Origin of the sequence: Nostoc sp. (assembly GCF_036917975.1) — a bacterium.
Taxonomy (GTDB): Bacteria; Cyanobacteriota; Cyanobacteriia; order Cyanobacteriales; family Nostocaceae; genus Nostoc.
This window is the reverse complement of sequence record NZ_JBALEJ010000038.1, coordinates 1-57,671: the sequence shown is the minus strand read 5'-3', so window position 1 is coordinate 57,671 and position 57,671 is coordinate 1. Positions and strand designations below refer to the sequence as shown.

Sequence of the window (57,671 nt, the reverse complement as noted above, 5' to 3'; positions counted from 1 at the left end):
CTATCGGATCAAAAGTACCCATCCCTTTTAAGTGAGTACTATGGGCCAGCACTCCAGCAGGATAGTCTTGAAATTTATGCCACTGTTTGAGAAAGTAATCCCGCACATGATAGCCAACTTCGGATAAAATTTCGCCGTGTGTATAGCTAAACTCGGTAATGTGAGGAGCATATATAATTACTTCGCCTCCGTCAGCTACTACTGGCTCTAGCTTGTACATTCCTTTAGCTGCTGTCCAGATGTCATCATACATTTGGGGCATGACTGAAAGCACTTGTTTAAAAGGCCGATCTACATATTTAATATGCAGTTTAGCTGATAATTTTGCAGCATCTTCCCAGGCTGACTCTGGTTGATCTATATAGAGTCCAGCTAGCTGATTTGTTTTCGGTGCGACTACCATCGCTAAACAAAGTTTTGGCGTAGAAATCAGGTTAGCGGCTCGGTTAATCAAACGCCGGACTGGTGTTATTCCCAGCGTGCCAATAATTTCATAACAGGTGATTAAAGCACCTAACCAGTGGGAGAGATTAATTACTTCTTGACCACCAATACCAGGGAAAAAATATTTATTTCCACCAGAAAAACCGACAACTTCATGGGGGAAAACTGGGCCACAAATTACAATCAAATCGTATTCTGTTACCAGCTTATTAATCCGCACATCAACTTTCTGATGCAGCATTCCACTACTAATTTCTGCTATCTCGTCTGCCGAAATTACTCCACAGGAAATAAAGGTATCTGGATTATTCCAAAGGTGGTTAAAGATGCGATTTTTTTTAAAAGTTGTCTCTCGCTCCTCCGATGTTACTCCTACCAAGTGATTGATTTGTTCTTCACTCATGGGATTATGTGTACCCAGGGCAATTAAAAAATCCAAAGCCGCTACCCTTTTACTCAACTCTTGATGAAGCAATCGAAACATTTGCGGGATGGGAGCAGTGCGGGTACTATCTGGAATTAACACCAAGATGCGCTGTCCATCTAACTTTGGGTCTGCTAAAGCTTGATGAACTAGCCCAGAAACTTGCTCATCTGAAAGTGTCCCGTTATTTACGGCTAGTGAATACATGATTAAACTCCACTGTAGATACTAAATCCACCATCTACCGGCACGACTACCCCGTTAACAAAACTAGAACCAGCACTACATAACCAAATCAAGGTGCTAAGTAATTCATCTGGTTTTCCGAAACGTCCGGCAGGGGTATGGTCAATGATTTTTTGCCCGCGAACGGTCAAGCTACCATCGGAATTTAGGAGTAAATCTCGATTTTGTTCGCCAATAAAAAAACCTGGTGCGATCGCATTTACTCGCATTCCATCACCATACTTTTGGGCGAGTTCTACGGCTAACCAGCGAGTAAAGTTATCTATCCCAGCCTTAGCCGCTGAGTAGCCAACCACCCGACTAATCACCCGAATGGCAGACATAGAAGAAATATTGATAATGCAACCGTGGGGTTGACTTCTTTCCACCATTGCTTGACCAAAAACCTGACAAGGTAGGAGAGTCCCAACTAAGTTGAGGCTAACTACTTCCTCAAAAGCTGCATGTGGCATATCAAAAATAGTCGCATCAGCAGTAATTGTGGCAGCCGGAATATTACCACCAGCCATATTTACCAAGATATCTATTTCACCCCAACGCTGTATAATAACATCCCTAGCGATTTCTAATTGGGAGCGATCGCTAACATCGGCTACCACAGCAATACTTTCTCCACCATTAGCAGTAATCTCAGCCACCACCGCCCCCGCCCTAACTTCATTGCGACCCAAAACAACAACTCGCGCTCCCGCTAGAGCCAAACCCCTTGCCATAGCCCCACCAAGCACACCAGAACCACCAGTAACTACCGCAACCCGCTCCTTCAAACTAAAAAGTTTACTCAAAATCAACTCAGCCATCACCCATTCCCCCTCTCTGCGTACCTCTGCGCTTCCCTCCGCGCCCCTTTGCGTTTTCAATTCCCCTCAAACTTATAAGCAACCTTAGCGAGGTCATAAGCCAAAGCACGAGCCATTTCATACCCTTCTTCCTCCTCAACCAACCCCCGTGCAACCAATCCAGCCAACCAATTACAAGCTACCCGCCGCCAAACATTATGACGAGCCGGAATCGAAACAAAAGCCCGCGTATCATCATTAAATCCAGCAGTATTATAAATTCCCGCAGTTTCCATTACCTGATTGAAATAACGCTCCATACCATTTAGGCTGTCATGAAACCACCAAGGCGGCCCAAGCAATACAGTAGGATAATGACCAGCTAACGGAGCCATCTCGCGGCTATAAGCGCTTTCATCCATACCAAAAATGATTAAATGGAAGCACGGATCGTTACCATAAGCTGACAACAACGGACGCAGATTTTGAGTCCACTCTATTTTTATGGGAATATCAGCACCTTTATCAGCTCCAAATCTCTCAAATAAAGCCGGGTTATGGTTACGCATCACACCGCAATGCATTTGCATTACCAAGCCATCTTCTACACTCATCCGCGCCATTTCCATGAAAATATGACCGGTAAAATTTTCGACATCCCCTGGATTCAGCTTGCTGGTTAATGCTCTTGCAAAGATAGCTTCAGCTTCTTGGTCAGAAAGACGTGTAGTATAAGGTGTAGCTGCACCTTGATCGGTAGCTGTCGCGCCCATTTTTTTAAAGAAAGCTCGACGTTCTTCTAAAGCTTGCACAAAATTGGCATAAGTGTTAATTTCTCTACCGATACTGCTTTCTAACTTGCTAAGATTTTCCCGCCAACCAGGAGCATCCAGATTAACCACTGCATCGGGACGAAAAGTTGGTCTAATTTGAGTAAAACCTTCTTCGTGGAGCGATCGCTGATTCTCTAGGTTATCACTGGCGGCATCGGTAGTACAAAGCACTTCGATATTAAAGCGTTTGAATAAAGCACGAGGGGAAAACTCAGGTAAAGCTAACAAACCTTCTAGACAATCATAAATATATCTTGCATTGCGAGAATTTAAAGGCTCATCCACCCCAAAGACGTTAGTTAGTTCCTCTTTCAGCCACAACCCAGAGGGAGTACCCTGGAATAGATAAAAATGGTCAGCGAACAATTGCCAAATTTTGCGGTGATCGGTTTCTACTGGTGAACCATCATTAGTAGGTATGCCCAAAGCTTGCAGAGATACGCCCTGACTGTATAGCATCCGCAAAAGGTAGTGGTCAGGGATAATCAGTAAATCCGTTGGTGAACCAAAACGGGCTGCGGGATTAGCTAACAAAGCTGGATCTACGTGTCCGTGTGGACAAACTAGAGGTAACGCAGATATGCTGTCAAAAAATTGATGGGCTAGTCGTCTTTGAACTGGTTCTGGAGAAAAGCAGCGATCGGGAGATAAACTCGGTTTTTTGGTTAACATATTTTTGTCCGATTAAAGTTTTTAGTGTTGCTGAGTGCAAATAAGAATGATGAATCAATTCAAAATTCAAAATTCAAAATTCAAAATTAAAGACAGCCACCCACAAGGGGTGGGGTTTCTACCTACCTTGGGAAACAATGATTCTTTCGCGCCACTTGCGGGCGAGGTTTTAAACCTCACTTCTTTTCATGAAATTATTTAATTAATTTAGTACTACTACCACGCTCTACTAAAAAAGGAGATAAAACACGGTTTTCCACAGTTTTTTCTTCTATTAAATCGAGTAACATTTGCATGGCATAGCCACCAATTTCTAACATTGGCTGACTAACTGTGGTCAGCGCCGGCGTAACGTAATTGCCCAAAGCAATACCATCAAATCCGACCAGACTTAAATTTCGCGGTACTAAAATACCTAATTCTCGGCAAGCTAACAGAGCGCCAACTGCTACCATATCGTTGTAACAAAAGATGCCTGTAACTTCCGCAGCCAATAGTTTAGCAAGCATATTTTGCCCAGTGGCAACATCGCTTCTTCTGATATTATATTCATCACTAATTGAAACCCAATCAGTATTTTGTGGAATACCAGCTTCCGCAAGTGCCATTTGATATCCTTCTAGGCGCTGCTGGTTTGATCTACTGCGATCGCCTACACCCAGATAACCAATGGCAGTATGTCCCAGACTAATTAGATGCTCTGTAGCTAACTTAGCACCTAAGCGATCGTCTATTTCTACTGAGTGAAATATTTCCGATTGATCTTCGGTCTGGCTATTAATCAGAACCGTTGGCACAGCAATTTGTGTGAGTTGCTTGATATGCTGCTTACTAATTCGTGAGTCGGCTACTAAGATCCCATCCACCCTGCGGCGATGAAAAGTATCAATAGCTGCCATTTCCTGATCAAAATCTCGGTGTGAAGCACTCAATAAAACACTCAAGCCTGCTGGTCTGGCTATCTTCTCGATTCCCTCTACTACCTCTGCAAAAAAAGGATCTGAAATTGAAGTTACTACCACACCAATGGTATTAGTACGTTTATTTTGCAAGCTTTGAGCAATAGCATTCGGCACATAGCTCATTTCCTGCGCCAGTCGCTTAATTTCTTCTCGCACTTTCGGGCTAATTAGAGCATTATCTCGCAAAGCACGTGAAACGGTAGAATGAGAAACGCCTGCCCTGCGGGCAATATCTTCAATGGAAATTCTTCGTTTATTCATTATTTTATCTTAGCTTTTAAATATTGCACACGTGTGCATTTTGTATGTATTATAGAAAATAATCGTTATTTGTCAAGAGATTTTAATACAACTCACATTTTAGATGGAAAGGAGTTAAAAGTCCTGACTTTTACCTCTGTTCATAATTACAACTACAAATTAGGAATTAGTTAAACTTTTATTAAGAAAAAAATGATTATTATCGTAATGGGTGTATCTGGTTCTGGGAAAACTACCATCGGAAAACTGCTAGCAGACTCCTTAGACTGGGAGTTTAGCGACGCTGATTCTTTCCACTCGCCAGAGAATATTGAGAAAATGCGGTGTGCTATCCCTCTGAGTGAAGCTGATAGGATACCTTGGTTACAAGATTTGCAAACAGCTATTAAACACTGGCTACAAGAAAATAAAAATGTGGTGTTGGCGTGTTCCGCTTTAAAAGATAGCTATCGGCAATTTTTGGTATTGGATAGCGTTTGCATCAAACTAGTTTACCTCAAAGGGTCTTATGAGTTGATTCAAATGCGGTTGCAAGAGCGTAGCAATCATTACATGAGTGAAAAACTACTCGACAGCCAGTTTTATACTCTTGAAGAACCATTAGACGCTCTATGTATTGATGTTGCACAGCCACCCCAGATAATTGTCCAAAATATTAGAGCGGCTTTGGAAATCTAGCTTATCGGTGACAACCGTAATATTAAGATTAATCACGTATCTACGAAAACATGAACTTTTGGCAACTAAATCACATCAGATGTAAGTCTAAAGAGATATCAAAGCAACCACATTAAGAAGAGTGGTAGGAGAAAACTAGTGTTTTTAAGACTAGCGCAACAACATCGAGAATTCGTCCAAGACTTGGTAATGAGCCTGCAAGCCTTGACAATTGTACTTGAACGGCGTGGTTACACTGCGTCATGTTATACATGCGGCGACCAAATGAAGAGTGCTTCATTTATGGTTAGCCTCAGAGAAAAGCACCTGATTCGATTTTTAGTCTCTGATTACGGGATTACTTGGATGGAATTGTGGGACGATCGCGAATTAATGAAGTTGGAAGGTGCAGAAGCAATAAACCAACTGCAAGAGTTAGCTAATCTTGTCAAGTATTCGACAGCTATACAATTAATAAAATAATTAACGACTCCCTTGGCTGAATTCTACAAAAAAATTAGCATAGTTTATGCACACGTGTGTAAGACAAAAGATAAACTTATATTTTTAACAAGGTTTATGTACACGTGTGCATAAACCGATAATCATGCCATTTTCAAAAATCTATCCAACATAGAGACGTACATTTGTACGCCTCTACCTGATATCTTGCACTCTTACACTGGAAGTCCCGGCTACACAGGCAAAACCCGCCTGCGCGGGTTGAAAACCTTGATTTTGCATTAGTCCGCGTAGGCGGACTTTGTTTGTATAGCCGCGATTTCTAATCGCCAGGGCTAGATGCAAGACATGAGTCTACCCAGTGTTGCTGAGTCGAGGTATGAATTTGGATGTAGAGACGTTGCAATGCAACGTCTCTACAAGGATTTTGAAATAACGCAAAATTATTTTTCACGCAATCAGCAACGCCCCTCTACCCATGTATTTGTAGATGAAGCGGTGACAACTCTCACCAGTCAATCATGCACAGGCATCCAAAGACGAAAAGAAACTTAACACATATTCTTGCACACGTGTGCAAGAATTAAAGAATAAGTCTAATAAAGGTCTTGCACACCTGTGCATAAAAGGAATGTAAAAGTATTATTTAACAAATCAACAAGTAAGAAAATATGTCGCAAACTCTAAATCATGTAGTTGCTCAAGTTCAAAAAAATCCCTTACATTCCTTAGAAGAATGGGAAGAAGACTTACTGAATCGCTATCCCGATCCAGAAAACATAGTTAAAGAAGGTAAAGCCACTGAAGAATACAGAAATTACGAAACGACTATTAGAGATACGGTAAAAGAGTTTTATCGGTTAAATCATATTAATCAAACGTATGATTTTGTACTTCAGAAAGAAAAAGAATTTTTGAAGTTTGATAAAAAAGAAATGTCTGTTTGGGATGCGGTCGAATTTTTGAATCAATTGGTTGATGATTCCGATCCTGATACAGACATGGATCAATTACAGCATCTATTGCAAACATCAGAAGCCATTCGCGCCGATAGTCATCCTGACTGGATGGTACTTACTGGCTTCTTTCACGATATGGGGAAAGTACTTTGTCTGTTTGGTGAGTCTCAATGGGCTACTGTTGGCGATACTTATCCTGTAGGTTGTGCATTTTCTGATAAAATTGTTTTCTCCGAATTCTTCAAAGAAAATCCTGATTATCAGAACCCCGACTACAACACTAAATATGGCATTTATGAGCCTAACTGTGGATTGAGTAATATACACATGTCATGGGGGCATGATGAGTATTTTTATCAGATGATGAAAAACTATTTGCCCGAACCTGCATTGTATATGCTTCGCTATCACTCATTTTATCCTCAACATCGTGAAAATGCTTATGAACATTTGATGGATAAACATGATAAAGAAATGTTTAAATGGGTGAAGTTATTTAATCCCTACGATTTGTATTCAAAAAACCCTATTCCTCCTGATTGGCAGAAATTAAAACCATACTATGAAGATTTGGTGGCTAAATATTTACCCGCAACGTTAAAGTTTTAAGCTGCTTGAAGAAGAATTCAGGAGTCAGAATTCAGGAGTCAGAATCAAGACACGCCGATCGAATACTCGCTACCGCTACGCTATCGCAGACGGGAGCATCCCACTTTTTCAAAATCTAACAATCTTATGTCATTGCGAGGAGGGACGACGAAGCAATCCCAGGCGTTGCGATTGCTTCGTTCCTCGCAATGACATGTTAAATTTTATTATTTCATCGAATAATAAAAACTGGGATGCACCCTCGCAGACTCGCTAACACTGCACTATCCACCAGTCATACAGAATACCCAACTGAATTCTGACTCCTGAATTCTGTTTGATAACAAATAAATACGCTTGCCAAGCAGATTTGAGTTAATTTAAAAAATCTAATTAAAAGATATTTACATTTCTCAAAATCTGGCATTCACAGTCAAAGATTTCCCTACTATAACAATATCTTTTTGAAGGGTATTGATTGAGAACTGTTAAAAACTTTAACATTGAACAAAAATTTGAATAGGCGAATTTATGCAGATGCTTTGCAATGAAGACTTTAGGTTATGTAGAGAGATTTCAACTCTTTTTTGTTTGTAAAGTTCAATAAACAAAATTAATTTTTTCACTGGAGCGATATAAAATGAGACAAGTCAAAACAAATAAGATTTACAAGTTTAATAAAACTAATTTTTGGCAGTTTCACGTAAAAGCTGTTTTCAGACTACGCACTACTGAATTATTTTCGCCAGAAAATAATGTGATTATTTGAAGTAGTGTAATGTTCATGGCTTTGCTTTAAAAACAAAACATCTAGTTTCGTGAAACTAACAGTAATAACTCCAATTGGGTCAGATTAGAAGCAATACAGTTCAGATAGAGCAACAAAACACTTGTAGAGACGGCGATTTATCGCGTCTCGAAAACCCAAAATTGTTGCCAGTAGCCCTTAACGAACCGTATTGAAATTAGAAGACCTTTGGAGTTGAAATTCCAAAATCTAGTAACATCACTAAGCAGGTCTAAAGTTTTCAGACCTAGTTCATATTCTGCTGACCTTTATCAAATTTAAATACGTTGTTAGAAATAGATGAATATGAAGAGAATTACGCTGATAGTTGGCATATTAGGTTTCGCGGTTGTTGGTTGCACAAATGGCGCTTCAAATAGCGACACTGCTACTAATAATACTAAGAAGGCTACTAATATAAGTGCAGAGAGTCTTAGTAATCCAAATAAAAAATTGCAAACAATCGGCGTTGCTTTGGGTGACTTAGGCAATCCCTTCTATAATGCAGTGCAGAATGGCGCTGAGACAGAAGCCCAGAAAATCGGGGGTAATATCAGAGTTAATGCGGTTTCCAGTGCTTTTGATCTGAACCAACAAAGCAACCAAATCGAAAACTTTACTGCTGCGAAGACTGATTTAATTATCCTTAGCGCTGTTGATAAAAAAGGAGTTAAACCCGTAATTGACCAAGCAAGGCTTGCAGGTAGAGTTGTGATTGCAGTAGATTCAGCCGTTGATGCAGATGTAGATGCAATGATTAGTTCCAACAATATCCAAGCTGGTGAGGTTGCTTGCCAATATATTGGCGATCGCCTCAAAGGTCAAGGTAGTGTAGTCATCCTCAACGGTACGCCAATGGACTCAATCAATCAGCGAGTGAGTGGCTGTGAGAAATCATTGTCCAAATATCCTAATATCAAACTGATCTCTAAAGACCAAAACGCCGAAGGGACAAGGGATGGAGGATTGAGAGTCATGAGTGATTTGCTGACAACCTTTCCCAAAATTGATGCCGTTTTTGCCACCAACGACCAAAGCGGTGTCGGCGCAGATTTAGCAGCGAGACAAGCAAAACGTAAAGAATTTTTTATTGTTGGGGTTGATGGATCGCCAGATGCAACCAAAGCAATGGAGGATAAAGACGGTGTATTTGCTGCAACTGCTGCTCAAAATCCCGCAGGGATGGCCCAAAAAGCAGTTCAGATTGGCAACGATATCATCCAGGGTAAAAAACCTGAGTCACCAAATATTCTGATTCCAGTCAACTTGGTTACTAGAGAGAACCTCAGCAGCTACAAAGGCTGGTAATTTGTAATTCGTAATTCGTAATTCGTAATTCGTAATTACAAGATACGGAAAAAGACTTGATACAGGAAGATTGCAATACTCGATCCTGTTTTTTTAATACATCGTTTTCAAATTTGGTGTAAGTAAAAATGACTTCTAGGAAATATATGAATGTGAAAAAGATTACGTTCACCTCTGGTGTTACGCTTCGCGTAATCGCAGCTAGCCTACTAGGTATCATGAGTGGCAGTCTTATTGGCTGTACAAATGATTCTCCCGATAGCACGGCTACTAACACTGATACTAAACCTGCTACCAATACCAGTGCAGAGACTCAAACCGCCACTGGGAATGGAAAATTAAAATCAGTTGCCTTTACTGTTGGTGATTTAAGTAATCCCTTCTTCGTCCTTATGGGACAAGCAACTGAGGCAGAAGCGAAAAAAATCGGCGGTAAGGATGTCAATGTTACCGTAGTTTCCAGTGCCTATGACCTCAACCAACAAAGCAATCAAATTGAAAATTTCACTGCTTCCAATACTGACATCATTATCGTCAATGCTGCTGATAAAAGTGGCATTAAGCCAGCAATTGAAAAAGCAAAACAAGCAGGTAGAATTGTCATTGCAGTAGACACAGGTGCAGAAGGGGGTGTAGATGCCACTATTACCACTAATAATGTCCAAGCTGGAGAAGTTGGTTGCAAGTATATTGCTGACCGCCTCAAAGGTAAAGGCAATGTAGTCATAGTTAACGGCCCGCCGGTGGACTCGGTGATTCAGCGAGTTAGTGGCTGCGAGAATGTATTGTCCAAATATCCTGATATCAAAATCCTCTCCAAAAACCAAAATGCAGAGGGTAGCCGGGATGGAGGACTCAGAGTTATGACTGATTTGCTGACAACATTTCCAAAGATTGATGCGGTTTTTGCTATCAACGATCCGAGTGGAGTCGGCGCAGAACTAGCAGCTAACCAAGCACAACGTAAAGACTTCTTTATTGTCGGGGTTGATGGTGCGCCAGAAGCAATAACTGCGATCGCAGCTAAAGATGGTATATATGCGGCAACTGCTACTCAAAATCCGCGAGGGATGGCCGAAAAAGCAGTTCAAGTTGGCAACGACATCTTAAATGGGAAAAAACCAAGTAATTCAACCATCCTAATACCAGTTAAGTTGATCACGAAAGATAACGTCAGCACAGAAAAAGGCTGGTAAGTAATAAAAATTGTAAATTTGCAGTTGAAAGCTTATGTCTTTTGATGTGAATCATCTGCTGCCTTTGTAAAGTTTTTGCACATACCTAAAATGTCTGGCGGTTTTCACTTAAATTAATACAAAACCTAACCCCCAGCCCCTTCCCTGCAAGGGAAGGGGAGTAAGACTCAAAGCCTCTCCCCTAAAAGGGGAGAGGTTTGGAGAGAGGTCAAAACTCTATGTACTGCAACCAAGAACCGCTATGTATGTGCATCAGCGGAGAGTCTGATTGTGCATTTCTAGCACTCAGACTCTCCCAGCAATCTCTGTGAACTAATGTTAACAACAGAGGATGAAAATATCTCTTTAAAACTCCTAGTCAGCTTTTAAAACATGATTTTGCGGTCAATAAAATATGAGTTTATTAATTGCTAATTCACCTTCGCAAATTTTAAATAGTTTTTACAGGTTTTGCTCATGACAACAAATATTGAAACCTCACTTTCTGATGCACCAACTAGCACCCCAGTGTTAGAGATGCAAGGAATTACAAAAAGATTTCATGGTGTATCTGCGCTCCAAAATGTTAATCTCACCATTTATCCGGGAGAAGTTCATGCCCTCATGGGTGAAAATGGAGCAGGCAAAAGCACATTGATGAAAATCCTGGCTGGGGCTTACATTGCTGATGAAGGAGAAATTCGCATCAATGGTCAACCCTTGAAAATTACCGATCCGGCGACAGCACGCAAGTCGGGTATTAATCTGATTTATCAAGAACTGAATGTTGCACCGAATTTAACCGTTACCGAAAATATGTTTATGGGTAGCGAGTTGCGGCGAGGTCAGCTTTTAGACCGCAAAGCGATGCAATTAGAAGCAGAGGAAGTATTGGAAAGCCTGGGAGCCAATTTTACTGCCCAGACGATAGTTGGTACTTTGTCCATCGCCGAACAGCAGCAAGTGGAAATTGCCAGGGCGCTGAAAGATAAAAGCCGCGTTCTGGTGATGGATGAGCCAACAGCAGCATTGTCTGACCGTGAGAGCGACCATTTATTTGAGGTAATTCGCAAACTGCGGCGTGATGGCATTGCTATTATTTACATCAGCCATCGGATGGAAGAAATCTATGCGCTAGCTGACCGGATTAGTGTGTTGCGCGATGGTCAATATATTGGTAGTTTGACACGCAGCGAAATTTCTCCACAGCGATTGGTGCAGATGATGGTCGGTCGCTCCATGCAGGACTTTTACGAACATCAACGGCAAATGAATCCTGGCCCCGTCGTGCTATCAGTCAGAAATATGAGCGATGCGCGTCAGAAGATTGAGCCGACTAGTTTTGAACTTCATGCTGGAGAAATTCTCGGTTTAGCGGGGTTGGTTGGTGCTGGACGCACAGAACTATCCCGGCTGATTTTTGGTGCTGACCGTAAGGCTAGTGGTGAAGTATTCTTGAACGGCCAAAAACTGGAAATTAATACGCCCAGTGATGCGATCGCCGCCGGAATTGGCTACGTCCCCGAAGACCGCAAAGACCAAGGTTTATTTCTGGAAATGAGCGCCCGCAAGAATATTGCTATCAACACACTCAAACAGGATGCAAGGGCTGGAATTGTTAACTGGGCTTCAGTGAATCGGCTATCAACAGATGCGGTAGAAAACTTTAATATCCGCCTAGCCAATTTGGAAATTAGAGCATTGGATCTTTCTGGTGGTAATCAGCAGAAGCTACTGCTAGCGCGTTGGTTAGCTATTAAGCCCAGAGTACTGATGTTAGATGAGCCGACACGCGGCGTAGATATCGGTGCCAAAAGTGAAATTTACCGAATTATGAGCGAATTAGCAGCACAAGGGGTTGCTATTTTAATGGTTTCCAGCGAACTATCGGAGATTGTCGGCATGAGCGATCGCGTCTTAGTGATGCGAGAAGGACAGCTGGTAGGCGAACTGGATGGCAGTCTTGGCAAAGAAATCACCCAAGAAAAGATTATGCACTACGCAACAGGAGCATCGGAGGTATTAGCATCATGAGTCAGACAGTCAGACCGCCTGCCAATAAATTAGGCAACAATCCCGCATCCCGCAACCGGAAATCAATCGGCACTCTGTTGGAAGTTGCGGGTATTCTGCCAATCTTAGTAATTATCTGCATCTTATTTGCATTCCTTTCTCCCAACTTCCTCACCGGCGGTAACATCGTCAATATCTTGCGTCAGGCATCAATCAATATTGTGCTGGCAACAGGAATGACCTTTGTAATTCTCACCGGCGGTATTGACCTTTCCGTTGGGTCAATCTTAGCCGTTTCTGCCGTAGTTGCATTGCTAGTATCGCTACTGCCGGCTTTAAGTTGGGCGGCTGTACCTGCTGCCTTGCTGGCAGGATTGCTTTTAGGTTTACTTAACGGTGCGCTTATTACCTTTTTGGATGTACCACCTTTTATTGTCACCTTGGGTTCACTTACCGCCTTGCGGGGTGTGGCCTTTTTAATTGCCAAGGGGACAACGCTGATTAACCGGGACATCAATTTTGCTTGGGTGGGTAATAGTTATATCGGCCCTCTGCCGTGGCTAGTAATCATTGCGCTACTAACGGTAATTGCTAGCTGGTTTGTCCTGCGGCAAACTGTTTTAGGAGTGCAGATATATGCCGTTGGTGGTAACGAACGGGCAGCGAGATTAACTGGGATTAAAGTTAATCGGGTGTTGCTATTCGTCTATGGTATTAGCGGATTACTGGCAGGCTTAGGAGGAATCATGAGCGCCAGCCGTCTTTATAGTGCCAGTGGCGTATTAGGTCAGGGTTATGAATTAGATGCGATCGCAGCTGTCATTTTAGGTGGAACCAGCTTTACAGGTGGTATTGGTACTATTGGCGGCACACTTCTAGGTGCATTGATTATTGCGATTCTCAACAACGGTTTAACCTTGTTGAACCTATCTTACTTCTGGCAACTAGTCGTCAAAGGACTAGTAATTATTTTGGCAGTAATGATCGATCGGTTACGCAGACGTTCTAGACGATAAAAGGGACTGGGTACTGGGGACTGAGGGAGATAAACAAAACTCTTAACTCAGCACTCAGCACTCAGCACTCCTAACGCCCAATTCCCAATATATAAACTATGTCATCTACTACTATTCGTCGCAAATCCAACACCTTTTATGTGATTTTGATTGCTGGTGCGGCTGCCCTCGGCGGGTTTTTATTCGGTTTTGACACTGCTGTAATCAACGGCGCGGTTTTATCTCTAGCAAAAGCTTTTAATACCAGTAGTTGGGTGACAGGGCTGGCAGTGTCCCTAGCGTTGCTGGGTTCTGCTGTTGGAGCCTTCTTTGCCGGACAGATTGCAGATCGTTATGGTCGAGTCAACGCAATGGTAGTCGCTTCGGCGTTGTTTACCATCAGTGCTATCGGCTCTGGGTTTGCCTTCACAATCTGGGATTTTATCTTTTGGCGAGTATTGGGTGGGATTGGCATCGGTGTTGCTAGCGTCATCGCGCCAGCTTACATTGCCGAATGTTCTCCCACCCATTTGCGAGGAAGATTAGGATCTCTGCAACAATTAGCGATCGTAGTAGGAATTTTCGTCGCCTTATTGAGCGACTACTTTATCGCTACGTCAGCAGGTTCAGCAGACTCGCCGTTTTTGTTTGGGGTTGCAGCTTGGCGCTGGATGTTTTGGACAGCAGTCCCACCAGCAGTATTCTACGGGATGGTAGCTTTAACAATTCCGGAATCTCCCCGTTATTTGGTTGCCAAAGGACGGGAACCGGAAGCTGTTAACGTTCTGACCAAGATTTTAGGGGGCGATGTGCTGCCAAAAATCGAAGAAATTCGGCAGACAGTGCTTCGTGAACGCCAACCCAGGTTTTCTGACCTATTAAGCAGAAGTGGCGGACTCCTCCCCATTGTTTGGGTAGGAATAGGCTTATCTGTATTACAGCAATTTGTTGGGATTAATGTAATCTTTTACTACAGCAGCGTTTTGTGGCGGGCTGTCGGGTTTTCCGAAAAAGATTCCCTAACAATTACGGTGATTACAGGAGCCGTCAACATTATTACAACACTGATTGCGATCGCCTTCGTAGATAGATTTGGTCGCAAGCCCTTACTTATAGTAGGGTCGATTGGCATGACCTTGACCTTGGGGACGATGGCTTATCTTTTTGGCAATGCTCCCCTCGATGCTGCTGGGAACCCCAATCTTACCGGCAGCGCTGGGACTTTGGCTCTGATTGCAGCCAACCTCTATGTCTTTTGCTTCGGCTTCTCCTGGGGGCCAGTGGTTTGGGTGCTGTTGGGAGAAATGTTTAATAACAAAATTCGAGCCGCCGCGCTTTCGATTGCTGCTGCCATACAATGGATTGCGAATTTCGTGATTTCCACAACATTTCCTCCTATACTGCAATATTTCGGTCTAGGTTCTGCCTATGGACTGTATACAATTGCAGCAGCTACCTCATTCTTTTTCATTCTCTTTTTTATTAAAGAAACCAAAGGAATTGAGTTAGAAGACATGTAATTAATTCGTAATTCGTAATAGGCTACGTCCCGCGGCGCTAACGTGATTTGTAGAGCATGAGAGGTATTTTATCTCCTCCTGCCTCCCCTGCTCTCTTCGGCGATTCTCCCGGAAAAGTATCAGAAAAAAACTAATTGAAGAAGAATTCAGAAGTCAGAATGGGCTACGCCCCGTTCATTGGTGTCAACTTAACGTGAAAACTAGCCTAGTAAAAGCTTTTAGATATTGTCTCGTTCCCAGTCTCCGACTGGGAATGCTCGTCATTGAGGCTCCGCCTCAATACTTGCGGCAGAGCCGCCAGGATCAGCATTTCCAGCCGGAGGCTGGAAACGAGGTTTTAAAGGAGTTTCAGCTTAAGTTGACACCAATGCGCCCCGTTGCGCTATCCGCCAGTCATACAGAATACACAACTGAATTCTGACTCCTGAATTCTATTTAATAAAAACTCTCGCTTCAGTCAATCAATAAAAAGATGGAAACTATCAATACGGCTCTTTGTTCTTCTGGTTTATCCGGCATGGTATTTCATGCACCGTTTATTGATTTACATCCCGGATTTAAATTAGCCGGTTCTTGGGAAAGAAGTAAAAAGCTGATACAGGAACATTACCCGGATGTAAAAAGCTATCCTTCTTTGGAAGCATTGCTATCAGATGAGGAAGTAATGTTGGTGGTCGTAAATACACCCACTTATACCCATTATGATTATGCTAAACAGGCATTGCTTGCAGATAAACATGTGGTGGTCGAAAAAGCATTTACCACAACAGTAGCAGAAGCGCAAAATCTCAAAGAATTGGCACAAAAACAGGGAAAGAAATTATCTGTATATCAAAATCGGAGGTGGGATAGTGATTTTAAAACAGTCAAAAAAATTGTTCAAGAAGGCTTATTAGGTGATATTATTGAAGCAGAATTTCAATTTCAAAGATATAAACCAACTCTCAGTCATAAACAACACGTAGAAGTTCCAAGTCCAGGGGCAGGAACATTAAATAATTTAGGGCCGCACTTAATAGACCAAGCTTTGCATTTATTTGGGATGCCTGATGCTATTTTTGCAGACATCCGCATCACAAGAGTGCGATCGCAGGTAGATGATTATTTTGAGTTGATACTATACTACGACAAACTGCGCGTCAAATTAAAAGCAAGTTTTCTGGTGCGTGAGCCTGCGCCTGCCTATATCATACATGGCACTCATGGTTCTTTTGTCAAAAGCAGAGCCGATAAACAAGAAGAGTATTTAGTCGCGGGTATGAAGCCTAATACACTTGATTGGTATACAGAGCCAGAAAGTGAATATGGCTTACTTCATACCGAAAAAGACACAAAAGTAATTCGGGAAAAAGTTAAAAGCTCACAGGGCAGTTATTTAGGTTATTACGATGCGGTGTACAAATCCATTGCTAATAATCAGCCAATTGCTGTTACTGCCGAAGACGGAATTAATGTAATGCGAATTATAGAAGCAGCTATTAAAAGCAGCAATGAGCAAAAAGTCATAGCGTTGCTTTAAGTGACCTAAAACCCAATACAGTTCAGATAAGCCCAAAACACTTGTAGAGACGGCGATTTATCGCGTCTTGAGAACCCAAAAATGTTACCAGTAGCCCTTAACTGAACCATATTGACCTAAAACCTTAGCTCAAAATATGTAGATTAGCTCGTAAGCTGAAAGCTTTAGTTTGAGCCTAATCTCTTTCGTTACCAAGTCAGAATTCAACCATTTTCAACTCACAAGTCGATGATCAAAACTCTTTTTTATAGTTTTTTTCTTCTGTTTTTGGCAATTCCGGCAGTTTGGGCAGCACCTCCAGAAGATAATTCTAATCCAGCAGATGCGAATAGGAATTTGCAGGGGCAAGTCAATTCTGTTTCTCAGTTTTCTGATGTACAACCAACTGATTGGGCGTTTGGTGCATTGCAATCACTGGTGGAACGCTACGGCTGTATTGCAGGTTATCCCAATTCTACCTATCGCGGGAACCGTGCCTTAAGCCGTTATGAGTTTGCCGCAGGTTTAAATGCTTGTTTGGATCGGATTAATGAGTTAATTGCCACAGCTACTAGCGATTTAGTTAATAAGCAAGATTTGGCAGTGCTGCAAAAATTGCAGCAAGACTTTGCCGCAGAATTGACAACTCTGCGTGGGCGAGTGGATACGCTAGAAGCACGAACAGCAACCCTAGAGAAACAGCAATTTTCCACCACTACCAAGCTGAATGCTCAAATTATTACTGCCATTAGTGATACCTTTGGTAATAGAGTTGGTGGCGATGCCTCCGGCAACCCGAAGCGGGAACGCGATGACTCCCGTATCTACTTTGCAAATCGGGGTCGTCTCAACTTTGAGAGCAGTTTCACTGGCAAAGATTTATTGCGAGTTCGGCTAGAGTTTGGCAACTTTGCTAATTCCAATGGTGCAAGCCAAATTGCCGCAGCTACAGGCACAGGGATGACACGCCTGAACTTCGATTATGACAGCAACGAGACACTTTTTGTCCCCCATATCCGTTATTACTTCCCAGTCAGTGATTCCCTTAACTTCGTTGTTGGGCCTACAGGCATTGGTTACACGGACATTACAAACACCATCACTCCCGCCACGATCGCTGATGACGGCAATGGGGTTCCCTCATTATTTGGATCGTATAGTCCCTTATTCCGGCGAGGTGGTGGTGGTGCAGCCGCTAACTGGAACATCACCAAAGACTTGGTTCTTACCTTGGGCTATTTAGCAAACAGTCCCAATGTGCCATCGGGGAGCAACGGCTTGTTTAATGGTGGCTACAATGCCCTAGCGCACTTAGCCTATTATGGTAAGCAAGGAGCGATCGGTGTTGCCTACTCTCATGGCTATAGCCCTGCTGGAGTAATCGATCTCTCGGCTGGGACGGGTAGCGTGCTGTCAAACGCTCCCTTTGGCAACAACATTGCTACTTCCAACGATATTGTCGGCGCACAGGGATACTATCGCTTCTCCCCAAATTTCCAAGTCCACGCTTGGGGTGGATATATTTGGGCAAATGCCAAGAACTCTGGTTTGAGTGATATTTCCAATGGTAGGGGTGGAACAGATTCTCTATTTGTGAACAATGGTGACAATGCCAATGTCTGGTTTGGGGCGATTGGTGTGTCGTTTCCCGATGTGGGTGGTAGAGGCAATCTGCCAGGAATTCTCTTTGGTATACCACCCCATGTCTCTAACAGTGATGTCCGTCAAGAAGGAAATAACGCTTATCATATCGAAGCATTTTATCGTTACCGTCTGAACGACAATATTTCAGTTACTCCTGGTTTTTGGGTAATTCTCAACCCAGAAAACGATAGTAGAAACGATACCCAGTATGTAGGTGTGCTTCGTACAACCTTCGATTTTTAACTCTAATAGCAAAAGTCCCACGCCTCACTAGACGGAACGTGGGATGAATGCACGTGAGTGAGTACATTCGTAAGGGCACGGCATTGCCCATTGGTGTCAACTTAACGTGAAAGCTAGCCTAGTAAAAGCTTTTAGATATTGTCTCGTTCCCAGTCTCCGACTGGGAATGCCATCCTAGAGGCTCTGCCTCTCTTTACTGGCGGCAGAGCCACCAGGAGCAGCATTTCCAGCCGGAGGCTGGAAACGAGATTTTAAAGGAGTTTCAGCTTAAGTTGACACCAATGGGCATTGCCGTGCCCCTACACATGGCGATACGCACATCTGAATGGGAACTGCTATAACTAACTAGTCAAAACCTTAATTGATAATTGATAATTTTTGTTTTCTTGTAATAATAGCTTTCCATGTTTAGTTAGCTTTAGTTGCTGTCCTCGCCACTCTATAGTGTTGCCAATAAAGCCAAAAAACCAAATCACAAAGCTTAATAAGTCGCACCCAGGAACGAGCCACAGAAATTTTTTGACTATTGGATCTTTCAAACTAATAGTACCAACGATCCAAGCCATCAGTAATCTTATTGCCCAACAGATACATAGTCCTAACCATCCTACTATTGAACCATCAGTAGTAATCAGTAGCAGCAAGCTGGTGACGACTCCATAGGTAAAAATTAGTCCTAGATAACCCCAAGGACGAGAAACTCGTTTACCACGTGCCCAACGAATCTGTCGCCTGAGAGCATCAACTAAGTTGTTGCTTATCTGTACATGTTCAACAATGTAGTCGGAAAGCACAACTTTGTAGCCGGCTTGTACAGGTAGATAGCCAAGTTGAAAATCATCTGCCAGATAATCAGCGATCGCTTCAAATCCACCGATAGCTTTTAGTACTTTTTTCGGGATGACAATGGTGGAACCAAAAGCATATTTTACACCATTTTCCTTCAGATTACTGACAAAAACTCCAGCATGAAACTCAGTCGTAGCAGTAATAGCCTCTAACGTCGATATCCATCCTTGAGCTAAGGAGCGATACATACAGGTGACTACACCCACGCTTTCGTCTTGTAACGGTTGGATAACTCTTTGCAAATAGTCTCTTCCAACTCGGATGTCGCTATCAGCAAGGACTAGAATTTCGTATTTAGCTTTGTCTGCGGCATTGGCCAAGTTGCTAACTTTGAAGTTTGTACCAATGACGCGATCGCTTACAATCAGCAAAATATCCAAATCTGAAAAATTATGGATGATTTTCTCTATAACCTCTATGCAAGGGTCTTGAGAGTTTCGCACTGCAAAGATGATTTGATATTCTGGATAGTTCTGCTGACAAAAGGAGGCTAGGTTTTTATAAGTATCACTATCAAGTCCACAAATGGGTTTGAGGATACTAACAGGTGGATGGAAATCTAGATCAATTGGCTGGGGATCAGCAAAAAAAGTGATTGCTGCATAAATTGCATAGCAATAAAAGCAGACCGATGAAACGCATAAAACTAGTAATAAATCAATGAAAACTAGGTGAACATTTGTTAAGAAGGTAGATACAAACATAAACATTAATTAACAGGCGGGTAATATTAGCATTTTCTAGATTCCTTGCCGATAAGCTTAAGATTTTTTTATATAGGTTAAATGAAATTGGGATGATAAGGTGATTACTTTAGAGAAATTTTACTTTTAAATTTTCACTAAATATTTTTGGCTGGCTTAATTATTTCCGAAACTATTTGAATGAAGTACAGATAGTTTTAGGATTAATTATCATTAATTAAAGATTTTGGAAAATAAAATTTAGGTACTGAAAAATAAAAAAATATCCAATTAACTCTTGTGGACTGGGCGCTCATGTTGCCCACCCACAATATTGGATAATTTATTTCTTGGAGTTCCCTGAGATGGTATGTTGGGATAGAAAATGGTGGTTGGTAATTTCAAAGCCGTTATTCAGCAGCGCTTCGCGTACCTTACTACTTAACAAGGCAGCCAGTTCTGCTTCACCTGTCACTAGTTCTTCATTTAAAGAATCGCCATAAATTGCGTTGGCGTTGGCGTAGCCTCTCCAAGAGTTGCCCAACCTAGACATCGCTGGATGAGAGTAAATCTCTACCAAGTTTGCCTGAATTTGGGGTATCAACCCAAGTAAATATTCCTCTGTAATGCCTCCAGTTTGCAATAAACCGTAAACTCTTTGAGTAAAGCTAATACCTTGGGATTCTAGTAGCTTCTCACCATAGCGGCGTAGTCTGCCAAATACTCCTGACCAAACTAGCTTTGTCAGTAAATGACTGCGATTAACTCTTAGGGTCATCCCCAATTCCTCACTGGGAAGACGAATAACTTTAATATCAAATTCTGGTGCTAAGTCAACTAAAATACGCAAGACTACCGGATGGACGTGCAAATGCAAATGTCCATCCACATGAGAAAGAGGCAAACCAGTAGAACGGTATTTTTCTAACTGAGCGCGAATTTCTTGCCGCAGTTCTTGATAGGTTTCCTTAACAAATTGGTAGCGCAATCCGGCAAAAAATGGACTGTTGGAAAAGTTACCTTGTTTGTCAACTAAATGGGGAATTTGCTCTGGCGGTAAGACAGAACGTCCACATATCAACACAAGATGTAGTCCAACGGCCAGATTTGGATTGGCCTTTGCCAAGTTGACAGCCTCTTTTGCAGCATCAGCGCTCACCATCAGGCTGGTACTAGTTAGCACTCCTTCTTTGTGTGCTTTGATAATTGCTTGATTAACTCCTTCAGAGAAACCAAAGTCATCACCATTGATGATAGCGAAACGCTGTGCTGGCATAAGTTTTAGATTTTTAAGGTTCCGATAATTGAGCTATTGAGTTGGATTGATGCCGATCTCAATCCAAAATGGTATTATGTCAACGTGAATTCGATGAACCTCTCCGAAACGGAAAGGGAGGAGCAACGAAAAATTAAGCTTTTTGCTCCCCTCTCCGCATCGGAGAGGGGCTGGGGGAGAGGTCAAATAAGACTTGTCGAACTCACGTTATGTCAATTGTTCCAAAAAGAACAACCAACAATTAACCAACAATGACCGATTCTGCTTTCGCAGTTGCTTGGGTACGACGGTCTTTCAAGTATGAGAAAAATTCCCGTCCTTCACGCAAGCGGCGTATTAACATTTGGGGATCGGTGAGCATTTCGCCAACAATTGGGATAATGGCTCTGGGACGGAAGTAGAACTTCCGATACATCTTCTCAACTGCATCTTCAATCTCAGCACTGGAGAGATTGGGATATTGCAGTGTAGACATTTGAATTCCTGAACTAGCAACTAAAGAACTGTTGCTAAACCAATTATTTTCTTGTGCTTGACGATAAAGTTCTGTGCCAGGATAGGGAGCGGCAATCGAAACCTGAATTGTATGCGGACTAATCTCGCAAGCAAACCGGACTGTTTCTTCTATTGTTTTTGGCGTTTCGTCGGGTAAACCAATGATAAATGTGCCGTGTACGGTAATGCCAAGTTTATGACAATTTTCCATAAACTTCCGCGCTACTTCCAGCTTGATTCCTTTTTTAATGCCATCTAAAATTTGCTGATTCCCAGATTCAAATCCTACCAAAAGTAGGCGTAAGCCGTTATCGCGTAGTTTTTTGAGGGTGTCATAATCCAGATTTGCACGGGCGTTACAACTCCAAGTCAGTTTGAGTCGCCGCAGATGTTCGCTAATTGCGATCGCACGCTGTTTGTCTATAGTAAAGGTGTCGTCATCAAACATGTATTCTCGCACCTTGTCGCCGAAAATGGCTTTGGCTTCTTCCATCTCGCGCCCAACTGCTTCGGGGCTTTTAGTGCGGTATAAATGTCCGCCAATTGTTTGCGGCCAAAGGCAGAAGGTACATTTTGCCGGACAGCCCCGCCCAGTGTAAAAGGAAATGTATGGATGTAGTAAGTAGCCAATAAAGTATTTAGTAATATCTAAATCACGGTGATAAATCGGCAAGACACTGGGCATGGAATCCCAATCGTGAATCAAGGGGCGGTCTTCATTATGACGTATATTACCCTGGCGATCGCGGTAACTTAGACCTGTAATTTCTTCCCAAGATTTACCCTCTGCGATTTCTTTGCAGGTATAATCAAATTCGTGACGACACACGAAGTCAATGATTGGGTTTTCCAGCAACGTCTGTTCTGGTAAGACTGCTACGTGCGCTCCAATCAAACCAATCTGGACATTAGGGTTTTGAGCTTTGATTGTTTCGGCACACTTCACGTCATTAGCCAGCGAAGGCGTGCTGGTGTGCATGATAATTAGCTCGTAATCTTGAGCAATTTTGATAACATCTTCTACTGTTTGCTCGTGTGGGGGTGCATCAATCAGCTTGCTACCAGGTACAAGGGCTGCGGGTTGTGCCAGCCATGTCGGATACCAGAAGGAGGTAATTTCACGCTTGGCTTGGTATCGAGAACCTGCGCCACCATCAAACCCATCAAAGGAAGGAGGACTGAGAAACAAAGTTTTCTTCACAGGTATATTTCCTTCTATATAGTTCGGAGGTTCTACTTAATACTTCTTTAGGATAAAACCTAAAGGGCAGCAGATGCGATCGCAGTGGTAAATCATTTATTAAATTCTCTATTTCTGTCTTTAGTGAAAAATATTTTTTAATCGAACCGCAGAGGCGCAGAGAACACGGAGAGATAAGAAATAGAGATTTTCCGCCTGCCCCCTGCCTCCTGCCTCCTGCCTCCTTCACTTGACAGTTAGCTACGAACTTTGGTGAGGATTTTTTGGGAATAGAACGAAGCTGATTCTTCGTTTTTGGCGCAATCTTGGGCAAACTTAATCAAATGATGGCCCACAAGTCCAACGTGAATCAGGTTTTCAATATTACCTGCTTTTAGTGCTGGCTTGGCCATTTTCCAGAAAGTCTGACGATAGTTACTAAATAAGCCTACCCGCAGCAAAATATTGCTGAAATAAGTTAAACCCTTGCGAATATTAGCCGCAGAAGCGCGAGACGGGCTGTTAGGAATTTTGATGCGGTTTGGATAGGTGTGTTCCATGTTGTAGGCGAACCGCTCATATAAAAATTCCGGCTCATAAGCAGTTGTGATGCAACGTCGCCACATCTCAATAACTTGCTCGTAGGGCATCAAAAACTCAACATTTGATTCGCGGCTTTCATCAAAGAGAAGTCGTCCTTCTGCTTCTAATCTCCGCCATAATGGGGTTCTAGGTAATGCATGAAGTAGGTTAATTGTCAACATGGGAATTTGCGATGCCCGAATAAATTCGATAATTCGGTCTGCTGTTTCTGGTGTATCTGTATCTAACCCGATGATGATTCCTGATACTACTTCCATGCCATAGCTATTTAAAACCTGAATTGCTTTTAAAATTGGCATACTCAGATTTTGGTCTTTGGAAATCGCATGGAGGGCATTTGGTTCTGGTGTTTCGATGCCGCAAAAGATTGTGCAAAAATAAGCTTCGCGCATCATTTCTAGCAATTTTGGACTTTGAGCTAGGTTGAGCGTTGCTTCACAGGCAAACTGGATGGGGTAGCCATTGCGTTTTTGCCAGTCAATCAGATGAGGAAGTAACTTCATGGCGGCACGACGATCGCCAACAAAGTTATCATCGACAAAATACACTGCTCCCAAATTGCCAGATTGTCGCATTGCGTCTAACTCCGCGACTACTTGCTCTGGTGTTTTCATTCGGGGACTGTTGCCATAGAGTTCGGGAATATCGCAAAACTCGCAGTGATAAGGACAGCCACTAGAAAACTGGACATTTGCCAGGAAATAATCATTGATATTCAGCAAATGATAAGCTGGAGTTGGGAACTCTGTTAAGGGTAGACGTTCCTTGGTTTCAAAGCGAATTTGCTGTTGGGGACGTTCCAGATTTTGGTCTAGATATTCGATCAGGCGATCGCTTCCATCTCCCAATTCACCCAAATTTAAAATGTCAAATTCCGGATAATATTCTGGACACCCAGATACCGAGGGGCCACCCACAACGGTGATTTTCCCCGCTCGATGGGCAAGTTCATTAATTTGATTGATCTGTGGTTTTTGGATATGCATTCCACTCACAATCACCACATCAGCCCATTGGTAATCAGCTCTCGTTGCTGATTTGACATTCTCATCAATAAACCGCACTTCCCATTGTTTCGGTAAGTAGGCAGCCACAATTAAAATACCTTGGGGTGGCATAAAAGCCCGAACTTTACCCATCAGTGGGTAAGCGTGATGAAAAGTACCAAAGGAGCGGCTGTATTTGGGAAAGATACACAGAATGCGTCGATGGTGCAAAGGAACGTAGCGGGTTCCTTGAGTGACAGGAGCGGTTTTGGAATCGACCGCCACATTAATTCGTTTCTCTGAAGACTTTAGATTTACAGTCATTGCAAATTTCACTCTGGAAAACTGAGCAGGTAATTTGACAGTTTATTGACATAATTAGCTGTAATTCCAACTAGCTTACCAAAGAAAGGCACGAGGCAGAAGAAATTAGGAATGTATTTTTGCTCAAACCAAAGTCCTAATGATTAGACATCTCCAGAAATTCAATATGCGTTACCCAGAACCTTTGTAGAGACGTAGCAGTGCTACGTCAAAACAATTCTTTTTCGGAGATGTCTATTATAAATTGCCCAATCTTGCCTTGTGCCTGATTCATCGTGATATTTGAAGAGGGTGTTTAACTGTTAAAATATAAAATCCACCCTAGTAACGCAAATTTAATTGGTTGGCAAACAACAATTATGGAAATCGCGCATGGGATATAAAAAGAGAGATTTTCATTTTTTGTTGTATCCAATTGGGTATAGGCATCTGTCATGAATTTGATTTACTTTCTTTTGCGTTCTTCGTGGGGGATGGTGGCGATCGCGATCGCTACGGGATTCTTGAGTGGGGGTAGTAGTGCTGGCTTGATTGCCTTAATTAGCCATACTGCTAGTAGCGGTAGTGCTTCCCGCCTCACATCGATAATTTGGGGTTTTGCAGGGCTGGCAATAGTTGCACTGATTACCAGTATCATTTCTCAAGTGATGCTAGTTCGTCTTTCTCAGAATGCAGTCTTGCAATTACGGATGCGTTTAAGTCGCCAGATTCTCGCTTCCGAGTTGAGTCATCTGGAACGCTTAGGGAATCCTCGATTATTGGCAACTCTCACAGAAGATATTCAGGCGGTTGCTGATGCTGTTTATCAGATGCCTTTCATTTTTATTAATTTAGCGATCGTCCTGGGTTGTATAACATATATAACCTGGCTCTCTTGGTTAGTATTGCTGATGGTTTGTGGAATTTCAGTAGTTGCGATCGCTAGTTGTCAGTGGCTACTCAACCGAGGAGGACAATTACTGACCCTAGCTCGTGAAGATGAAGATCATCTGTTTAAACATTTTCGCACCATTACCGAAGGAGTCAAGGAACTCAAACTCAACTATCGGCGGCGTGAAGACTTTTTAGAACAAAAACTGCAATCAACTGCTAACGAGTTTCGTCATCACAATGTTAAAGGTCTAACCCTTTTTGCCATAACTTCCAGCTGGGGTCAACTCATATTCTTTTTTGCCCTCGGTTTTGTACTGTTTGTGCTACCTAATCTGCTTACCATCAATCCCGAAACTCTCTCTGGCTACATTTTAACTTTCACTTACTTGGTGTTACCAATGGATAACATCATCAGCAAACTTCCTTTATTAAGCAAAGCCAGCATTGCTTTACAAAAAATCGAATCCCTGGGTTTATCTCTAGCAAGTCGAACTGAAATATCCACTGTTCCACCTGCCCTGAAATCTGACTGGCACAGGTTAAAATTTAAAAGTGTTACCCATATTTACTATACAGACCAAGAAGACAATAGCTTTATTTTTGGCCCTATAAATTTGACACTATATCCTCAAGAATTAGTCTTCATTGTCGGCGGTAATGGTAGCGGCAAATCTACATTAGCTAAACTAATTACCGGACTTTACATCCCAGAAAAAGGCGAAATTTGCTTTGATGACGAGCTAATTAGCGAACAGAATCGAGAATGGTATCGCCAGCATTTTTCTGTGGTATTTTCCGATTTTTATTTATTTGAAGAACTTTTAGGATTAAAAAATTCTGACTTGGACGAGCAAGCTAAAAAATATTTAAAACAACTGCAACTAGACCATAAAGTAAAAGTTGAAAACGGCCAACTTTCTACCACTGCTCTTTCTCAAGGACAACGGAAACGGCTAGCTTTGCTCACAGCTTACTTGGAAGATCGACCAATTTATCTATTTGATGAGTGGGCAGCCGATCAAGATCCAGTATTTAAAGAAATATTCTACACTCAACTTCTACCAGAACTGCGATCGCGGGGTAAAACAGTACTAGTGATTAGCCATGACGATCGCTATTTTCATTTAGCAGACCGAATTATCAAACTTGACTATGGAAAAATCGAGTATGACAAAACTTAATCTGTCAAAACAATTCATAATTGTTGTTAAAGGAATATTTGGAGTTTTACTAAATAAAACCAATGTCTGAACAAAAGCCCATAAGTCCTTGGAACTATAAACCTTGGTGGTGTCAGCCTTGGTCTATAGTTCTCACAGGTGTAACACTGATTGGTGGTAGCTGGTTACTATTTAAAACTATCTGGCTAACAATTCTCGTTTCCATCCCTGTAGTAACATGGATGGGATTTTTTGTGTTGTTTTGGCCCCAACTAATGATTCGCAGTGGTATTTTGGAGTCCTATAAAGAGTAATTCGAGCCGGAACTAAGCTCGACAGGACTGTTAACTCGCTATACATAAAAATTTCTCAGTTCTTCAGGTGTAGTAAGTGGTTCCTCATATAAACATTAATAATCCTTAATAGTTAATACTATTAAGGATTTTTAACATGAGCAAAAACTGCTCACCAACCTGATTGTTCCTTAAAAATCATCGAGAAACTGACTAAGGCGACTGATTACGGGGTCAACCTCTTGAGGAGGGGTAGCAACAGTATAAGAAGTATTATTTACTACTTCTAATTGATTTGGAGACGGAATGAACGATCGATCATTGACTATGAGCGCCAGTTGTGCAACTTGTTGAGAAAGTTGCAGTAGATGATGTTCCATCGCCTCCAAACGATTAGATCCCTTGGCAAAAAAACGTTCCTCAAGTCCAGCCACTTGACGTTGCAGTTCACCGATTTGTTGATCAATCGGTGTTGTTACTGCTGTTTGTGGAGCAGGTTGTACAGGTTCCGGTACACATAAAGATTGCCATAAGGCTTCTTTACAGAGGTCGCTGAAAGTCTTGTCTGGTTGTTTTTCCAAATAACTTTCTACTTGCGCTAACAAGCTTTCATCAGCAAGCTCTGGGTTGAACGTGACGGATTTAACTACCTTTTTTGACCATTGGAACATCAGCTTTATGCCCTAGCAGCGCGATTGGAGGATAATTGTGCCTCTCCATAAATATACTGCCCCAAAGCATTCGCCTGACGGGAAGGTGCTGCTAAATGAGCATTAATCTTTGCTTCTTTGAGCAGACGTTGAACGTCGTCCCAGAAGAACTCACCACCACCGCCAGTCAGAATCACATCGGTGACGCGTTCTGGCAACCAGGCTAGCACACGGCTGCAAATTTCGCGAGAAAACATCTCCGTAAGGTTAGGAAGAAAATCATCTAGGTTGGTGGGCTTGCTAGCGCCTTTAGGACGGTAAAAACGTTCGCCTCTGGGTTTGTTCACAGCAGAAATCAGCGCTAGAGATTGACTATCTGCTCCCTCGATTTCGGCAGACACCAATTCATAAAACTTATTCATCCCGAAGTCTTCGCTCTTAGAAGCACCTCTAGCAAAACGGAAGTTATCTACCATCAAAAGATCGACGGTTTGATGTCCAATATCGACGATCGCCACCGATATTTTTGTAAAATCGGGACTGCCAGGATTTTTCTTTGGTTGAGCTTCAGACCACAGCAAACTGCCGTAGCCCTCTGGCATAACCCAAACTTTATTGACGTTCAGCGTCACAGATTCGCCTCGGAAGTTCAACACATGAGGGCCACCTACTTGGCTAATCAACTGGGCTTTTTCCTTTTCAAATTGCTCTAAAGAAAGAAAAGGCAGACCTAGTACGACTGAGATATCATTTTTGAGTTTAAAGTAGCCAGCACTTGCTAACACTTTTACCAGTGCAGCCTCTACCTTGGATTGTCCGACTCCTAAATTCGCCCCAAAATCTGCCGCCAGTTGACCAACGGCATATCCATTGCCTTGATACTCCAGCCACAAATCCATTAAGGGGTCAGTAGCGCGGGCTTCAAAAACACCACCGCGTACTTGCTCTATTGACATCTGTTTGACGTTGGCAGGTACGAACACTACATTACCAGGTTCACGACTCACACAAGTTTTTGTGGAAGTTCTGCCTAAATCAACACTGAGAATGGTTTTTCCTGAAACCGTTCCGGTGTTTGGGGTGGGATTATTTACAGCATTTATGGGAGTGGATGCCGACACTCTATTCATCGGTATAGCAGCGGCATTAATAGGGGTAGCGGCGGAAGGTTGGTCTGTCATGAAAGCTCCTAGTTCAAACTTAACTGTAAAAAGTTGTCATGCTCATCTTACAAAAATGCGAGCAACCAGAAATTCTAGGTTGCGTCAAGTGTAGCTAGAAATACGCCAAAAATTAATTCCGGCGATATCTCCGGTAAGCTCTGCCAACGCACATCTAGTATTATTTGGCATAGTGTAGGCGAATTTTGGCCAGATGTAACCCCTGCTTTCACTGCTTTCAAACCAAAAGCGTCCGTGTTTCATCTTCTAGTACGTCTTAACTGGCGCTGGGATATCCAGAAAATAAATACCAAAACCAAACCCCCAAATACGATTTTGGATACAGGAGCAAGATAGTTGTCCACAAGTTCATACTGACTACCCAACGCGTATCCTGAGTATGTTAGCAAACCCACCCAAGCCGCGCTACCCAATGTTGTGTAAAACAAAAATGGTAACAAGGGCATATTGCTGATCCCGGCGGGGACAGAAATCAAGGTGCGGATTCCTGGTACAAGACGACCAATCAATACTGCTTTTGTACCTTGTCGATCAAACCACACTTTGGCCTTAGTGATATCTTTACTGGAAATAGCTAGCCATTTGCCATATTTATCAGCCCAAGCTTTCAAACGAGTTTCGCCCAAAAACTTACCTGGATAGTACCAAATAAGTGCGCCTAATACAGAACCCAAAAGCCCTGCAAAAAACACACCAATGATATTCAGCTTTGGCCCTCCTGGTTGATATGGACTTGCTGTAAATCCAGCCAGTGGCATGATCAATTCTGAAGGAATGGGGGGAAAAAGGTTCTCTAAGAACATTAGTAGGGCAATTCCCCAATGGCCAAAATAGTTGATAGTATTAGTTATCCATTCAAGCATTAAGTCAATTCCTAAAATTGCTGTACTAGTTCTGTTACTAAGATTCCGCCTTAGCTTTTTTAAAAGCTAATTGTTCTAGATTGTTAGAGTCAAGGTAACTTGGCTGAATGGCACTAAGAAAAGCCCAAATTTATGTAGCCTCGTTACCAGCCTCCAGGCTGGTAACGTATTCTGAGAGGCTCTGCCTCTCGCCACAAAAGAGGAGGCGGAGCCTCAGGGAATGGGTTCCCAGCCTCCAGGCTGGGAACCAGTTGGAAACAGACTCAGACAAGCAAAAGTTAAGGATCTGTTTCATTAATTTTGCGGGGCGATCAGATCCAGATCCCCGACTTCTTCAAGAAGTCGGGGATCTGCTCACCCTCATTTATCACAATTTAATTAATGACATGAACCACTAGTACAACACAGCGTAAATAAACCACCCATTCAAAATTAATGAAACGCTTACGCTGTATTAATTTTGAATTTTGAATTTTGAATTTTGAATTCCGCCTTGCGGTACTAGGTTTTATTTTCCAATTTTTTAGATCCCCCTTAGTCGTTTTTTTGAAAGACTAGGGAGGATCTAAAGATTTGATGACAAATTTCAAAACATACTTTAGGGTTTTCTTCTGAGATTGATGCTGTGGGGAATCAGGAACGGAGAAGGAAGAAAGTTTAACCTTGTCCCCTTCATCCCCCTCATCCCCTCTGCTTCTAGGCTGTCGGAGTCAATGATTGTACTCTTGGTTCCGATTGCCAGTCTAAAGGATTCCAAACTCGATCTTCCAGTGCCATCTGCTCAATCAAACTTGCTAGTCTCAGAGCTTTGAGAGCTTGTTCACCACCTACTGAGGGCTGATTGCCACCATGTACACAGTTGACAAAATGCTCTAATTCTGCACTCAGAGGTTGAATATTGGTGGTGTAGACTTTTTCAATTACACCATCTTGCCTGTAAAGTACTTGTCGGTGGTCAGTGAGAGAATTGGCAGTGGTTTGCCGATGGATCAAAATTTCATTCTTGAGGAAATCTGCCTCAGTAAATGAATTTTTGCAATGGGCGACAATCCGGCGAATTTTTCGGTGCGTAACTTTACTGGCAGTCAGAGTAGCAACAATACCATTGGCAAATCCCAAGGTAGCGGTTACATAATCTAAATAACCAGAGTCTAGGGAGCGAGTACCGCTAGCAGTCAATTTTGTGACTGGGGAAGCAGCTAATTCCAGAAGTAGGTCGATGTCATGGATCATTAAATCCAGCACAACCGAAACATCATTTGCCCGATCTGAGTAAGGACTCATTCTGTGGGCTTCTAGCGCCAGCAATTCCTCTGTTTTCAGTACTTGGCTCAATTCTTTAAAAGCTGGGTTGAAACGCTCAATATGACCCACTTGCAGGATACACTGAGACTCAGCCGCAGCATTGACTAAAGACTCTGCCTCTGAAATACTGGCTGCGATCGGTTTTTCAATCAAAACATGAATTCCCGCTAACAGACAGTTGATGCCCACAGCATAGTGCAGACGGGTGGGAACAGCTACACAAACTGCTTCCACAAGGGGTAGCAGGTCACAGTAATCTTCAAAAAAACGCACCTTATACTTGCTGGCAGTTTCTAATCCTCGCTCGACGTTAATATCTGCCACTCCGACTAATTCAACATCTTTCATTGAACTCAGCACGCGAGCGTGGTGTTGTCCCATGTTACCCACTCCAATCACGCCTATGCGGATTGGTCGTGGCTGGTTGCGCTGTGTGTATGGATTCGGTTCTGCCACTGACATGCTATCTTGCACTATTATTCTCTCCTCAACCACCAAATTTAGAGACGCTACGGCCGTTGGCGTTTATACTCGAAAGCCAGTTACGATCCGTCTAAAACCATCCAGATGGTAACATAGAGCCTATGTTTATGAAGAATTTCAAAGTTTGTGATCGGTTCCCGTAATCCAAATATCTTTTGTATAGATATTTCGGGTTTGTTTGGGATTTTCCACTTTCTCCAAAAAAATATGTCTTTTGATTAACTGTAAAAAATTCGGTAAGACCTAAGTGTAAATTCTTCTTGGCATTGCTTTCTGGCATTTTGTTAAGGTTTGATTTGGCGATTTGAAATCCAAAATTTGCAACTGAAATGAAAGCTGTAATTCTGTTATCTGGGGGATTGGACTCTTCCACAATTTTGTATAAAGCTCAGGCTGATGGCTGTGAATGTCATGCTATTTCCTTTGATTACCAGCAGCGACACCGACAAGAGTTAAAGTCAGCCCTTGCTGTTGCTCAAAAAGCTACGATCGCACAACATCAGGTAGTTAATTTTGACTTACGACAATGGGGTGGTTCGGCACTTACCGATGACACCATTGATTTACCCCAGGAGCGATCGCTAGATGAAATGTCTCAAAATATTCCTGTTACATACGTTCCGGCTCGTAATACCATCTTTTTAAGCTTTGCTCTTGGTTACGCCGAAGCGATCGCAGCAGAGCGTGTCTATATCGGCGTTAATGCCCTCGATTATTCAGGATATCCTGATTGTCGCCCCGACTATATCGAAGCAATGCAAGAAGTTTTTCGCCTGGGAACCAAACAAGGGCGTGAGGGACAACCAATTAAGATTGTTGCACCCCTAATCAACCTGAAAAAAACCGACATCATCCAACTGGGGAACCAATTGGGAGTTCCTTGGGAGCTAACTTGGTCTTGCTATACTGCTGGAGATGTCGCCTGTGGCGTATGTGATTCTTGTCGCTTGCGGCTAGCAGCTTTTGCCGAATTGGGATTTATTGATCCACTGACGTATGCTTCTTGAAGAGTTAGGAGTTAGGAGTTAGGAGTTAGGAGTTAGGAGTCTGACAATTCAGGTCATCTGGAAAACCTCTCTTCTATTTCTCTCTCCTCAAAGGAGAGAGACTTTGAATTTTCCCCCTTCCCGCGACGAGTTGGGGGTTAGGGGGTTAGGTTTTTGGTGGACTTTTCCACATAACGTGAAAAGTCAGGTTAGGAGTGAGGAGTGAAAATTCATAACTCCTAACTCCTAACTCTTCACTCCTAACTCCTAACTCTCAACTCCTCACTCTTGTAGGCGTTGTAGTTGAATTTGATGTAGGCGTGGGCCAACAATTGAGACGACAGTGAATTCGAGATTTTGATAACAGAATATTTCGCCAATGGCCGGAATTTTCTGTAACTCGTACAGCAAAAAGCCCCCTAGTGTTTGGTATTCTCTGGTCAGGGGCAAATTGAGATGCAAAACTTCGTTGAGGTCTTCGAGGTTGATTTGTGCTTGCACCAAAAATTTCTGCTCATCTAACATCTGAATCAATAATTCGTCGCTGTTTTCAGGAACGCTTGGATCGCCAATAATTTCGGCAATGACATCTTTGATTGTCACTAGTCCCACAGTACCGCCAAATTCATTTACAACCATGACCATAGCGGGTTTCTCTTGCTGCATCATGGGCAAAAGTTCACTCAAGGGCGTGTGTTCTGGAACGAATCGGGCGGGACGCATCCAAGGTTGAATCTGTGTCTCTAAACTGAGTTTTCCTACAGCTAAAGGTTGCGCCAAATCTTTAAAATAAACAATGCCGCGAACATCGTCCAAAGATTCGCCAATCACTGGGTAGCGAGAGTAACCAGTAGAAGCCATTTCCCTGAGTAATATTTGGAAGGTAGCATCTTTTGGCAGCGTGATAATACTGGTGCGGGGGATCATCACATCTTGGGCCATGACATCGCCAAACTCAAAAACATTATTGAGCAATTCTCGCTCTGCACGCTGTAAACCAGTAGATCCCCATTCTGTAGAGATAATTAGTTGCAATTCTTCAGGAGTTACAGGCGGCCTCCAGCCTTGACCTGTGTATTGGATGCCAAAAATCCGCAATAAAAAACGAGTTGATTGGTTGAGAATCCAGATGAAGGGGCCAAAAAAACGCACGATCGCTTTTACTGAAGGCCCCAAAAACCTCGCTAGCTGTTCTGAGTACAACATAGCTAAGGATTTGGGGCATAGTTCTCCGATCACAATTTGCAAATAGGCAATTAAGAAAAAGGCAATGGGAATTGATAGGGAATGTGCCAGGAAGGTAGTCATGCTAACTGGTAAAGGCCAGGATCTTAACCAGGCATTAACCAGGACAACAATCGTACTTTCGCCAATCCATCCCAGCGCCAAACTAGAGAGGGTAATACCTAACTGGGTGGTAGATAGCAGTCGGTCAATACTGCGTTGTAGCATTTCTACTGCGATCGCAGGAATATCCCCAGCCTTAACTAACTGGTGAATACGCGATCGCCGCACGCTGACCATCGAAAATTCCGCCGTCACAAAAAAGGCATTTATGGCAATCAGTAGTAGCACTGATAACAACCGCAGCGCCACGTCTGTCCAAATTAAATTAGGAAAACCACTCACTGCCAAAGCTCGTGTAAAACTCACGTCCCCCATTCTTGGATTTTGGATTTTGGATTTTGGATTTTGGATTTAGTTTTGGGTATCTAGGTAAATTGCTTAGTACCAAGTCCCCAATTTAAAATCTAAAATCTAAAATCTAAAATCTCCAGTTGCCCAATCTACCTTCCTACCGGAATATTCGATGCCTCTAGCTTCAATTGTTGAGCAGGATAATCGGTAAGAGCAAGTGATATTTTCTTGACATCATCAAGTAAAGCTGTGGGAATGCTCACTGTACCTGAAAATGCTGGCCCATTTACAGGCAATTCTGTTGGTAAGCCTTCTGTACTCGCACTCAGAGTTCGTCCTTTGTCATCGGTAACATCTAAAAAACTATACAGGAATCGTACAGAATCCTTACCTTTGTTCTGCATTTTCACTTTTAGTAGCAAATCACCACCAGAGTAGTGAGCAGATTGCACAATCATGGTTACACCCTGACTTTGGGCAGTAACCGGAAAACCTGGCAGGGGTTTTTCTTCAACCACTTCTGGGGGTTTTTCCTCTGGCTTCTGCTTGCTGCTATTGGTTTCTTCATCATCTTCCTCTAGCTTTTCAGACTTAGCCACCTTGGTCTTACCCTCAATTCGTGCCTTGACAATTTTCAGAATCTCTTCCTCTTTTAATAGCACTAGCCCCCCCTGTTGGGAGCTATTTGCCTTATTGCTGGCAAATTTGGTTGTGGGACGCCCATCTGGTGTAGTAACGCCTTTAAGTGCTGAACTCCCCAGTTCAAAGCCCAAAAACGCGCTCACAGAGCCGGCTCCCATCATCAGAATTAGCAAAATCAAAGTAAGAAGTACAGTAGAATTTATTTTCATTGCTGACAAGCTATCACAATAGAATGCTGGTCTATTTAAGAATAGTGAAGCTTTTGACCTCAATCCTTAAAGGAACTTAATCAATATTAGTTTGCACTATATCTCTGATCAAATTATGTAGTATAAAAAGCTGGGAAATTATTGTCCAGTCTTCACAAGCGGAAAATTTGTGATATAATTATGGAATTGGCTAAACTCAAGTGCTTGAGGTATTTCCCTCACTCTGAAATTAGCAAAGAAAGTTAACCTAAGAGTTAAAGCAATTTACTCATAGCAACCCAAAACCCAGCAAAACATGCGCCTTTGGCCGATTGGGGAGGCAGCGAACTCATAATTCGCCTTAAGGCTGGTTCGATTCCAGCAGGGCGCACTGAATCATCAAAAATTAGTAATAGAGGGTATGGGGCATTGGGCACGGGCACTTGTAGTGAGCGTTGCTGAAATGTTGGTTAGTAATTATTCTCCCATCCTCCCCATTCCCTAAATATTACCGAGATGGTAAAGTTTCAAACCTGAATTCAGTTCCTAGTTTGAGTTTGTTGCTATTCAAACGAGGAGACATCATTAGCGATGTGTCATAAGGATTTGGTAAATCAGGAGTGCGAATATAAGGATCGTTGCCGGCTTGCTGAGTCAGGACATCATGATATAAAGTGTTAACCAATTCAGCATCGTGAGCAATTTCATTTTCTGGGAAGGAACCACCGAAACTGGAACCAGATCCGAGTAATGAGTCTAGCTGACGCTTGAGGCTGCCATTTTCGTAGAAATTGCGATCGTGACTAAAATAAGCTCGTTCAAAGACATCACTCGTCGTTTCATAATTGGGTGTTGCCGTTTGGGCAGATGCAACAGAGGGAAAAGCAATACCAGCAGCAAGCAGCACTAATAAACCACCAAAGGTTTTGAATTTTATACCCACGTTTCTGACTCCTCAATTTTTGGGCAATCTTAATTTATGCTTAAGTTCAGAACTCTGATGAGTTCAACCTTTGGTGTAGCACAATTTTTAATGTTTTGTAATGACGTATCCTACTGAAACTCTTACCCACTCAGATATTTGGGCAACCACTCCTGATTTGACCATTTTGCGCCGTAAGCTACTAGATTTATTTTGTCAACTTGCTTATCAAGAGGGTGATTTTCTCCTCTCTTCTGGGCTGCGTAGTTCTTATTACGTCAACAAGACACAGGTAACACTCCATCCTCAAGGCGCTTTGGCAGTTGGACGCTTGCTGTTTCCTTTATTACCTGTAGATACACAGGCTGTAGGTGGTTTAACAATGGGGGCTGATCCAATTGTGACAGCAGTGAGTATAGTTTCGGTTTATGAAAACCGACCGATACCAGCGCTGATTATTCGCAAGGAAGCTAAGGGTTATGGGACGAGAGCTTACATAGAAGGCCCTAGTTTACCTGAAGGTGCAAAAGTAGTAGTTTTGGAAGATGTGGTGACAACTGGGCAATCTGCTCTGAAAGCGGTTGAGCGTCTTAAGGATGCGGGTTATACCGTCAATCAAGTAATTTCACTAGTAGACAGAGAGCAAGGGGGAGGTGAGTTGTATCAGTCAGCTGGGTTGAAGTTTGAAACTTTGTTTTCGATTCAGGAAGTTCAGGAACGCTACCAACAACTTGCAAATTTATAAATAAGGGAACTTGTATTAATTCGTAATTCGTAATTCGTAATTACGAATTGGTATAAGTTCTGAAGATGAAATATCTGTTTTAGTTTTATACTTTTATAAAGTATTGGGCGAATAGAATTCGCTACTACACAAACAAAGTCCACCTCCGTGGACTAAGAAAAATTAAGAGTTTTTAACCTGCATAGGCAGGTAAAGTCTCGTGTAGCCGTGACTTCTAGTCGCCAGGGCTAGTATGAATTGAGACTTTACAAATATCCTCTAAAACAATATCTCCGCCTCAATGAACTTTATTACTCATAATGATATTTGCAAGTCAAAATAATCAATCTTCTTCAATTTTATAAGTTTGTGATTCAAAGACAATTTTTTCATATTCATCTAAATTAACAAAAACTAAGTTACCTTTTTCTACATTTTCTAAAGCTTTGAGTAGATATTTTTTGTTAGTTTCTGATTTCAGGAGATAGGTAGTTTCGTCTTCTTCAGATGGTGGTTCAACTAGCATAATTACTTGTACTAAAGTTTTCGCATCTTTCCGACCCTATTGTAACTGTATTTGAGTGAGATGAATTGGAGCGATCGTTCTCTCTCTCATCTACAGTTTGTTCAATCTTCTGGAGGATGCCAACCCGCAAGCACCCAATAACTGCGAACTTCCAGTGCATCTGCATCATCACTCAGATGTAGAACTGCAACAGTTGCTCTACCAGTCGGCGTTTTACCAACAATACGTAGACCATCTTCACTCCAGCCAAAATGCTCAAACCAGACTTGAGTACGAGGGTTAAATAGCCTTACCATTTCGCTCGTCTCTGGATCAACCCCTGTAGTTTTATCACTTTTGTAGCGATTACATAGGGGACAAGCTAGCCACAAGTTTGATTCATCATTGCTACCATTTTTAGATATGGGAATAATATGTTCAATTTCCAAACGTGCCATTACTAAACGCTGAGGACTTAAACAATAGCCACAGCGATTTCGAGCATCGGTGCGGACACGACGTTCTATTTCTACAGAAATATAAAAGCGTGCCATTGCTGTTAATTGAGGGCTGGTTTCAAGCCGCGTTCAACAGCAACTTTTAAGGCTCTTGCTTTACTTACTAAGCCACGTCGATAGACCTGCATGAGTTCATCTAGTTGACGAACTTCTGCATCATTAAGCTGTCCCTCTCGGTGACGCGCTTGCAAGTCACTGAAAACCTCTTGCTGCTGAGTTTCCATCTGCATATCGCACATAGCCAAAACCTGATCATCTGGTAATGATTCCATAGGTAGTTCGGTAATGGCGCGGTCAATCCATTCTAGTAATACATCTTCAAGTCGCCGATGTGTGAAAGCAGCGATTTCCTTTGCTTTTTGTGCCAGTGTTTCAGGAAGTTGAAGGGTGACAATTTCAGCCATTTTCTACCTGCTTGCTTTTTACTTATGATTGTATCTGCGATCGCTTTTCTTTGTTGGCGTGGGTGACTCGTTAAAAAGAGCGATCGCTATTAGACAGAATAGTACTCAAATTGGGAATACTGAGTAAAGCGCAGGTATTTGCTGTTTAGAGGCAAAGTGGTTTATTGCTATATATCGCGCTACTGACAATTTAGCAACTAGGAGAAGATCGTGAGTTTACCAGTTACAGTAACCTTTATGCTTGCTGATTGGATTGTCAAAGGACTAACAGATGGAACTCTTGAACGGGTTGGAGGTGTAATCCGAGAAGTAGGAAGCAAACATATCGTTACCTGGTTACGGGAGCAGGGATCAACTAATCCTAGTGGAAAGGAGTTAGTGGAACTTGGGCGAAGTCTGCAACTAACTCAAGGAATTTTGCAGGTAACTAGTGCAGTCAGTATACTCAACCTGGGTGTCTCAGTTATCGGCTTTACTGTGATACTACAACGGCTTAAAGAATTAGAACAACGCTTACAACAAGCACAAAAATTGTTAAATCACATTAACCGTAAAATCGATCTTAGTTTCTATGCAAATTTTCGTGCTGCGCTCGATTTAGCTATTAATGCTTTTACGATGACTAAACCAGAAAATCGTAGAAGCAGCGCACTACAAGCTATTAACCGCTTTTTAGAAGCAGAGCATATTTATACTGAATACACAGATATTGAAATTGAGCAAAAAAGCCAAATTGCTGATGAATATCTGCTGACTTTATCTTTAGCTTACCTAGCTGAAGCACGTTGCTATTTAGAATTAGAAGAACACAATACAGCACTTCGCCGCTTTCAAGAAGGATCAATAGTTATTCGTTCTCGTATTCAGAAATATGTTAAGCTTCTGCTTACTTATAACCCAGCAATATACTTACAGCCTCAGTTCAGAGGTCAGATTGATTTGCGGAGGCTAACCCGAATTTATCAATGGCTCGACCCAACTTTGGATGAAAATGCAGTCTTCGATATGCAACGTATGAATCTATTCATGTTGGCTCAAGACCCGAATAACTGGAAGTGGGTAGAATCGATACCAGCAGCAATTTGGGATTCTAAAGTAGATTGGGTAGGAAAAGCAATTTGGGATGATCCTAAGCCGCAAATTTATGCACGTCTTCCTAAAACTTTGGAGGTAATGGAATCTATGATTGAAACCAATCGCCGCTTTGAATCTTACCAAACAGAAGTACAAGCAATTTCCCAATTAGGCATCAGCTTTCATGACTGGCTTAAATTAGCTCCATCTACAGAAATTAAACCAGACGGTGCAGAATTAATGTACATTATTCCATCTAAACCTTTAGATTTACAGCCTTCCATGTGAACTAATTACAGGATTAAAGATGAATTAATCAAGGTCAAGAAACTCTCTGAGAGTAATAATCTGGTTTTGATATTCGGCTAGGGTGTTGAGTGATAAAAGGTCTTGATATCCTGTGATTAAAAATTCTGCATTGGCATCTTTAGGAAGTTCTAAAAATTTGTTTTCATCTGGATCTCTACAGGTGTTTATCTGAGATTTTATTTCTATAAATTGACTGGATTTTTTAACTATGTCCAAAAAATCTTGTCGGTCTTGATATGAGATATATTTATGGAACTTACGTTTGTAAATTCGTGTGTTTAATTCTTGATAAGTTTCATCGCTTTGAGCAATTTTGAATTCTTTATAGACTTTATCTAGGGCTTTACGGGCTGTTCCATTACGACTTAGAGCAGCACTAAGTAAAACATTTGTGTCAATGACAATTAGTTTATGATTCATCGGCAAGTAATTCTTCTAAAATTTCTTCGCCTAATCCTTTGGCTTGAGCATTCACTGTAACAATTTTGGATAGTATTATTTTGTCTTTTTGAAAATGCTCCTTTTTGAATTCTTGTTAGACTAATTTAATAATGCCATGTTAGTATACACTGAATTTTAGTTAAATTACTCTAAAGTAAATTCTGCAAATTCTCTTGGACCAAACAGCATATTTCGGTCTACGGCTGACAAGATTTTATTATTGGCGCGATCGCTATTTAAAGAATGGACAACTAACTGGGCGACATCTGCACGATTAATGCTACCAATAATGTGCGGATCTTCAGTCAAAACACCATTACCTGTTGCTGGTTCTGACTTTAGTCCACCAGGACGGATGATTGTATAGGTGAGTCCACTGGCGATTAAGTGTTGTTCTGCTTTGTCTTTCTCAACTAAAACTGTTCCCAGTGCTGCTAAAACTTGGGGTGACAGAGCAACAACACTATTGCCAGCACCAATAGAAGACACAAGAATAAACTTTTGCACTCCAGCTTTAACTGCTGCATCGATCAGATTTCTATTACCAGGGTAATCTGCTCTTTCTCCATCTGTCGGCAAACCGCCAATTGTACTGATAATGGTGTGAATAGGTTCATCTTTGAGGATTGCGCCTTCTACATCCTCAACATTTAAGGCATCTCCCACAACTACTTGAATACCTGTTTTCTCTAGTTCAGCTGCAACTGCTGCTGTTCTCACGAGTGCTTTAACCTTTAGCTGTTGCGCCCTCAGATATTGGGCAATTTCTCGACCAACACCGCGACTTGCTCCAGCCAGAAAAATATAAGATTCACTTGTCATCATAAATTTAACTACTTACGCTCAAAGGATTTTATCAGAGGATTGGCAGTAGTTAATAGTTGTTCAAGCAACAGAGATGCTTCTGATTGGTGGCGAACGTGAGTGTCAATAAACAAACTAATGATTTCACCCATCAGCAAACGGAAGGTTTCTTGAGGTTGGGTGGCGGGAAAGTCCAACAAGGGTATATCTAGAGTGGAATCTAGCCGATCAACTATCGAAAAATGATTTGCTCCCTCCAAAAGTAGTAGATAGCTGTCATTTCGTCCTCCAGCAATTGCTTCTTGGAATGTACGGATGACTGAGGTGGTAGCATTTCCAGAGCTTACACCATAGCGATCGCTGCTGTTCGCAATTACTCCATCACAAGTTCCTCCCATCAGTAGAAGTGGTAGGGAGTCTGGTAAGGATAAGATAGTTGCTGGCTCGTACCCCAATGATAACGTTGCCATAGTGTGTAAACCATAACCAAAATATGCTGCAACTTGAGGGAAAAAGTGGGGATCGGCATTTTCGATTGCTACTCTACCACCTGCGGAGTGTCCACCTAAAATTATTCTTTGCAGATCGAGCATTCCAGCTAAAATACCCTCAGACTGTAACTGTTCTACTTTCGCTAGCAGTGTTGGCAAAGCCGGAGCAGTGGGAACAGTACGATAAATTGTTGGTTTCAGCTTTTCAAAATCAACCCCTGGAGTCAGACTCGTTATTCCTGGTATACTTTCTGCAATCCAGTTAAAGAGAATCACCACTAATCCACGTTCAGCAAGTTTAACTGCCAACCATTGATATTGTTGAGCATCACAGTTAAAACCGTTGAAAAAAATCACCACAGGAAAAGGTGCCTTTTCTAAATCAACTGGCAAATTTGCTTTATTTATTTCTACCTTACCCGTCGATATCTGTGCTGGATAGAAAACTTTCAGGTGAATGGTATCGTAAGGAGACTGGAAACCCTCGATTTTAGCAGCTTGGAAAAAAGCACGAACTGTCATCTGGTTCTTCCTAATATCAATTTTCCGAAAATTTTTCTATTGGCCAGGTACAACTGCTCCTAACAATTCCAATCTAGCGATCGCAAATAACTGAGTAACTATAATTACATAAATACTAGCATAGCAATTATACCTAACCCAATGGTAGGAGGTATTGTAATAGGTAATTGTGTCAATCTAGCAAATAACTTTTCAATGGATTTACCTATGGCTAAAAAATCTCAACCCAATCTAGAGCAATATCATGATGTCAGGTTATCTGCTACTACCAGAATTTGGGTAATTACAGTAGCAATTCTCGGAGTTTGCGTCCCACTGTCAGCCATTACTAAAAGCGGTGCTATTCTTCCTCTAGTGGCTATTGGTGGCGCAGCTGTTGGTACTGTTGCTGTTTGGCGTTCTGATGAGCAAAAATCAAAAACTAACTATTTGCAACAGCAGCAAATAGAACTGCTAGAGGAGAGATTAGCAAATTTAGAAACAATTGTTAGCAGTGATGACTTGAACTTGCAAATGAAAATTAAACAAATCGAAGCAAGGGATACTTTTGGCAACTCCTCTGATGTCAGTACTACACCCAGACAACCAAAACGTAAAGGTTAAAATAATTCGTAATTCGTAATTCGTAATTCGTAATTCTTATACCACGAGGGTTTCATTGATTTGGGATGGATGGTGAGGCAGTCCGGTCTTGGGGGTTCCCCCCGTGAGGAACTGCCGTTAGCGCAGCGTTAGCGAGCCTGCGAGCGTCACCCATTAGCGCAGCGTTAGCGAGTCATCGAGCGTCAGGGGTGGTTTACTTCCGCCATGCTGTACTAGGTTATTTTTGTGTAGGTATTTGTTGACTTAACGTATCCGCAATCTTGGAAATCCGTCTCCAATTAAACTTTCTTTTGCAGCTAGAAGTGTTTCTAGGAAAACAGTATCTCATTGTCCATGTCCGTTAGAATTGACTGACATCATCTAAATTCTATACACTTCAACTGCATCAATTCATGAAACGTCTAAGTGCTGTTTATTTATCTCTTTCCTGGAAACATCTGCCAATGGCTGTGTTTTATTAGACTCCTAACATTACTGAATTTTTAATTAACTAAGGTTATAAACTTGAGTAATTGCATTGGTATAGCTTACCGTAGGTATGCAACAGTTTGCCGCAGGAATGCAGATGGATTGGATTAGCTTACTCAAAGCTCAACAAACAGACTTTCTTCAACGTGTGAAAAAGCCTAAAACTTACGACTTATCTTTGCTAGAAAGTCAAGTTAAAGGTTGTCACACTGAAGTTATGGCCTTTTGGGGTGAGCCATTGGCTAGACTCCAAGAACTTTCTCGCCAACAAGCAGAAGTTCTCGCCAAAAATCCGCCGCCAACGCCACCTGAATATCCTGAGCCTCCTGATTGGACGATACCTTTCCCGAAATACTTCCAACAACAAGCTCAAGATTATCTTTTACGGGAGTATATTGTTGACCGAGTAATAACTGAACGGTTGGGCAAATTGGTAAAAAAGGTGTCACAAGATACCTTACAAAATATGATTTTAGATGATGAAGGAAATTTGGGTGGCGAAAGTAAATTTCCTTATGTACTTAAAGATCATCCTCAGCTAAGTGTTCAAGTTTACGTTGCTGATGGAGAAAGTTTTAATGGTATTAAGAAAGACAAAATTAGGTGGTCGATTACTCAAGAAGATTTGAAAAATCACCAAGTATTAATTTTTCTATGTTTGTTTTATCCATCTACAGGTAATTTAGGTTACGAGAGGCAAAGCATAATAACAGGCTTTTTACCGACAAATCAACTTGAATTTGCTGAACCAAAAGTGTATGTAACTCCAAGTAACTTGTTGTATGCAGGGGGATTGAGTTGGTACTTAGAATCACTTACTGGCAAAAAAAATGAGTCGCCAGTAATTAATGAGAGAGCGATCGCAGATACAATACAGACTCTACCATCAGAGCATTGCCTCAAGGATATAGTCGGTGACTGGGAATGCTGGCAGACTTTGCAAGGACACACCAGAGGGATTAATTGCCTAGCTTTCAGTTCCGGGTGTAACAATGGCAAAGCCTTACCCATTTTGGCAAGTGGTAGCCGTGGCGAGACGAAACTCTGGGATTTAAGCAAGGGTGAATTAATAGAGACATTATCAGAGTATCCTTGGGTACTATCTGGGCTGGTGGATGAAGTGAATTCCCTAGCTTTTAGTTCAGATGGACAGACTTTAGTGAGTTGCGGTGCAGATTCCACAATTAAGCTTTGGCACGTAGGTGCTTTAGACTTGATAGATATTTTGCACAAACACAATGGGGTAGTGCGGTGTGCTGCCTTCACCCCAGATGGCAGAATGTTGGCGACAGGTGGAGATGACAGAAAAATTCTATTTTGGGATTTGATGCAACGTCAGGTAGCGATCGCACTTTCTTTAGATGATACAGCTGCTCATTCTCTGGTTTTGAGTCGAGATGGGGAAACTCTGGTTACAGGTAGCTACCGCAAAATCAAAGTTTGGCGCACCTTACCCCAAACGGGGATCAAAAGTTTAAAAGATGCACAACCTCTACATACCCTCATGGGTCATGCTCATATCGTGCGTTCCTTAGCAATCAGTGCAGATGGTAAACTACTCGTGAGTGGTAGCTGGGATCAAACAATTAAAATTTGGCAATTGGAGACTGGAGAATTAGTTCATACTCTTAAAGGACATAGAGATAGAGTATATGCGATCGCTTTAAGTCCCGATGGACAAATTATCGCCAGTGGTAGTGCTGATAAAACCATCAAATTGTGGCATCTACAAACCGGCGAATTGCTGGGTACATTTACAGGTCATGGGAATATAGTTACAGCATTAGCCTTCACAGCATCCGGTGAGATGCTGGTTAGCGGGAGTTTGGATAAGACAATTAAAATTTGGCAACGGAGTTAATAGTAATTCGTGTTGAAGGAGGCAGAAGACATTCCCGATGAAACGAATTTCAAAAGCCTTGAATGGAAGAATGACTGGGGACTGGGGACTGGGGACTGGTATTTTTACTCAGCACTGAGTATGGTAAATCCTTTCAGCAGCTACTCTGCCCTGTGAAAGAATTTGGGTAATTTTACTTATCATAGATTGTCAATTATTGTAGTCAAATTGACAACATTTTAACAAAAAGTAGCATATACTAAGTGTTATCAGCCTCCCATAAAAAATCTGGGAGAATTTCAACGTGCAAGGAGGTAAATCCTATGCAAGAGGTTTGGACATCAAAGGAATTAGAATATGCTTTTTTGTTTACCCTAAGAAAAGTAAACTCGATCAATCTAGAAGGTTTCAAGCCATTTTTTAGTAATATGCCTATTGACCCTTATATCAAAGGCAATTATCGTTCCAGAAGATTATCTCGATTTACTGTCTCTGGAAATCAGTTGATCAAATTACCTCATGGACATTTCTTTCAAAGTAAAGAATATAATCCATTAGTAGGTGACATAAAAAGAGAGTTTGCAGAATTAGATGATGCACTTATAGAACTGGATATTTTTAGAAATCTTGTCTTAGCATTTAGTGATTCTTGTAAACTTCATCCTGAAGCTGAAATTGGAGTTCATCAGATTAGAATTATTTGTTCTCCAGATAATTTTGGTAATCCGGCACCTGAAGGTATCCATCAAGATGGCACTGATTTTATTGGCATATTCTCAGTAACTAGAGAGAATATTCAAGGTGGAGAAACACATCTATATACAGCTAAAAAAGAAAAGCCTGTGTTTAGCAAAGTTCTAAATCCTGGGGAACTATTATTGGTCAATGACCATGAATTTTTCCACTTCGCCAATCCCATAAAACCACAAACTGATGCTCAAGGAAGTTGGGATGTTTTTGTACTAACTTCTCCTAGCTTACTTTTGGAATAATTTTAGTAACCTGGAAATATTTTATAATCTACGAGATATGGGGAATTGAATCTATTCATTTTCCCTATTTTTTTTGTTTGTAATTGTAAATAATCATGCAATACAGTTCAGTTAAGGGTTATTGGTCTTTCAAGACGCGATAAATCGCGTCTCTACATAAGGGTTTTGGGCTTATCTGAACTGTATTGAATAATCATGCTGATATTGGTTTATCTAAATTGATGACTAAATTTAGCATATCAATTAATTTTTATCGTTATATAGCGGTTCCCACTCAAATGCGGTACAAAATTATATCGCAAGGTGTAGGGGCAATTCATGTAGACGCAAAGCGGCTTCCCGCAGGGTATTGCCCCTACGGGTGTACCTCACGTGAATGAGAACCGCTATATTAGGACTCCTATTTAATTTTTGAAAAAACTCCATACAACTCGAAAAGCCTGATTCCCTACTCCCTTATTTATTTTATTTCATCAAAAATCCGAAATTCAGCAAGGCCACGCTGGATACTTAGAATATTAAGTGTGAGTGCATAAGTTAGACTACAAAACAAGCCTGCTGGAATTCAACTAACTGAATCAACCAAACAAATGCTATGAATGACGAATTCTACAATAGAGGATTGGAAAAGGCTAGGCGAAAAGACTACGCTGGAGCAATTGAGGAGTTTAACCATGCTTTACAACTGACACCTTATTTGACCGAAGCTTACTTGCAACGGGGTTTGGCACATTATGACTCAGGAGCAATCCTGAAGGCTGTTTCAGATTATACCGAAGCCTTGAAGCTGAATCCTGAGAGTGTAGAGGCATATTATTGTCGGGGATTAGCAAGAGTGGCGCTGAAAAATTTGCCAGGGGCGTTGGAGGATGTAGAACGCGCTATTCGTCTCAATCTCAATTATGCTGCTGCTTATAATCTGCGGGGGATGGTGCGGCGCAAACAGGGTTATATTCAAGATGCGATCGCTAACTTTAAAAAAGCTGCACAACTATATTTAGAGCAACAAGACAAAGAGAATTGTCGTGGGTGTCTGGAACAAATTAAACAGTTACAACCCAAAGAATTACCAGCCCTTGAGCAATCACATTCTATAAGTGCGCCAATTTTATCCACCAATGATTATTTTACGCAACTATTAGAAAAGGCAGAAAAAGGAGATACCCAAGAGGCACTCGCCGATTTAAACTGGGTATTAAAAGCCGATCCGCAAGATGCCCAAGCTTACTGCTGTCGTGGGGTTGTGCGTTGTAAAATGGGTAATTATCGAGAAGCGATCGCAGATTTTAATCAAGCATTGCGACTAAACTTTCAAGATGCCATTGTCTATCGTAACCGAGGTAAAGCACGTTCTATATTGGGAGATCATCAAGGAGCGATCGCAGACCTTAACCAAGCACTCCAGATACAACCTGAAGATCCCTTAGTCTATATTGCCAGAGGTAATGCCTATCGAACAACAGGCAATTATCTTGGTGCAATTCAAGATTACACCCAAGCACTGCAAATCAATCCCGATGATGCTCAAGCTTACTACAATCGCGGTATTGCCTATACTTGCTTAGAAGAAATACAAAAAGCTGTGGAAGATTATCAACGAGCGGCGAGTATCTTTTGTGAACAAGAAGACTGGGGAAATTATCAACAAGTCTTAAGTAGCCTAGAAAAAATCCAGAAATTTAGTCCAGAGTCGAAAAAGCAAAAGTATAACCTGTTACGTCAGCGAATTTTGCGGATGGTTGGAGGATACTGGGAAATTGCCGAACGATTGATTCAGCAAAAGCAAAATTACCATCCTGGGATGTCAGACGAATGGTATTTGCAAAAAGTGATTGATGATTTAGAACGCGATCGCGGTAGATAAAATATAAAAGGGAATAGGGAATAGGGAACAGGAAAACAAGGAGTTTCAATCTACTGGCGTGGCAAGCAAAAAAATTGTGCATTAGACGTAGGTTGGGTGGAGCGGAGCGCAACCCAACAGATATCAGGATGTTGGCTTTGGCAAAGCCTCCACCCAACCTACAGCTAATTTATATTTCTTCATATACATTGAATTTTTCTCACTGACTTACTTATATCTTTATATTTAAAGTCCAAAAACTCAACCCAAAATCTCAAACTGTATAGATTACGTTGAGGATACTCTGCAATTTTAAAATCCTCTCAAAGGTCGTTTTTTAACCGAGTACCGTGGGTTTCCCCCGGTTCAATAATCGGCAAGTTTTGGGTCGGGGTCTAAATCCCCGGACGCGACTCGAAAATACTCGCTTGCCGCCGGCGCTATCGCAGACTCGCTTTGCGCGTCGCTTTCACAAAACTTAATTACGAATTACGAATTACGAATTACGAATTATTTAAGCCACCATTACTTCCTACTATAAATTGTACAAGAAAAAATATGCACAGAGGTAGATGAAAAATCAGTCAAGAGGTAGCCTAAAATACAAAGTATATCAATGATTAACCCGTAAGAAATACGGAAGTTTACTACGCTAGATAGATGCGGTTAGAGAACACTCAATGTTAAATGTTAACCGCTTGCGGCTGCAAGATATATTGAAAATTCCGACAAATTCACTTGTGGCAAAAATCGCGAGTGCAATCCCTATTTTGGTTGGCAGTTTAGTACTAGTTGGCTGGTGGCTTGGCATTGAAGTTCTCAAGCGCGGCTTTCTCGGTAGTCCTGCCACAATGAAAGTCAATACAGCGCTGTGTTTCATCCTGTGTGGTCTATCCCTGTGGTTATTTTCAAAAGCAGGGAAGCAGGGAAGCGTGGGAGAAAGAATAATTCAAAATTCCCCCCACAGTCCCACTCCCTCCAATTCCCAAAAGGGTCTTTTGACCCCAATAACTCTACTAATTTCTCAGGTATGTGCGATCGCCGTCACCACAATTGCAGCACTCACACTCTGTCAATATCTGTTCGGTTGGAATCTCGGCATTGATGAACTGGTGTTTCGTGATTCGCCAACTAGTATGGCAACACCATATCCGGGGCGAATGGGGGCGAACACAGCACTAAACTTTATGCTGGTGAGTGTAGCCCTACAGATTTTGATTCATTCAAAAAACCACCGCAGTTATTGGTATGCCCAAATTCTGGCTCTGATTGCGACTTTAATTTCCTTTCAGGCGCTAATGGGCTATGCCTACAAAGTGAAAGTTCTCTATGGACTTGCCCCTTATACAACATCAATGGCCTTACATACGGCGGGGTTGTTCATATTACTAAATATGGGCATTTTGTGGGTGCGGGCAGAACAGGGATTAATGTCGGTAGTCACAAGTGATACTTACGGCGGCTTACTTGCACGTCGTTTATTAGTTGCTGCGATCGCAATACCTTTTATATTGGGGTGGATAATTGTTAAAGGTCAACAGGCAGGACAATACGATCCGGCCTTTGCAGTATCGGTATTTGCCATCGTCCTGATTGTAATTTTTACTATTTTGATTTGGCAAAATGCCAGGGTTATTGAACGCCTCAGCTATCAACGAGACTGCGCTCAAAAAGCACTGAGAACCTACGAAGTTAAATTGGCAAGTTTTGTCGATGCTAACGTCATCGGTATTTTGTTTGGAGACGTGTATGGTAATATCCAGCAGGCAAACGACGAATTTCTCAGGATGATTGGTTACACGCGGGAGGATTTGTTAGCAGGTAAGTTAAGTTGGATCAATATCACACCACCAGAGTATCTATACTTGGATGAGCGAGGTGTTACGGAAGCACAAGGCAACACCAACGCTGCTTGTACACCTTATGAGAAAGAATATATTCGCAAGGATGGTAGCCGGATTCCGGTGTTAATTGGTTACGTGTTGCTAGGAGACAACCGGCAAGAATCGGTAGCATTTATTCTCGACTTAAGCGATCGCAAACAAGCAGAAGAAGTGCTATTAAATCAGCAGAAATGGCTAGAGGATGTGTTAAATCTGATGCCAAGACCGTTGCTGTTTATCGAACCAGGAACAGCGCGGGTAACTTTTGCCAATCGCTCTGCTGACGAATTAGCTGGGAGCGAATTTCCCAAAGGTGTAGCCGCCGCAGATTATCACACAGTTTACCACTACACAAATGCGGCTGGCGATCGCATCCCCAATGAACTTATGCCAGGAGTGCGGGTTGCCCTTGGCGAACGTCTGAATGGATTGGAGGTAGACTGGCACACTCCCGGTGGTGTGCGCTCTCTACTAGTATTTGCTGATACTTTGCCAGCAATGCACGGTCATCCATCTATCTGTATTTTGGTGTTCCAAGAGATTAGCAATCTCAAAGAGGTACAAAAAGCACTCTCGTTAGGTTACAAACGGCTAAAGCTACTATTCGACACAGTTAACGATTTACTATCGAGTCAGCAACCAGTAGTACTAATCGATAGCGTCTACCGAAAACTCTCAGAACAAATTGATTTAGATGTTTACTTTAACTATTTGGTTGAGGATAACTCTCAGTTAATGCAGTTGGGGTCTTACAGTGGCATTTCCCCAGAGATGGCGAAAGAAATTGAGTGGTTGGCATTTGGTGAATCGGTTTGTGGTAATGCAGCCCAGGAGCGTTGTGCAATAGCTGTAGAGAATGTGCAGCAATCAACTGACCCGCAAACAGAATTGATTCGCTCTTTAAACATTACTGCTTATTATGCCTATCCATTGATTGCCCAAGGACGACTATTGGGTACTCTTTCTTTTGGCAGCCGCACTCTGTTAAGCTTCACCGACAATCAAAAGGGGATGATGCAAGCAGTGTGCGACCAAATAGCGATCGCAATGGAACGGGCGAGTTTAATTGCTTCTTTGCAACAACAAACTGAAGAGTTGCAGGAGGCTAACCGGATGAAGGATGAGTTTCTAGGGATATTGTCTCATGAGTTGCGATCGCCCCTCAATGCCATCCTGGGCTGGGCACAATTACTGCAACGAAGCAAGCTGAGTGAAACCCAAATGGCTAGGGCTACGGAGACAATTGAGCGCAATGCCAAAGCCCAAACCCAGCTAATTGAAGACTTGCTAGATATATCACGGATGATTAGAGGTAAGTTACGCCTGAATGTCAGTACTTGTAATTTGGTTCCGATAATTGAGTCAGCCATTCAGACTGTTAATCTCGCCTCCCAGTCCAAGGAAATTGATTTGAGATTTTCCATTATTCCCTCCAAAGAAACGCCAAACTCAAATGGGGAATTAGAAATCAATCATGAAAATCTTAAATCTCCAGAAGCACAATCCCAAAGCAATCTTGGCGAGAATTCTCAATTCTTAGTTGCCGGTGATTTTGAGCGCTTGCAACAGATCGTCTGGAATCTGCTATCCAATGCCATCAAATTCACGCGCGTCGGAGGAAGGGTAGAGGTGCAATTGTCAGTAGTCAGTGGCCAAGAAAAACAACAGACAAAAGATAAATATGCCCAAATTCGGATAATTGATACAGGCATTGGGATTAATCCTAACTTTCTTCCTTACGTCTTCGATCGCTTTCGTCAAGCTGATAGTTCTAACACTAGAACATACGGTGGATTAGGATTAGGATTAGCGATCGTCCGTCATTTAGTAGAACTGCATGGTGGTACTGTTCACGCAGATAGCCCAGGCAAAGAACAGGGAGCAACGTTTACAGTAAAACTACCACTTCTAAAGAGTTCCCCCCTCAGCTACTCTGCTCCTGTGCCCTTTGCATAAGTTCGTAACTTTTTTAAACGCAGAGGTAAGGGACTTCCAAATAAAAAAATATTCAATTAACTCTTGTGGGGTGGGCATCTTGCCCGCCCTATAGACTGGGCGCTCATGTTGCCCACCCCACAATATTGGATAATTTATTTCTTGGAGTTCCCTAAACGCATAGGTACGCAGAGTTTTGCCAAGGGACATCCAGAAATTAAATTACTCAATTTTTGCATCCAATAATAGGAGCGGGGGGACAAGGTAGCGATATCTCTCCTAAGTCTCCCCAAAGCGATTGATTATTTTTTTATTTGGAAGTCTCCAAAGTTAATTCGCTATGAATTAATGAAATGTTGTACTTAGAAAAAATGTGCAATGGGTTAGTCAAACCACTTGAAAACTAAAGCTAAAACTTGCCCAATTATTCACATCTAAGATATATGAGTCGGCTGCTGTGCCGTTTATCTCCGTTTTAAGATGTAAGTCTTGGAGCAAGGCTTGTGCAATGTTTAAGGAATTCAATAATGGGCCAATCGGCCGTTGTTCGGCTGAGGAATGTTTAGCAGCGTTCAAAGCGGCGATAGTTGCGCTAAAGGGAGTAGTACTAAAAATCAGTTGTTGTTCGCTAAAGAAAGCTGGCCCTGAAATCACCCATTCGGAAGCAGCATTAGTTTGGGGTAAGGTAAGGGTTTCACCTGGGGCGATGACAACTTCTTTGAGGAGGGGCTTAATGTCTTCAGTATTTGGTTCTTGGGGAGTTTCCCAGGAGTAGAGGGCGATCGCTGTATGATTATTATTTAATCCCAGCACAATTAAATATACTGGGCGATCGCTCTGGTTTTCCACTCGATATTGCATTCGACTACCGATAGGGACAATCGGTGTGGGGAGAGATGTGATTAATCGCGTCTGTACTGATTTTTTAATCGGAGTTTCAATTTTAAAAGCTCGGACTGTTTCACGCTGCATAACAACGCGAGGCGATATATTACTAATTATTTCTAAGGTTGCTTTAATAGCCAAGCGAGAAGAACCTTGATTTTCTGTGAGTCGCCATAACTTAGCTGCTAGCAAGGTTGATAATTTTGGCGCTAACCTTTGCGCGGCTAATTTTACTGCTTCTCCTACTTCCCCCGTGGTATTGGGAATTAGCTCGCCACCGAGAGAAAATAGACCATAACGACTAGGAATTTCCTGTAACTTACCAAAAACATAATCAGCAGGTTTTTCTCCCACTACTACGGTGGAGACATGGGAAAATGCAGCGAAGGCACTTGTGGCGTCTACCCGCTCAATTCTTTCCAATCCAGTATCGAGAGCTATGGTTAAATTAACATTTCGGGGTAAAACCCGGACTGCTTCTTGGACGAGTTGCCCGACTTGTAGGGAATTTGTACCTTCGGTTTGGGAAATTTGGGCTTTTGCTGTTAACCCAGTCCGCGATCGCAATATTAATTGCTCTGTTGTTGCTAAAGTAAATCGAGAATTCACCCCGTAGTATAGCAGCACTTGTGGCGGTAATCCTGCCAACCACAGATGGACTGTTTTACCGTCCTCTTCAATAGCTGTCACCGCGCCTTCTGCACCAATGATACTCTCTGGCAAACCTAACCCCCCAGCCCCCTTCCCTACAAGGGAAGGGGGAGAATTCAAAGCCTCTCTCCTTTTAGGAGAGAGGTTTGGAGAGAGGTTTTCCAGATCCCCTGGTTGCTGTTTACTACCCAATTTGGATAGAGAATTTTCTACATGGGAAAGAGCGACTTGAATTGTGGTAGCTGGGGTGAATTCCCACAAATACTGTGTCAAGGCGTAGGTAAATAACCCAGCACTAAAACCAGCAAAGAGTCCTTCCCTTGCCGGCTGCTTTGGTTCTGAGGTAGCTGCTAAAACAATCGGAGTGCTGGGTAACTTCTGAGTTTTGAGTTGTTGGAGAAAGTCGAGTTCCTCTGGTGCTAACTTTGCCTCTACTAACTCTTGAAGGGCGCGAATTTTTAATCCTAATACTGTGTTAGGAGCATAATAGCTAGTATCTAATACTGCTGTGACTCGTTCGGTGGGGAGCGATCGCAATAATAGCAGCAGAGTTTCTTCTAATATATAGTTGACTATTTTCTCATCTTGTGAATTTTGAATAAAATTAGCTGACACCAGAGCATTTTGCTTGGTATCTGGCGATGTTTCCAATTTTACACAGCTGCCATAACCGCTAAAGTGGAATACCACTACATCATCGGGTTTAGCTTGCTTGCCCAGGTGATCTAAAAAAGCCACCTCAATGAATTCTCTGCTGGCTTGTTCCTCAGTTAAGGTTAGAATATCTGATCCTTGGAAGCCAAAACGATGAATCAAAAGTTCTCTTTGTAGTTCCACATCCGTCAGACAACCACTGAGGGCTGGGATTTTTGGGTATTGGTTAATACCTATCAGCAATGCCAATTTGCGCGGACTGGGTTGTGCCAAAGCCTGATAATAGCGATTTCCCAAAGACAACCACTCAGTTTCAGTTACCCCCAATACCGCGAGTATTGAGCCAATTCTCTGTAAAAACGTGCGCCGTTCCATAGTTAGCTATCAGCCCTCAGCTATCAGTTAGCAGCTTACAGGGCTGAACTCTGTATTGTAAAGTTACAAAAATGTGGGGAGTGGAGGGGCAGGGGGGCAGGGGGGCAGGGGGGCAGGGGGAAAATTCTTAACTCCTAACTCTTAACTCCTAACTCTTCACTCAGCACTCAGCACTGTTTTGCCCCATGCCCTAAGCTGGTACTTCTATCCGCATTGCCCGCGCCAACTCTGCCGCCACTTCTGGGCGAGAAAATTCTGGCGGAGGTAACTCACCGCGCCGCAGCATTTCCCTGACTTTTGTCCCCGATAGGTGAATGCGTTCTTCTGGCCGGCTGGGACTGGTTTTAGATGTTGCCATCTGCTTAGTGCGCGTGCAGTAGAAAGCGTGTTCAAATTTCATCGGCACAATGCCTAATTCACCTGGCGCAAACTCATCAAAGATATACTGTGCGTCGTAAGTGCCGTAATAGTCACCCACACCAGCATGATCCCGTCCAACGATAAAGTGAGTACAGCCGTAGTTTTTGCGGACTAAAGCATGGAAGATGGCTTCACGAGGCCCAGCGTAGCGCATTGCGGCTGGATTAATTGCCAAAGTTACCCGGTCTAAGGGGTAGTAATGTTCTAGCAAAATTTCATAGCAGCGCATCCGCACGTCAGCAGCAATATCATCTTCTTTTGTCGCCCCGACTAATGGGTGCAAAAATAAACCATCAACAATTTCTAAAGCGCACTTTTGAATATATTCATGGGCGCGGTGGATGGGGTTGCGAGTTTGAAAGCCGACGATGGTTTTCCAACCCTTGTCTTGAAATAGTTGCCGTGAGGCAGCTGGATCGATTTGGTAAGTGGGAAACTGGGGATGAGGTTCACGCTGCAACAGCCAAATATCACCCGCCAGATGTACAGTACCTTGGTTATAGAGTACTTGCACGCCGGGATGATTGACATCATCAGTGCGGTAGACTTTTATTGCTTCGCGGGTTTTGTCGTAGTGATATTTTTGCGTGAGTTGCAAAACTCCGATAAATTCGCCTCTGGAGTTATCCAGACGGATTAAGCTGCCTTCTTGTAATGGGGAAGCTACTTCTTCGCTTACCGATAGTGTAATCGGGATTGACCACACAAGACCGTTAGCTAATCGCATTTCTGTGACAGTGCGATCGTAGTCTTCTTGGTTCATAAAACCCGTGAGTGGACTAAAAGCACCGATCGCAATCATTTCTACATCCGAAACGGCGCGATCGTCAAGTTGCACTCGCGGCAAAAAGTCAGCTTTTGAGAGAAACTCTGCTCTTTGTTCTGGTGTGGCGATACGGTTAACCAACTGTCCACCGTGGGGGGCTATGGCATCTGGATTGTGACTCAACGTAATCCCCTCTTTGCTTTTACTGTTATTGTTTCAGATTATGTACTAACTTATCAAATGCTGGTACGTAGAGATAAAGACTTTGGGGATTGCTTTGTAGTTATTCCCCTTATCTTTATCGTCTGTTTTAAAAGATTTGTGGAATTTAGATACTTGAGATACTTGAGACTGTAATTAAACGTAGAACAAAATATAAAATATAGTTGTTGGTTGAGGAATTTACCAAGATATGGTTAGCCTTATTACTTTAGCAGCAGCGGAAGCGATCGCAAAGGTTGCTTTTGGCAAGTTCTTTGAGTCGAGTGCAGGTAAGTTAGGTGAGAAGTTTACTGAGACGGGACTGAAAAAGATTGACGAATTGTATCAGACGATTCGGAAAAGACTCAGTGGTAATCCTGGCGCTAAGGATGCTTTAACCGATGTTGAACAAGGTAATCAGGAAGCGTTACAGCGAGTAGCGGTTTATCTCCTGGATGTAATGAAAGCTGACGGCAACTTTGCCACAGATGTCCAAAAAATTGCTGATGAAATCAATATTCATCGCGTGGAAGATAACAGCCAACTTACACAGATTAACAAAGACCATAGCACTGGTTATCAGACAAAGACGGGCGATAACAACACTAATCAATTTGGCAATACAAATCACTACTATGGCACTCCGCCACAGGGTTGACTGGAGTCGTCCGTAAAGCAACGGATAAATTCAAGTCCCATTATTAACTCACTGCATCCAGATACTAGCTATTGGCAAGGGCGGACTGCTGAACTTGACCAAATGCAGCAATGGTTACATTCAGGTAATGTGCGTCTAATTGGTGTGACGGCTACAGGAGGTTATGGAAAGTCGGCATTAGTTGCTAAATTATGTGAAACAGTTGCAGCGAGTTTTTCCCAAAGGATTTGGGCAACTTTTAGTGATGCGTATCCTTTTGCTGTGTGGGGACGCTGGCTATTGGATAAGTTGCAGAAACCAGCGCCGGAAAAACCAGAAGATTTATTAATTGCGGTTTGTGATTGTTTGCAAACAGAACGATATTTGCTGGTGTTGGATAACCTAGAAACTTTGCTGCACAATGATGGACAATGGCGAGATCAGGCTTATGATCAATTTTTATTGCGTTGGTTCGGTTCTAGCAGTGAAAGTAAGATTTTGGTGACTAGCCGCGAACAACCAACGCTACCAAACAATACCCTAAACCAAAGTCAATGGTTAAAACTGGATGGACTTTCCACAGATGCAGGGGTGGCGTTGTTACAAGCTTTAGAAATTCAAGGTTCAGATGCAAATTTAGCAGAATTTGTCAAGAGTGCTGATGGGCATCCTTTGTTATTGAAGCTGGTGGCGGGGTTGCTGAAAGCTGAAGAGGGAGAAGAGGCGAATATTAGTGTTTTGAACCAGAATATTTTCGAGATATTAGGCTTGCACCGAGATGACCCAGAGGCGAGTATTGCTAAAATCTTAGATGCGAGTCTTCAGCGTTTAGAACCCAGATTACAAACTCTGTTGCAGTATTTAAGCGTGTATCGCTTACCCTTTGACTGTTCAGCAGCAATGGCGATATCTGGCTTCATTGATGAAGAACAAGTAGAAGTAGTTGACTTTTCACAGGATTTGGAAAACCTCTCTCCAAACCTCTCTCCTAAGAGGAGAGAGGCTTTGAATTCTCCCCCTTCCCTTGTAGGGAAGGGGGCTGGGGGGTTAGGTTTTGCCTTTTCTTCTCCAGATGAGGTGAAGAGTCAGGTAGAAATACAACTGCGACAACTAGCAAAACGTTCTCTGTTACAAGAGAAGAAACAGCAAGGGGTGTGGAAGTTTTATTTTCAACCGTTAATTCAAAGCTATTTACAAAACTCCTCTTCACCAGAAGCGCATCAATGCGCCATCGCCTATTATGAACAACGCCGGAAACCGGAACTTTTATCTACAGATAAACTCGATGATGTGGCGGAATATCTAGAAGTTTTTCATCATCACTGTGAACTTGGGGAATATATTCAGGCTTTTTCTAGCGTTTATTATCCTGAAAACAATCATGATAACTGCGACGAATTTTTAAGAAAAAATTACTACTATCCAGCCCGTCTGACATTATATAAGCGTTTAGATCAAGAGTGGCAACAGCCAGAAAATCCAGATGAATTAAAACGCTACAGTGATTTACTCAAGGTGTACGGCGATGTATTGCAGTTCCTCGACCGACGTGATGAAGCATTACAACGCTACGAAACCGCTTTGTCATTTTACCGCGACACTGGTTCTCGCTTGGGGGAAGCCAATACATTAATAGCTATCGGCGATGTATTGCAGTTCCTCGACCGACGTGATGA

At 42.3% G+C, this 57,671-nt stretch carries 47 protein-coding genes and 1 tRNA gene (1 of these 48 running past the window's edge); 25 read left to right on the top strand and 23 right to left on the bottom strand.

Features of this window, described 5'->3' with window-relative positions; translation table 11 throughout:
• The 4 genes from V7K76_RS17010 to V7K76_RS16995 all read right to left on the bottom strand — a co-directional run.
• Positions 1 to 1,075 carry the 5' portion of a lactate racemase domain-containing protein gene (locus V7K76_RS17010; RefSeq protein WP_334778554.1) on the bottom strand. The gene continues 209 nt to the left of window position 1, outside the view, so 1,075 of the gene's 1,284 nt are visible here — the first part of the coding sequence; it begins with the start codon at positions 1,073 to 1,075; its stop codon lies beyond the left edge, outside the window.
• Between the two features lie 2 nt (positions 1,076 to 1,077).
• Positions 1,078 to 1,914, bottom strand: coding sequence for an SDR family oxidoreductase (locus tag V7K76_RS17005; protein ID WP_334778553.1), 837 nt, complete (start codon positions 1,912 to 1,914; stop codon positions 1,078 to 1,080).
• A gap of 56 nt (positions 1,915 to 1,970) precedes the next feature.
• Positions 1,971 to 3,398: a glucuronate isomerase gene (uxaC, locus tag V7K76_RS17000; RefSeq protein WP_334778552.1), complete on the bottom strand. Its 1,428-nt coding sequence runs from the start codon at positions 3,396 to 3,398 to the stop codon at positions 1,971 to 1,973.
• Between the two features lie 194 nt (positions 3,399 to 3,592).
• Entirely contained in the window at positions 3,593 to 4,621 is a 1,029-nt protein-coding gene (locus V7K76_RS16995) for a LacI family DNA-binding transcriptional regulator (protein ID WP_334778551.1), read from the bottom strand.
• Positions 4,622 to 4,813: 192 nt separating this feature from the next.
• Between V7K76_RS16995 and V7K76_RS16990 the strand changes: the two genes are divergently transcribed.
• The 12 genes from V7K76_RS16990 (at position 4,814) to V7K76_RS16935 (ending at position 18,470) form a co-directional block, all read left to right on the top strand.
• Entirely contained in the window at positions 4,814 to 5,299 is a 486-nt protein-coding gene (locus V7K76_RS16990; protein ID WP_334778550.1) for a gluconokinase, read from the top strand.
• A 138-nt stretch (positions 5,300 to 5,437) separates the two neighbouring features.
• The gene (locus tag V7K76_RS16985; protein ID WP_334778549.1) at positions 5,438 to 5,761 is read left to right on the top strand and encodes a DUF1815 family protein; all 324 of its coding nucleotides are present in this window, start codon (positions 5,438 to 5,440) and stop codon (positions 5,759 to 5,761) included.
• A gap of 384 nt (positions 5,762 to 6,145) precedes the next feature.
• Positions 6,146 to 6,295 (top strand): hypothetical protein, encoded by a 150-nt coding sequence (locus tag V7K76_RS16980; protein WP_334778548.1) that lies wholly within the window; start codon positions 6,146 to 6,148, stop codon positions 6,293 to 6,295.
• A 116-nt stretch (positions 6,296 to 6,411) separates the two neighbouring features.
• Entirely contained in the window at positions 6,412 to 7,308 is an 897-nt protein-coding gene (locus V7K76_RS16975) for an inositol oxygenase family protein (RefSeq protein ID WP_334952446.1), read from the top strand.
• A gap of 1,072 nt (positions 7,309 to 8,380) precedes the next feature.
• Positions 8,381 to 9,382, top strand: coding sequence for an ABC transporter substrate-binding protein (locus tag V7K76_RS16970; RefSeq protein ID WP_334778546.1), 1,002 nt, complete (start codon positions 8,381 to 8,383; stop codon positions 9,380 to 9,382).
• A gap of 146 nt (positions 9,383 to 9,528) precedes the next feature.
• Entirely contained in the window at positions 9,529 to 10,578 is a 1,050-nt protein-coding gene (locus V7K76_RS16965; RefSeq protein ID WP_334778583.1) for an ABC transporter substrate-binding protein, read from the top strand.
• A 456-nt stretch (positions 10,579 to 11,034) separates the two neighbouring features.
• Positions 11,035 to 12,591 carry a sugar ABC transporter ATP-binding protein gene (locus tag V7K76_RS16960; protein ID WP_334778545.1) on the top strand — a complete coding sequence of 519 codons (1,557 nt, stop codon included), beginning with the start codon at positions 11,035 to 11,037 and terminating at the stop codon, positions 12,589 to 12,591.
• On the top strand, positions 12,588 to 13,586 hold the full coding sequence (locus V7K76_RS16955) for an ABC transporter permease subunit (protein WP_334778544.1): 999 nt from the start codon (positions 12,588 to 12,590) through the stop codon (positions 13,584 to 13,586). Before V7K76_RS16960 ends, V7K76_RS16955 begins: the two co-directional genes overlap by 4 nt.
• A 98-nt stretch (positions 13,587 to 13,684) precedes the next feature.
• Positions 13,685 to 15,085, top strand: a complete 1,401-nt coding sequence (locus V7K76_RS16950; RefSeq protein ID WP_334952449.1) for a sugar porter family MFS transporter — start codon at positions 13,685 to 13,687, stop codon at positions 15,083 to 15,085.
• 193 nt (positions 15,086 to 15,278) lie between these two features.
• Positions 15,279 to 15,506: a hypothetical protein gene (locus tag V7K76_RS16945; protein ID WP_334778542.1), complete on the top strand. Its 228-nt coding sequence runs from the start codon at positions 15,279 to 15,281 to the stop codon at positions 15,504 to 15,506.
• A 51-nt stretch (positions 15,507 to 15,557) separates the two neighbouring features.
• A complete protein-coding gene (locus V7K76_RS16940; protein WP_334952452.1) occupies positions 15,558 to 16,604 on the top strand; it encodes a Gfo/Idh/MocA family oxidoreductase in 1,047 nt (348 codons plus the stop codon).
• 267 nt (positions 16,605 to 16,871) lie between these two features.
• Positions 16,872 to 18,470, top strand: coding sequence for an iron uptake porin (locus tag V7K76_RS16935; RefSeq protein ID WP_334778540.1), 1,599 nt, complete (start codon positions 16,872 to 16,874; stop codon positions 18,468 to 18,470).
• A 341-nt stretch (positions 18,471 to 18,811) separates the two neighbouring features.
• Here the strand turns inward: V7K76_RS16935 and hpnI are convergent, their stop codons facing one another.
• The 4 genes from hpnI to V7K76_RS16915 form a co-directional block, all read right to left on the bottom strand.
• Positions 18,812 to 20,023: a bacteriohopanetetrol glucosamine biosynthesis glycosyltransferase HpnI gene (gene hpnI / locus V7K76_RS16930; protein ID WP_335029899.1), complete on the bottom strand. Its 1,212-nt coding sequence runs from the start codon at positions 20,021 to 20,023 to the stop codon at positions 18,812 to 18,814.
• Positions 20,024 to 20,345: 322 nt separating this feature from the next.
• Complete coding sequence (hpnK, locus tag V7K76_RS16925) at positions 20,346 to 21,278, bottom strand: hopanoid biosynthesis-associated protein HpnK (protein WP_334952455.1); 933 nt, start codon at positions 21,276 to 21,278, stop codon at positions 20,346 to 20,348.
• 241 nt (positions 21,279 to 21,519) lie between these two features.
• Entirely contained in the window at positions 21,520 to 22,974 is a 1,455-nt protein-coding gene (gene hpnJ, locus V7K76_RS16920; protein ID WP_334952457.1) for a hopanoid biosynthesis associated radical SAM protein HpnJ, read from the bottom strand.
• A gap of 236 nt (positions 22,975 to 23,210) precedes the next feature.
• Positions 23,211 to 24,866, bottom strand: a complete 1,656-nt coding sequence (locus V7K76_RS16915) for a B12-binding domain-containing radical SAM protein (protein WP_334778536.1) — start codon at positions 24,864 to 24,866, stop codon at positions 23,211 to 23,213.
• Between the two features lie 434 nt (positions 24,867 to 25,300).
• Between V7K76_RS16915 and V7K76_RS16910 the strand changes: the two genes are divergently transcribed.
• Both V7K76_RS16910 and V7K76_RS16905 read left to right on the top strand, forming a co-directional pair.
• Positions 25,301 to 26,920 carry a cyclic peptide export ABC transporter gene (locus V7K76_RS16910; protein WP_334778535.1) on the top strand — a complete coding sequence of 540 codons (1,620 nt, stop codon included), beginning with the start codon at positions 25,301 to 25,303 and terminating at the stop codon, positions 26,918 to 26,920.
• A gap of 62 nt (positions 26,921 to 26,982) precedes the next feature.
• Positions 26,983 to 27,213 carry a DUF6737 family protein gene (locus V7K76_RS16905; RefSeq protein WP_334778534.1) on the top strand — a complete coding sequence of 77 codons (231 nt, stop codon included), beginning with the start codon at positions 26,983 to 26,985 and terminating at the stop codon, positions 27,211 to 27,213.
• Positions 27,214 to 27,383: 170 nt separating this feature from the next.
• On the opposite strand, the gene V7K76_RS16900 is transcribed toward V7K76_RS16905, so the two are convergent.
• The 4 genes from V7K76_RS16900 to V7K76_RS16885 form a co-directional block, all read right to left on the bottom strand.
• Positions 27,384 to 27,863, bottom strand: coding sequence for a plasmid segregation centromere-binding protein ParR (locus V7K76_RS16900; RefSeq protein WP_334778533.1), 480 nt, complete (start codon positions 27,861 to 27,863; stop codon positions 27,384 to 27,386).
• Positions 27,864 to 27,868: 5 nt separating this feature from the next.
• Positions 27,869 to 29,023: a ParM/StbA family protein gene (locus tag V7K76_RS16895; protein ID WP_334778532.1), complete on the bottom strand. Its 1,155-nt coding sequence runs from the start codon at positions 29,021 to 29,023 to the stop codon at positions 27,869 to 27,871.
• Between the two features lie 239 nt (positions 29,024 to 29,262).
• Positions 29,263 to 29,886, bottom strand: coding sequence for a DedA family protein (locus tag V7K76_RS16890; protein WP_334778531.1), 624 nt, complete (start codon positions 29,884 to 29,886; stop codon positions 29,263 to 29,265).
• Positions 29,887 to 30,582: 696 nt separating this feature from the next.
• Positions 30,583 to 31,665, bottom strand: a complete 1,083-nt coding sequence (locus V7K76_RS16885; protein ID WP_334778530.1) for a Gfo/Idh/MocA family oxidoreductase — start codon at positions 31,663 to 31,665, stop codon at positions 30,583 to 30,585.
• 338 nt (positions 31,666 to 32,003) lie between these two features.
• Between V7K76_RS16885 and queC the strand changes: the two genes are divergently transcribed.
• Entirely contained in the window at positions 32,004 to 32,681 is a 678-nt protein-coding gene (queC, locus tag V7K76_RS16880) for a 7-cyano-7-deazaguanine synthase QueC (protein ID WP_334778529.1), read from the top strand.
• Positions 32,682 to 32,942: 261 nt separating this feature from the next.
• Here the strand turns inward: queC and V7K76_RS16875 are convergent, their stop codons facing one another.
• Positions 32,943 to 34,322, bottom strand: a complete 1,380-nt coding sequence (locus V7K76_RS16875) for a hemolysin family protein (RefSeq protein WP_334778528.1) — start codon at positions 34,320 to 34,322, stop codon at positions 32,943 to 32,945.
• A 125-nt stretch (positions 34,323 to 34,447) separates the two neighbouring features.
• Positions 34,448 to 35,149, bottom strand: a complete 702-nt coding sequence (locus tag V7K76_RS16870; RefSeq protein WP_334778527.1) for a hypothetical protein — start codon at positions 35,147 to 35,149, stop codon at positions 34,448 to 34,450.
• 297 nt (positions 35,150 to 35,446) lie between these two features.
• Between V7K76_RS16870 and V7K76_RS16865 the strand changes: the two genes are divergently transcribed.
• Positions 35,447 to 35,519 (top strand) — tRNA-Ile (locus V7K76_RS16865).
• 117 nt (positions 35,520 to 35,636) lie between these two features.
• Here the strand turns inward: V7K76_RS16865 and V7K76_RS16860 are convergent.
• Positions 35,637 to 36,071: a hypothetical protein gene (locus tag V7K76_RS16860; protein WP_334778525.1), complete on the bottom strand. Its 435-nt coding sequence runs from the start codon at positions 36,069 to 36,071 to the stop codon at positions 35,637 to 35,639.
• A gap of 100 nt (positions 36,072 to 36,171) precedes the next feature.
• On the opposite strand from V7K76_RS16860, the gene pyrE reads away from it, so the two are divergent.
• The gene (gene pyrE, locus V7K76_RS16855) at positions 36,172 to 36,795 is read left to right on the top strand and encodes an orotate phosphoribosyltransferase (protein WP_334778524.1); all 624 of its coding nucleotides are present in this window, start codon (positions 36,172 to 36,174) and stop codon (positions 36,793 to 36,795) included.
• 322 nt (positions 36,796 to 37,117) lie between these two features.
• Here pyrE and V7K76_RS16850 read toward each other — a convergent pair whose 3' ends face one another.
• The 3 genes from V7K76_RS16850 to V7K76_RS16840 form a co-directional block, all read right to left on the bottom strand.
• Positions 37,118 to 37,300 carry a hypothetical protein gene (locus tag V7K76_RS16850; RefSeq protein WP_334778523.1) on the bottom strand — a complete coding sequence of 61 codons (183 nt, stop codon included), beginning with the start codon at positions 37,298 to 37,300 and terminating at the stop codon, positions 37,118 to 37,120.
• A gap of 101 nt (positions 37,301 to 37,401) precedes the next feature.
• Positions 37,402 to 37,833 (bottom strand): HNH endonuclease, encoded by a 432-nt coding sequence (locus V7K76_RS16845; RefSeq protein ID WP_334778522.1) that lies wholly within the window; start codon positions 37,831 to 37,833, stop codon positions 37,402 to 37,404.
• Between the two features lie 5 nt (positions 37,834 to 37,838).
• Entirely contained in the window at positions 37,839 to 38,201 is a 363-nt protein-coding gene (locus V7K76_RS16840) for a hypothetical protein (RefSeq protein ID WP_334778521.1), read from the bottom strand.
• A gap of 210 nt (positions 38,202 to 38,411) precedes the next feature.
• On the opposite strand from V7K76_RS16840, the gene V7K76_RS16835 reads away from it, so the two are divergent.
• Complete coding sequence (locus V7K76_RS16835) at positions 38,412 to 39,563, top strand: hypothetical protein (protein WP_334778520.1); 1,152 nt, start codon at positions 38,412 to 38,414, stop codon at positions 39,561 to 39,563.
• 24 nt (positions 39,564 to 39,587) lie between these two features.
• On the opposite strand, the gene V7K76_RS16830 is transcribed toward V7K76_RS16835, so the two are convergent.
• The 3 genes from V7K76_RS16830 to V7K76_RS16820 form a co-directional block, all read right to left on the bottom strand.
• On the bottom strand, positions 39,588 to 40,004 hold the full coding sequence (locus tag V7K76_RS16830) for a putative toxin-antitoxin system toxin component, PIN family (RefSeq protein ID WP_334778582.1): 417 nt from the start codon (positions 40,002 to 40,004) through the stop codon (positions 39,588 to 39,590).
• Positions 40,005 to 40,169: 165 nt separating this feature from the next.
• Positions 40,170 to 40,847 (bottom strand): SDR family oxidoreductase, encoded by a 678-nt coding sequence (locus V7K76_RS16825; protein ID WP_334778581.1) that lies wholly within the window; start codon positions 40,845 to 40,847, stop codon positions 40,170 to 40,172.
• Between the two features lie 11 nt (positions 40,848 to 40,858).
• The gene (locus V7K76_RS16820) at positions 40,859 to 41,842 is read right to left on the bottom strand and encodes an alpha/beta hydrolase family protein (RefSeq protein ID WP_334778519.1); all 984 of its coding nucleotides are present in this window, start codon (positions 41,840 to 41,842) and stop codon (positions 40,859 to 40,861) included.
• Positions 41,843 to 42,049: 207 nt separating this feature from the next.
• Here V7K76_RS16820 and V7K76_RS16815 point away from each other — a divergent pair, with 207 nt between their 5' ends.
• The 5 genes from V7K76_RS16815 (at position 42,050) to V7K76_RS16795 (ending at position 51,427) form a co-directional block, all read left to right on the top strand.
• A complete protein-coding gene (locus V7K76_RS16815) occupies positions 42,050 to 42,445 on the top strand; it encodes a hypothetical protein (RefSeq protein WP_334778518.1) in 396 nt (131 codons plus the stop codon).
• 538 nt (positions 42,446 to 42,983) lie between these two features.
• A complete protein-coding gene (locus V7K76_RS16810; RefSeq protein WP_334952463.1) occupies positions 42,984 to 44,774 on the top strand; it encodes a WD40 repeat domain-containing protein in 1,791 nt (596 codons plus the stop codon).
• A 302-nt stretch (positions 44,775 to 45,076) separates the two neighbouring features.
• Positions 45,077 to 45,745 (top strand): 2OG-Fe dioxygenase family protein, encoded by a 669-nt coding sequence (locus V7K76_RS16805; RefSeq protein WP_334778515.1) that lies wholly within the window; start codon positions 45,077 to 45,079, stop codon positions 45,743 to 45,745.
• 595 nt (positions 45,746 to 46,340) lie between these two features.
• Complete coding sequence (locus V7K76_RS16800; RefSeq protein WP_334778514.1) at positions 46,341 to 47,609, top strand: tetratricopeptide repeat protein; 1,269 nt, start codon at positions 46,341 to 46,343, stop codon at positions 47,607 to 47,609.
• A 659-nt stretch (positions 47,610 to 48,268) separates the two neighbouring features.
• Positions 48,269 to 51,427 (top strand): ATP-binding protein, encoded by a 3,159-nt coding sequence (locus tag V7K76_RS16795; protein WP_334952466.1) that lies wholly within the window; start codon positions 48,269 to 48,271, stop codon positions 51,425 to 51,427.
• Positions 51,428 to 51,793: 366 nt separating this feature from the next.
• Here the strand turns inward: V7K76_RS16795 and V7K76_RS16790 are convergent, their stop codons facing one another.
• Both V7K76_RS16790 and sat read right to left on the bottom strand, forming a co-directional pair.
• On the bottom strand, positions 51,794 to 53,971 hold the full coding sequence (locus V7K76_RS16790; protein WP_335029898.1) for a caspase family protein: 2,178 nt from the start codon (positions 53,969 to 53,971) through the stop codon (positions 51,794 to 51,796).
• A gap of 190 nt (positions 53,972 to 54,161) precedes the next feature.
• The gene (gene sat / locus V7K76_RS16785) at positions 54,162 to 55,340 is read right to left on the bottom strand and encodes a sulfate adenylyltransferase (protein ID WP_335029896.1); all 1,179 of its coding nucleotides are present in this window, start codon (positions 55,338 to 55,340) and stop codon (positions 54,162 to 54,164) included.
• 229 nt (positions 55,341 to 55,569) lie between these two features.
• Between sat and V7K76_RS16780 the strand changes: the two genes are divergently transcribed.
• The gene (locus tag V7K76_RS16780) at positions 55,570 to 56,016 is read left to right on the top strand and encodes a hypothetical protein (RefSeq protein WP_334778510.1); all 447 of its coding nucleotides are present in this window, start codon (positions 55,570 to 55,572) and stop codon (positions 56,014 to 56,016) included.
• Positions 56,017 to 56,118: 102 nt separating this feature from the next.
• Positions 56,119 to 57,671, top strand: a 1,553-nt coding sequence (locus V7K76_RS16775; RefSeq protein WP_335029895.1) for an NB-ARC domain-containing protein, incomplete at its 3' end; no start/stop codon positions are given.

Bases quoted from the DNA above. Each gene is read 5' to 3' on its own strand.
- V7K76_RS17005 (WP_334778553.1), bottom strand. From the start codon at position 1,914: ATGGCTGAGTTGATTTTGAGTAAACTTTTTAGTTTGAAGGAGCGGGTT.
- uxaC (WP_334778552.1), bottom strand. From the start codon at position 3,398: ATGTTAACCAAAAAACCGAGTTTATCTCCCGATCGCTGCTTTTCTCCA.
- V7K76_RS16995 (WP_334778551.1), bottom strand. From the start codon at position 4,621: ATGAATAAACGAAGAATTTCCATTGAAGATATTGCCCGCAGGGCAGGC.
- V7K76_RS16990 (WP_334778550.1), top strand. From the start codon at position 4,814: ATGATTATTATCGTAATGGGTGTATCTGGTTCTGGGAAAACTACCATC.
- V7K76_RS16980 (WP_334778548.1), top strand. From the start codon at position 6,146: ATGCAACGTCTCTACAAGGATTTTGAAATAACGCAAAATTATTTTTCA.
- V7K76_RS16975 (WP_334952446.1), top strand. From the start codon at position 6,412: ATGTCGCAAACTCTAAATCATGTAGTTGCTCAAGTTCAAAAAAATCCC.
- V7K76_RS16970 (WP_334778546.1), top strand. From the start codon at position 8,381: ATGAAGAGAATTACGCTGATAGTTGGCATATTAGGTTTCGCGGTTGTT.
- V7K76_RS16965 (WP_334778583.1), top strand. From the start codon at position 9,529: ATGAATGTGAAAAAGATTACGTTCACCTCTGGTGTTACGCTTCGCGTA.
- V7K76_RS16960 (WP_334778545.1), top strand. From the start codon at position 11,035: ATGACAACAAATATTGAAACCTCACTTTCTGATGCACCAACTAGCACC.
- V7K76_RS16955 (WP_334778544.1), top strand. From the start codon at position 12,588: ATGAGTCAGACAGTCAGACCGCCTGCCAATAAATTAGGCAACAATCCC.
- V7K76_RS16950 (WP_334952449.1), top strand. From the start codon at position 13,685: ATGTCATCTACTACTATTCGTCGCAAATCCAACACCTTTTATGTGATT.
- V7K76_RS16940 (WP_334952452.1), top strand. From the start codon at position 15,558: ATGGAAACTATCAATACGGCTCTTTGTTCTTCTGGTTTATCCGGCATG.
- hpnI (WP_335029899.1), bottom strand. From the start codon at position 20,023: ATGTTTGTATCTACCTTCTTAACAAATGTTCACCTAGTTTTCATTGAT.
- hpnK (WP_334952455.1), bottom strand. From the start codon at position 21,278: ATGCCAGCACAGCGTTTCGCTATCATCAATGGTGATGACTTTGGTTTC.
- V7K76_RS16915 (WP_334778536.1), bottom strand. From the start codon at position 24,866: ATGACTGTAAATCTAAAGTCTTCAGAGAAACGAATTAATGTGGCGGTC.
- V7K76_RS16910 (WP_334778535.1), top strand. From the start codon at position 25,301: ATGAATTTGATTTACTTTCTTTTGCGTTCTTCGTGGGGGATGGTGGCG.
- V7K76_RS16905 (WP_334778534.1), top strand. From the start codon at position 26,983: ATGTCTGAACAAAAGCCCATAAGTCCTTGGAACTATAAACCTTGGTGG.
- V7K76_RS16900 (WP_334778533.1), bottom strand. From the start codon at position 27,863: ATGTTCCAATGGTCAAAAAAGGTAGTTAAATCCGTCACGTTCAACCCA.
- V7K76_RS16895 (WP_334778532.1), bottom strand. From the start codon at position 29,023: ATGACAGACCAACCTTCCGCCGCTACCCCTATTAATGCCGCTGCTATA.
- V7K76_RS16890 (WP_334778531.1), bottom strand. From the start codon at position 29,886: ATGCTTGAATGGATAACTAATACTATCAACTATTTTGGCCATTGGGGA.
- queC (WP_334778529.1), top strand. From the start codon at position 32,004: ATGAAAGCTGTAATTCTGTTATCTGGGGGATTGGACTCTTCCACAATT.
- V7K76_RS16875 (WP_334778528.1), bottom strand. From the start codon at position 34,322: ATGGGGGACGTGAGTTTTACACGAGCTTTGGCAGTGAGTGGTTTTCCT.
- V7K76_RS16870 (WP_334778527.1), bottom strand. From the start codon at position 35,149: ATGAAAATAAATTCTACTGTACTTCTTACTTTGATTTTGCTAATTCTG.
- pyrE (WP_334778524.1), top strand. From the start codon at position 36,172: ATGACGTATCCTACTGAAACTCTTACCCACTCAGATATTTGGGCAACC.
- V7K76_RS16850 (WP_334778523.1), bottom strand. From the start codon at position 37,300: ATGCTAGTTGAACCACCATCTGAAGAAGACGAAACTACCTATCTCCTG.
- V7K76_RS16845 (WP_334778522.1), bottom strand. From the start codon at position 37,833: ATGGCACGCTTTTATATTTCTGTAGAAATAGAACGTCGTGTCCGCACC.
- V7K76_RS16840 (WP_334778521.1), bottom strand. From the start codon at position 38,201: ATGGCTGAAATTGTCACCCTTCAACTTCCTGAAACACTGGCACAAAAA.
- V7K76_RS16830 (WP_334778582.1), bottom strand. From the start codon at position 40,004: ATGAATCATAAACTAATTGTCATTGACACAAATGTTTTACTTAGTGCT.
- V7K76_RS16825 (WP_334778581.1), bottom strand. From the start codon at position 40,847: ATGACAAGTGAATCTTATATTTTTCTGGCTGGAGCAAGTCGCGGTGTT.
- V7K76_RS16820 (WP_334778519.1), bottom strand. From the start codon at position 41,842: ATGACAGTTCGTGCTTTTTTCCAAGCTGCTAAAATCGAGGGTTTCCAG.
- V7K76_RS16815 (WP_334778518.1), top strand. From the start codon at position 42,050: ATGGCTAAAAAATCTCAACCCAATCTAGAGCAATATCATGATGTCAGG.
- V7K76_RS16810 (WP_334952463.1), top strand. From the start codon at position 42,984: ATGCAACAGTTTGCCGCAGGAATGCAGATGGATTGGATTAGCTTACTC.
- V7K76_RS16805 (WP_334778515.1), top strand. From the start codon at position 45,077: ATGCAAGAGGTTTGGACATCAAAGGAATTAGAATATGCTTTTTTGTTT.
- V7K76_RS16800 (WP_334778514.1), top strand. From the start codon at position 46,341: ATGAATGACGAATTCTACAATAGAGGATTGGAAAAGGCTAGGCGAAAA.
- V7K76_RS16795 (WP_334952466.1), top strand. From the start codon at position 48,269: ATGTTAAATGTTAACCGCTTGCGGCTGCAAGATATATTGAAAATTCCG.
- V7K76_RS16790 (WP_335029898.1), bottom strand. From the start codon at position 53,971: ATGGAACGGCGCACGTTTTTACAGAGAATTGGCTCAATACTCGCGGTA.
- V7K76_RS16780 (WP_334778510.1), top strand. From the start codon at position 55,570: ATGGTTAGCCTTATTACTTTAGCAGCAGCGGAAGCGATCGCAAAGGTT.